The 57126-nt window shown below is 53.5% G+C and carries 55 protein-coding genes and 3 tRNA genes (2 of these 58 cut by a window edge); 32 read left to right on the top strand and 26 right to left on the bottom strand.

Translation table 11 applies throughout. From position 1 onward, the window contains the following. A protein-coding gene (hrpA, locus tag HMPREF0577_RS08505) for an ATP-dependent RNA helicase HrpA (protein WP_004013411.1) crosses the window boundary here: on the top strand, window positions 1-3332 show its 3' portion. It extends 547 nt beyond the left edge of the window; the window shows 3332 of its 3879 coding nt (coding positions 548-3879); its start codon lies off the left edge, out of view; its stop codon occupies window positions 3330-3332. Between the two features lie 109 nt (window positions 3333-3441). On the opposite strand, the gene HMPREF0577_RS08500 is transcribed toward hrpA, so the two are convergent. From HMPREF0577_RS08500 to nrdF, 4 genes are all read right to left on the bottom strand, one after another. Beyond that, on the bottom strand, window positions 3442-4287 hold the full coding sequence (locus HMPREF0577_RS08500) for a hypothetical protein (protein WP_004013410.1): 846 nt from the start codon (window positions 4285-4287) through the stop codon (window positions 3442-3444). Further along, window positions 4288-6078: a cell wall-binding repeat-containing protein gene (locus HMPREF0577_RS08495; RefSeq protein WP_036342860.1), complete on the bottom strand. Its 1791-nt coding sequence runs from the start codon at window positions 6076-6078 to the stop codon at window positions 4288-4290. Between the two features lie 242 nt (window positions 6079-6320). Then, window positions 6321-7073, bottom strand: coding sequence for a hypothetical protein (locus HMPREF0577_RS08490; RefSeq protein ID WP_004013408.1), 753 nt, complete (start codon window positions 7071-7073; stop codon window positions 6321-6323). 154 nt (window positions 7074-7227) lie between these two features. After that, window positions 7228-8196, bottom strand: coding sequence for a class 1b ribonucleoside-diphosphate reductase subunit beta (gene nrdF, locus HMPREF0577_RS08485; RefSeq protein WP_004013407.1), 969 nt, complete (start codon window positions 8194-8196; stop codon window positions 7228-7230). A 226-nt stretch (window positions 8197-8422) separates the two neighbouring features. Between nrdF and HMPREF0577_RS08480 the strand changes: the two genes are divergently transcribed. After that, entirely contained in the window at window positions 8423-9163 is a 741-nt protein-coding gene (locus tag HMPREF0577_RS08480) for a hypothetical protein (RefSeq protein WP_004013945.1), read from the top strand. Between the two features lie 66 nt (window positions 9164-9229). On the opposite strand, the gene nrdE is transcribed toward HMPREF0577_RS08480, so the two are convergent. Together nrdE and nrdH are read right to left on the bottom strand one after the other, a co-directional pair. Then, complete coding sequence (gene nrdE / locus HMPREF0577_RS08475; protein WP_036342858.1) at window positions 9230-11371, bottom strand: class 1b ribonucleoside-diphosphate reductase subunit alpha; 2142 nt, start codon at window positions 11369-11371, stop codon at window positions 9230-9232. A gap of 226 nt (window positions 11372-11597) precedes the next feature. Beyond that, on the bottom strand, window positions 11598-11843 hold the full coding sequence (gene nrdH, locus HMPREF0577_RS08470; protein WP_036342856.1) for a glutaredoxin-like protein NrdH: 246 nt from the start codon (window positions 11841-11843) through the stop codon (window positions 11598-11600). A 456-nt stretch (window positions 11844-12299) separates the two neighbouring features. Between nrdH and HMPREF0577_RS08465 the strand changes: the two genes are divergently transcribed. Continuing rightward, the gene (locus HMPREF0577_RS08465; protein ID WP_004013402.1) at window positions 12300-12767 is read left to right on the top strand and encodes an S-ribosylhomocysteine lyase; all 468 of its coding nucleotides are present in this window, start codon (window positions 12300-12302) and stop codon (window positions 12765-12767) included. A gap of 152 nt (window positions 12768-12919) precedes the next feature. On the opposite strand, the gene mtnN is transcribed toward HMPREF0577_RS08465, so the two are convergent. The 3 genes from mtnN to tadA form a co-directional block, all read right to left on the bottom strand. Then, window positions 12920-13699, bottom strand: a complete 780-nt coding sequence (gene mtnN / locus HMPREF0577_RS08460) for a 5'-methylthioadenosine/S-adenosylhomocysteine nucleosidase (protein WP_004013401.1) — start codon at window positions 13697-13699, stop codon at window positions 12920-12922. A gap of 72 nt (window positions 13700-13771) precedes the next feature. Beyond that, window positions 13772-13859, bottom strand: a tRNA-Ser gene (locus HMPREF0577_RS08455). A 106-nt stretch (window positions 13860-13965) separates the two neighbouring features. Next, window positions 13966-14490 (bottom strand): tRNA adenosine(34) deaminase TadA, encoded by a 525-nt coding sequence (gene tadA / locus HMPREF0577_RS08450; RefSeq protein ID WP_004013400.1) that lies wholly within the window; start codon window positions 14488-14490, stop codon window positions 13966-13968. A 57-nt stretch (window positions 14491-14547) separates the two neighbouring features. Between tadA and upp the strand changes: the two genes are divergently transcribed. Then, entirely contained in the window at window positions 14548-15183 is a 636-nt protein-coding gene (upp, locus tag HMPREF0577_RS08445) for a uracil phosphoribosyltransferase (RefSeq protein WP_004013399.1), read from the top strand. A gap of 109 nt (window positions 15184-15292) precedes the next feature. Here upp and HMPREF0577_RS08440 read toward each other — a convergent pair whose 3' ends face one another. Both HMPREF0577_RS08440 and HMPREF0577_RS08435 read right to left on the bottom strand, forming a co-directional pair. Continuing rightward, window positions 15293-16144: a MetQ/NlpA family ABC transporter substrate-binding protein gene (locus HMPREF0577_RS08440; protein ID WP_004013398.1), complete on the bottom strand. Its 852-nt coding sequence runs from the start codon at window positions 16142-16144 to the stop codon at window positions 15293-15295. 64 nt (window positions 16145-16208) lie between these two features. Further along, window positions 16209-16292, bottom strand: a tRNA-Leu gene (locus HMPREF0577_RS08435). A 184-nt stretch (window positions 16293-16476) separates the two neighbouring features. Here HMPREF0577_RS08435 and HMPREF0577_RS08430 point away from each other — a divergent pair. Next, a complete protein-coding gene (locus tag HMPREF0577_RS08430) occupies window positions 16477-17751 on the top strand; it encodes a hypothetical protein (RefSeq protein ID WP_004013933.1) in 1275 nt (424 codons plus the stop codon). Here HMPREF0577_RS08430 and HMPREF0577_RS08425 read toward each other — a convergent pair. Next, window positions 17748-18089, bottom strand: coding sequence for a hypothetical protein (locus HMPREF0577_RS08425; protein WP_004013395.1), 342 nt, complete (start codon window positions 18087-18089; stop codon window positions 17748-17750). The genes HMPREF0577_RS08430 and HMPREF0577_RS08425 overlap by 4 nt on opposite strands. A gap of 72 nt (window positions 18090-18161) precedes the next feature. Between HMPREF0577_RS08425 and HMPREF0577_RS08420 the strand changes: the two genes are divergently transcribed. From HMPREF0577_RS08420 to HMPREF0577_RS08410, 3 genes are all read left to right on the top strand, one after another. Beyond that, window positions 18162-19652 carry a uracil-xanthine permease family protein gene (locus tag HMPREF0577_RS08420; RefSeq protein WP_004013394.1) on the top strand — a complete coding sequence of 497 codons (1491 nt, stop codon included), beginning with the start codon at window positions 18162-18164 and terminating at the stop codon, window positions 19650-19652. Beyond that, a complete protein-coding gene (locus tag HMPREF0577_RS08415; RefSeq protein WP_004013393.1) occupies window positions 19649-20275 on the top strand; it encodes a LytR C-terminal domain-containing protein in 627 nt (208 codons plus the stop codon). Before HMPREF0577_RS08420 ends, HMPREF0577_RS08415 begins: the two co-directional genes overlap by 4 nt. 85 nt (window positions 20276-20360) lie before the next feature. Further along, the gene (locus HMPREF0577_RS08410) at window positions 20361-21176 is read left to right on the top strand and encodes a hypothetical protein (protein ID WP_231282640.1); all 816 of its coding nucleotides are present in this window, start codon (window positions 20361-20363) and stop codon (window positions 21174-21176) included. A 54-nt stretch (window positions 21177-21230) separates the two neighbouring features. Here HMPREF0577_RS08410 and hypD read toward each other — a convergent pair whose 3' ends face one another. The 4 genes from hypD to HMPREF0577_RS08390 form a co-directional block, all read right to left on the bottom strand. Further along, on the bottom strand, window positions 21231-22370 hold the full coding sequence (gene hypD / locus HMPREF0577_RS08405; RefSeq protein ID WP_004013390.1) for a hydrogenase formation protein HypD: 1140 nt from the start codon (window positions 22368-22370) through the stop codon (window positions 21231-21233). Window positions 22371-22511: 141 nt separating this feature from the next. After that, complete coding sequence (locus tag HMPREF0577_RS08400; RefSeq protein ID WP_004013389.1) at window positions 22512-22787, bottom strand: HypC/HybG/HupF family hydrogenase formation chaperone; 276 nt, start codon at window positions 22785-22787, stop codon at window positions 22512-22514. A 32-nt stretch (window positions 22788-22819) separates the two neighbouring features. Next, window positions 22820-23938: a hydrogenase expression/formation protein HypE gene (gene hypE, locus HMPREF0577_RS08395; protein ID WP_004013388.1), complete on the bottom strand. Its 1119-nt coding sequence runs from the start codon at window positions 23936-23938 to the stop codon at window positions 22820-22822. After that, on the bottom strand, window positions 23935-24198 hold the full coding sequence (locus tag HMPREF0577_RS08390) for a HypC/HybG/HupF family hydrogenase formation chaperone (protein WP_004013387.1): 264 nt from the start codon (window positions 24196-24198) through the stop codon (window positions 23935-23937). Before HMPREF0577_RS08390 ends, hypE begins: the two co-directional genes overlap by 4 nt. A gap of 179 nt (window positions 24199-24377) precedes the next feature. On the opposite strand from HMPREF0577_RS08390, the gene HMPREF0577_RS08385 reads away from it, so the two are divergent. From HMPREF0577_RS08385 to HMPREF0577_RS08370, 4 genes are read left to right on the top strand one after another with little or no spacing between them, the layout of a single operon-like run. Next, window positions 24378-25649: a hydrogenase small subunit gene (locus HMPREF0577_RS08385; protein WP_004013386.1), complete on the top strand. Its 1272-nt coding sequence runs from the start codon at window positions 24378-24380 to the stop codon at window positions 25647-25649. A gap of 4 nt (window positions 25650-25653) precedes the next feature. Further along, complete coding sequence (locus HMPREF0577_RS08380; RefSeq protein WP_004013385.1) at window positions 25654-27414, top strand: nickel-dependent hydrogenase large subunit; 1761 nt, start codon at window positions 25654-25656, stop codon at window positions 27412-27414. Then, window positions 27411-28700, top strand: a complete 1290-nt coding sequence (gene cybH / locus HMPREF0577_RS08375; RefSeq protein WP_004013384.1) for a Ni/Fe-hydrogenase, b-type cytochrome subunit — start codon at window positions 27411-27413, stop codon at window positions 28698-28700. The genes HMPREF0577_RS08380 and cybH overlap by 4 nt, the downstream gene beginning before the upstream one ends. 10 nt (window positions 28701-28710) lie before the next feature. Next, window positions 28711-29301 carry a hydrogenase maturation protease gene (locus tag HMPREF0577_RS08370; RefSeq protein WP_004013383.1) on the top strand — a complete coding sequence of 197 codons (591 nt, stop codon included), beginning with the start codon at window positions 28711-28713 and terminating at the stop codon, window positions 29299-29301. Window positions 29302-29326: 25 nt separating this feature from the next. On the opposite strand, the gene HMPREF0577_RS08365 is transcribed toward HMPREF0577_RS08370, so the two are convergent. Then, the gene (locus tag HMPREF0577_RS08365; RefSeq protein ID WP_004013927.1) at window positions 29327-29752 is read right to left on the bottom strand and encodes a hydrogenase maturation nickel metallochaperone HypA/HybF; all 426 of its coding nucleotides are present in this window, start codon (window positions 29750-29752) and stop codon (window positions 29327-29329) included. A 24-nt stretch (window positions 29753-29776) separates the two neighbouring features. Here HMPREF0577_RS08365 and HMPREF0577_RS08360 point away from each other — a divergent pair, with 24 nt between their 5' ends. The 6 genes from HMPREF0577_RS08360 (at window position 29777) to HMPREF0577_RS08335 (ending at window position 35439) form a co-directional block, all read left to right on the top strand. Then, a complete protein-coding gene (locus HMPREF0577_RS08360; RefSeq protein ID WP_036342760.1) occupies window positions 29777-31039 on the top strand; it encodes a nickel-dependent hydrogenase large subunit in 1263 nt (420 codons plus the stop codon). After that, complete coding sequence (locus HMPREF0577_RS08355; protein ID WP_317987584.1) at window positions 31029-31361, top strand: HypC/HybG/HupF family hydrogenase formation chaperone; 333 nt, start codon at window positions 31029-31031, stop codon at window positions 31359-31361. Before HMPREF0577_RS08360 ends, HMPREF0577_RS08355 begins: the two co-directional genes overlap by 11 nt. A gap of 42 nt (window positions 31362-31403) precedes the next feature. Further along, a complete protein-coding gene (locus tag HMPREF0577_RS08350) occupies window positions 31404-32798 on the top strand; it encodes an MFS transporter (RefSeq protein WP_004013379.1) in 1395 nt (464 codons plus the stop codon). 48 nt (window positions 32799-32846) lie between these two features. Then, window positions 32847-33800 carry an SPFH domain-containing protein gene (locus HMPREF0577_RS08345; protein WP_004013378.1) on the top strand — a complete coding sequence of 318 codons (954 nt, stop codon included), beginning with the start codon at window positions 32847-32849 and terminating at the stop codon, window positions 33798-33800. 47 nt (window positions 33801-33847) lie between these two features. Next, window positions 33848-34669, top strand: coding sequence for a thiamine diphosphokinase (locus HMPREF0577_RS08340; protein ID WP_004013377.1), 822 nt, complete (start codon window positions 33848-33850; stop codon window positions 34667-34669). 116 nt (window positions 34670-34785) lie between these two features. Next, window positions 34786-35439 (top strand): HAD family hydrolase, encoded by a 654-nt coding sequence (locus HMPREF0577_RS08335; protein WP_004013376.1) that lies wholly within the window; start codon window positions 34786-34788, stop codon window positions 35437-35439. Window positions 35440-35744: 305 nt separating this feature from the next. Here the strand turns inward: HMPREF0577_RS08335 and HMPREF0577_RS08330 are convergent. After that, window positions 35745-35818 (bottom strand) — tRNA-Gly (locus tag HMPREF0577_RS08330). A gap of 136 nt (window positions 35819-35954) precedes the next feature. Here HMPREF0577_RS08330 and dcd point away from each other — a divergent pair. After that, window positions 35955-36554 (top strand): dCTP deaminase, encoded by a 600-nt coding sequence (gene dcd / locus HMPREF0577_RS08325; protein ID WP_004013375.1) that lies wholly within the window; start codon window positions 35955-35957, stop codon window positions 36552-36554. 3 nt (window positions 36555-36557) lie between these two features. After that, window positions 36558-37589: a hypothetical protein gene (locus HMPREF0577_RS08320; RefSeq protein ID WP_004013374.1), complete on the top strand. Its 1032-nt coding sequence runs from the start codon at window positions 36558-36560 to the stop codon at window positions 37587-37589. Window positions 37590-37609: 20 nt separating this feature from the next. Here the strand turns inward: HMPREF0577_RS08320 and HMPREF0577_RS08315 are convergent, their stop codons facing one another. The 7 genes from HMPREF0577_RS08315 to HMPREF0577_RS08290 all read right to left on the bottom strand — a co-directional run bounded on the left by HMPREF0577_RS08315 (window position 37610) and on the right by HMPREF0577_RS08290 (window position 41899). Next, the gene (locus HMPREF0577_RS08315; RefSeq protein WP_004013373.1) at window positions 37610-37876 is read right to left on the bottom strand and encodes a DUF4235 domain-containing protein; all 267 of its coding nucleotides are present in this window, start codon (window positions 37874-37876) and stop codon (window positions 37610-37612) included. A gap of 70 nt (window positions 37877-37946) precedes the next feature. Beyond that, window positions 37947-39284: a DUF4921 family protein gene (locus tag HMPREF0577_RS08310; protein ID WP_004013372.1), complete on the bottom strand. Its 1338-nt coding sequence runs from the start codon at window positions 39282-39284 to the stop codon at window positions 37947-37949. A gap of 43 nt (window positions 39285-39327) precedes the next feature. Beyond that, on the bottom strand, window positions 39328-39738 hold the full coding sequence (locus HMPREF0577_RS08305) for an ACT domain-containing protein (protein WP_004013371.1): 411 nt from the start codon (window positions 39736-39738) through the stop codon (window positions 39328-39330). 116 nt (window positions 39739-39854) lie between these two features. Then, window positions 39855-40544, bottom strand: coding sequence for a histidine phosphatase family protein (locus tag HMPREF0577_RS08300; protein WP_004013923.1), 690 nt, complete (start codon window positions 40542-40544; stop codon window positions 39855-39857). Between the two features lie 34 nt (window positions 40545-40578). After that, on the bottom strand, window positions 40579-41400 hold the full coding sequence (locus tag HMPREF0577_RS08295) for an HAD family hydrolase (RefSeq protein ID WP_004013369.1): 822 nt from the start codon (window positions 41398-41400) through the stop codon (window positions 40579-40581). 80 nt (window positions 41401-41480) lie between these two features. Further along, on the bottom strand, window positions 41481-41579 hold the full coding sequence (locus tag HMPREF0577_RS11130; RefSeq protein ID WP_003792170.1) for a 30S ribosomal protein bS22: 99 nt from the start codon (window positions 41577-41579) through the stop codon (window positions 41481-41483). Window positions 41580-41677: 98 nt separating this feature from the next. Further along, a complete protein-coding gene (locus tag HMPREF0577_RS08290) occupies window positions 41678-41899 on the bottom strand; it encodes a helix-turn-helix domain-containing protein (RefSeq protein ID WP_004013368.1) in 222 nt (73 codons plus the stop codon). A 289-nt stretch (window positions 41900-42188) separates the two neighbouring features. Between HMPREF0577_RS08290 and HMPREF0577_RS08285 the strand changes: the two genes are divergently transcribed. Continuing rightward, window positions 42189-43559 carry a TrkH family potassium uptake protein gene (locus tag HMPREF0577_RS08285; protein WP_004013921.1) on the top strand — a complete coding sequence of 457 codons (1371 nt, stop codon included), beginning with the start codon at window positions 42189-42191 and terminating at the stop codon, window positions 43557-43559. A 48-nt stretch (window positions 43560-43607) separates the two neighbouring features. Continuing rightward, the gene (locus HMPREF0577_RS08280) at window positions 43608-44798 is read left to right on the top strand and encodes a hypothetical protein (protein WP_004013366.1); all 1191 of its coding nucleotides are present in this window, start codon (window positions 43608-43610) and stop codon (window positions 44796-44798) included. 32 nt (window positions 44799-44830) lie between these two features. On the opposite strand, the gene HMPREF0577_RS08275 is transcribed toward HMPREF0577_RS08280, so the two are convergent. Further along, window positions 44831-45493, bottom strand: a complete 663-nt coding sequence (locus tag HMPREF0577_RS08275) for a potassium channel family protein (protein ID WP_004013918.1) — start codon at window positions 45491-45493, stop codon at window positions 44831-44833. 277 nt (window positions 45494-45770) lie between these two features. On the opposite strand from HMPREF0577_RS08275, the gene HMPREF0577_RS08270 reads away from it, so the two are divergent. The 10 genes from HMPREF0577_RS08270 to HMPREF0577_RS08225 form a co-directional block, all read left to right on the top strand. Next, window positions 45771-46055, top strand: a complete 285-nt coding sequence (locus HMPREF0577_RS08270; protein ID WP_004013363.1) for a hypothetical protein — start codon at window positions 45771-45773, stop codon at window positions 46053-46055. A 278-nt stretch (window positions 46056-46333) separates the two neighbouring features. Then, window positions 46334-47845: an inorganic phosphate transporter gene (locus HMPREF0577_RS08265; protein ID WP_004013362.1), complete on the top strand. Its 1512-nt coding sequence runs from the start codon at window positions 46334-46336 to the stop codon at window positions 47843-47845. Window positions 47846-47866: 21 nt separating this feature from the next. Further along, window positions 47867-48169, top strand: coding sequence for a hypothetical protein (locus tag HMPREF0577_RS08260; RefSeq protein ID WP_004013361.1), 303 nt, complete (start codon window positions 47867-47869; stop codon window positions 48167-48169). A gap of 259 nt (window positions 48170-48428) precedes the next feature. Further along, a complete protein-coding gene (gene dnaK / locus HMPREF0577_RS08255) occupies window positions 48429-50294 on the top strand; it encodes a molecular chaperone DnaK (RefSeq protein WP_004013359.1) in 1866 nt (621 codons plus the stop codon). Then, a complete protein-coding gene (locus HMPREF0577_RS08250; RefSeq protein ID WP_004013358.1) occupies window positions 50291-51136 on the top strand; it encodes a nucleotide exchange factor GrpE in 846 nt (281 codons plus the stop codon). Before dnaK ends, HMPREF0577_RS08250 begins: the two co-directional genes overlap by 4 nt. A gap of 52 nt (window positions 51137-51188) precedes the next feature. After that, on the top strand, window positions 51189-52328 hold the full coding sequence (locus tag HMPREF0577_RS08245; protein ID WP_004013357.1) for a DnaJ C-terminal domain-containing protein: 1140 nt from the start codon (window positions 51189-51191) through the stop codon (window positions 52326-52328). Beyond that, window positions 52325-52855 carry a heat shock protein transcriptional repressor HspR gene (locus HMPREF0577_RS08240; RefSeq protein ID WP_004013356.1) on the top strand — a complete coding sequence of 177 codons (531 nt, stop codon included), beginning with the start codon at window positions 52325-52327 and terminating at the stop codon, window positions 52853-52855. The genes HMPREF0577_RS08245 and HMPREF0577_RS08240 overlap by 4 nt, the downstream gene beginning before the upstream one ends. A 120-nt stretch (window positions 52856-52975) precedes the next feature. Next, the gene (gene clpB, locus HMPREF0577_RS08235) at window positions 52976-55672 is read left to right on the top strand and encodes an ATP-dependent chaperone ClpB (RefSeq protein ID WP_004013355.1); all 2697 of its coding nucleotides are present in this window, start codon (window positions 52976-52978) and stop codon (window positions 55670-55672) included. 145 nt (window positions 55673-55817) lie between these two features. Next, window positions 55818-56471 carry a TetR/AcrR family transcriptional regulator gene (locus tag HMPREF0577_RS08230; protein WP_004013354.1) on the top strand — a complete coding sequence of 218 codons (654 nt, stop codon included), beginning with the start codon at window positions 55818-55820 and terminating at the stop codon, window positions 56469-56471. Between the two features lie 106 nt (window positions 56472-56577). Continuing rightward, window positions 56578-57126 carry the 5' portion of a serine hydrolase domain-containing protein gene (locus HMPREF0577_RS08225; RefSeq protein WP_004013353.1) on the top strand. Its footprint extends 417 nt past the window's final position, so the window shows 549 of its 966 coding nt (coding positions 1-549); its start codon is at window positions 56578-56580; the stop codon falls past the right edge of the window.

The raw sequence follows: 57126 nt of genomic DNA, 5'->3' as shown, positions 1-57126 counted from the left end.
AAGTGGCGGGTCGCACTTTTCCTGTTGAAATCAGATACCGTCCTCTGGTGACGGAAGTTTCCCCGGGACACCTCGAATCTTGCGCAATAGAACCAAGCCTAAACCCCGAAAAAAGCTTGGAAATAAAGGAAACTGAAGTGGACGTGGTTGACCAGGAAATCGACCAGGTAACAGGGATTTTGCGGGCGGTGGATGAACTGGTTGAAGCGGGTCCGGGTGATATTTTGGTGTTCCTGGCTGGTGAAGCCGATATTCGCGATACCGCTGCTGCTTTGAAAGGACACCTAGGACATCGCTTTGTAGAGCCCGATTCAAAGTCAAACGTTCCCGGAGCTATCGAGGTGTTGCCGCTCTACTCACGTCTGTCTGAAGCCGCCCAGCAAAGCATTTTTGCCCCCCATTCTCTACGGCGCATTGTACTGGCAACCAATGTGGCGGAAACTTCATTGACGGTTCCGGGAATTGTCTATGTGATAGACCCCGGGGTGGCTCGGATTTCTCGGTATTCCAACAAGACTCGGGTGCAGCGTCTGCCGATAGAACCCATCTCGCAGGCTAGCGCGAATCAGCGGGCGGGACGCTGTGGACGCACCTGCCCGGGAATCTGTATTCGCCTGTACTCCCAACAGGATTTCCTGTCACGTCCTGAATATACCGAACCCGAGATTCAACGCACCTCTCTGTCTGCGGTTATCCTCCAGATGGCTTCCCTGGGTTTAGGGGAAGTCGCGGATTTCCCCTTCCTTGATCCGCCCTCCCCGCGTTCCGTTACCGATGGGGTTTTGGAATTGTCCCAGCTTGGTGCCTTGGATACGCGGAAAAAACCGGTGCGAATTACTCGTCTGGGGCGAAAAATTGCCCGTTTGCCCCTCGACCCTAGACTGGCGCGAATTCTCTTGGCAGCCGATGAACTGGGGGTGGCTTCGGAAGCAGTGATTGTGGTAGCGGCCTTGGCCATGCAAGACGTGCGGGAACGTCCTAGCGAAAAACGCAGTGAGGCTGACGAAATGCACGCCCGCTTCGAGGACGAACGCTCGGATTTCTTGGCCTACCTGCGTTTGTGGTCGTATCTCCAGCGGCAAAAGGGGTCTCTTTCCGGCAGTGCGTTTCGTCGCCGATGCAGTCGCGAATTCCTGCATTACTTGCGGGTTCGTGAATGGTTTGACCTCGCCAAGCAACTGCGAGAAATGCTGCAAGAAATCGGGATAAATACCCGCAGTTTAAACGAAATAAATGTTGACGTGGTTGACGCTAATGCCCTACATCAGGCTTTGCTTTACGGGATGTTGGCGCAGATTGGATATTGGTCGTCCCAAAAAAGGGAATACCTCGGTGCCCGGGGGCAAAAATTTGTGGTGTGGCCAGGCTCGGGACTGACTTCGAAGCACTACGACTGGGTGATGGCTGCTGAACTTGTAGAGACTTCTCGGCTGTTTGCTCGCACCGTGGCCAGGGTGGAACCTGAGTGGATTGAACAGGCTGGTAAATATCTCTTGGTGCGTAGCTATTTTGAGCCCTACTGGTCTTTACGCGCCCAGGCCGCCATGATTCATGAACGGGTGACGCTTTATGGTCTTACTCTGGTGGCCGACCGGGCACACACCTTGGCCTCGCTGGGGTCGACCTTGGTAGAGAATCAACCGGCGCGGGATTTAGCGCGAGCCCTGTTTATTCGTCATGCTTTGGTGGCCGGAGAATGGCGTGAAAATCCGGCATTTATTCAAACTAATCGGGAGCGGTTGGTGGCAGCGCAGGAGGCACGGGTACGGCTGCAGATTCCTGGCGAGATAGACGATTTCACTTTAGAGAGCTGGTTTGACAAAAAGCTACCGGAAAATGTCACCTCTGCGGCGGCTTTCAATGCTTGGTGGAAAACCAAACGCTTTGAGGATCCTCAGTACTTGGATTTTCCGTGGGAACTGCTGGTTCCCGCCAGCGAAGATGCCCAGCAATTCCCTGACTTTTGGAATCAAAACGAGACTTTACTACCCCTGGCCTATACTTTCGGGGGGAAACGTGGGGGGATTACCACCGCCCCCACCGCAGACATTCATCGCAATACTACCCAGTCAAAACGCCATAAAAGCTCGAGAATACCGCAGCGTGAGATTGACGTGGTTGACCTTTCTGAAGGGGTAACTATTATTATTCCCGAACGTAGCCTAGAGACCATTGACCCTACGGGCTTTGATTGGCCCATCCCCGGGGCTTTGCGGGAACACCTCTTGGCTAGAATCAAGGCTCTGCCCAAGCAGGTGCGTAAAAAAGTAGTTCCCGCCGCCGCGCTGGTAGAGGAAATTTGGGAGCCAATCAGCGCCTATCTTGGGGTAAACCCCAGTGAGCGCCCGAGCCTAGACCAGGTGTTTAGCCAGGCTATCGCCACCGCGCGAAGGGTGGAGTTAAGCCGAGGCGATTTATCCGCTATGCATGAGGCGCTTCCCGAAAATCAACGCAACCATTTCGCTATCATTACCGCCAAAGGTCGGGTTTTAGCCAAGGGAGATGACTTCAGTGTGCTGCGTAACACTCTGATAGTAAACACCACCACCCACCAAGGCAAGGTATGGCATCAGCAGGAGGCCGAAAAGGCTAAAGTCGAAAAACCCCGCGATTATGCCGCTGCTCTTACCGAGGCTCTGGAGCTGCCCCAAACCCGAGTGATAACCCGCTGGCGCGGGGCAGAGGCCGCCGCCCTGGCGGCCTCGCCCTATCCCAGCACCGCAGCCTTGGTGCAAGCCGCCCAAAGCGCTGCTGGGGTGGCTTTGACCCAGGAATGGCTAGCAACAGGACACCAGCTGGAAGGGGAAGACGACCTAGTCCAGTTGCAAGCTGAGTGCGCCAATCGTTTCGAAGATACGGTTTACCGGATACTTCAAGGTGTCGCTGCAACGATGCATCAGCGTGTTGAGTTGCAGCGTGTTATCGAGAATGCCCGGGCTAAGGCCAGCCCCACCCTGCACCATACCATTCAAGAAATCGTCAACCACGTCAACCAGTTACTGGAGGGTGATTTCCTCGCTAGAACCCCGTATAAGTGGCTGCAACGCCTGGAAAAATACCTCCAGGCAGATACTTTACGGCTGGAAAAGGCTCGACACAACTCGGCGGCGGACGCCGAGCTTAGCCAGCGCCTCGCAGAAGTAACGCGCGACTTCGAGACTAGCGTGGCCACCATCAAAGCCCGGCCTTTCCACGCCGATACCCACCGAAAGATTCAAGAAATCTACTGGCTGTTAGAGGAATTCAGGCTCTCTTTATTTGCCCAGCAACTGGGCACTATAGAAAAAGTCTCGGCGAAACGTTTACGGAAACTCCTAGCCGAAATTCTTTGACGGGGACGGAAAAATTTGTCCAAGGGGTAAAATTCAGCGGTGATGCTTCGGGTCTAAGACCCTAGGACGCAGTGCTCCTAGCACCTCATGAACCCGCACAAAACCGCGTCTAGCGGTGCGAATCACCGAACCAGGTACGAAATAACCCATAGAAATTCGCGTTGCCAAAACTGGAACAATGCCCGGGGTTACCCACTAAAACGCCCGCATCTGGCTGGTAGGGCGTGTAGTTATACAGTCCAGCAGTGGCCTGATTTTCGACGAAGACCTCGGCATCGCCACAGTTCGGGTCGGGTGAAAAAGCAATCCGAGTCATCTGACCGGCTCGGATTTTAAACAGATGCGGCTGCTGACGGTAGCGTTGGAACTGGGCGGCTGCGTAGTAAACCTGGGTAGAGAAGCCGAAAAAACGCTCATCGCAGTTTTGCTCATCGGGACAACCAAAACCAGTGGCAATCTCGTACCGGGCGGGAGTAAGGTCGAAACCTGAAGCCGTGAGCAGACCCTGTTCCTTTTGCAGTAAAACCAGTAAAACCTGGGGGTTAAGGTGGCAAGCCTGGGAGGTTTTGAAAATAATCATCGCCGCTGATTCTTCCGGGTTACCCGCGTAGCCCGAACACCACTGCGTAGCGGGCATATCTTTAGTGTTCTCGCGATAATTGGCTAAACACGGAGCCGCCCCGTCTTGACAACCCGCGTTCTTTTCCCGAATGAAAGCCTCGATTTTGGGTAAATCCATGGCTTGATAGTTATAGAACACCGCGTCAGAAATCAAGAAACCAGGTCGAAAATCGGTCAAATCCAGGCGCGGCGCAATCGGTCCGGAGAAAGAATCATCCGATGAGGGCGGGACAGACACGGTTGCAGAGATAGCACTTAACACTGCCCCCAAAACCGCTGCTAGCAAAATCAGCCCGGCTATACCGAATAAAATGCCCCGGAAAAACCGCTGCAATTAGCGCAAACCAGCTTTCACAGCGTTCACGGTAGCCTCTACCGTATCGGGGTGAATCGCACCCATCCCACCTAAGGCCAACACCGTGTGCGGATGCAGTGCAGCCACATAGTTGTGGGCATCAGCCGACAGACTATCCGTGCGGGAAGGCAGCAATAGAACCGGCCCGTCAGTCAAGGCTCCCGCCACCAGGGCGTCAGCAAAGTTATCGCCACGCGCTATATAAACCACCTTGTCAGACAGCACTGAACCGCCCTGAGGGTTCGCAATCCCCTGCTGGGGTGGGAAGGCATAGGAAGCGACGGCAACCGCCGTAGCGTAGCGATTGGGGCCGGATAGGCGTCCCTGATTGTGTCCGGCAGCGATGCGTTTCAAGGCCTTGGCAGGCACCGCGTTTTCGCCCCCCAATGCCACCACGGTGTCCAGCTTGAGGTTCTTTATCTCAGATGCCACCAAATCCCAACTGTCGGAGTTCTTGGGGTCAATCAAGAAAACCGGACCGTCAGTGAGAGTACCCCCGATTACCGCGTCTGGGGAACCGGAATTATCCACTCCCACTCCGTCAGCAATATAGGCGCGTTTCGCGCCCTTCGGGTAGGCTTCCCGAGAAATCGCAATCGCGGTTGCGAAACGATTCTTGCCAAAGAGACGGGCAGTGGAACGCCCCTGGGCTACATCGGCCAAAACGGTGTCTGGAATCGCAGCTGAGCCCCCCAGGGCTACCACCTGTACCGCGCGAAGACGATTGATTTCATTACGCACCGAGGCGGGAATAGGCGAATCAGTGGGTACCAGCAGCACCGGCCCGTCCACCAGAGTTCCCCCAGCCAAGGCATCGATAGGGCCATCGGCGCGAGCCACATAAACTTTTTGGCTTCCATTGGAAAATGCTCGCGCCGAAATGGCAGCGGCCGTGTCTATCCGAGTCTTGCCCGCGAGACGACCCGAAGGGATCGCACTGACAGAGCCGGTGGGGCCAAACCAAGAGGTAAAGAAACGATAAAAGTTACGGTTTCCGTAAGAAGAACATTCATCGCCGAGACCTCCCCCCGCAGCCAGTGCGGCATCATTGGGGGTATAGGGCGTGTAGTTGTACAACCCAGCTGTGGCCTGGTTCTCGATAAAGACCGATTTGGTACCGCACTTATAGGAGCCATCGGAATTGCGCGAGGGATGGAACAGCAAATCGTTTATTCTCCCGGCACGGTGGCGGAACTTTGCAGGGTGCTTTTGATAGTAGTGGAAGCGGTGCGCGGCGTTATAAACCTGGTTAAAGAACCCATAGTAACGCTCGTCGCAGGGTGCACTGTCGGGACAGCCATAACCCATAGCGCGTTGGTAGGAAGTAATCTTTAAGGACGACCCGGAGGCGGTGATCAGGCTTTGTTCCTTTTGTAGCGTCACCAGCAGGGACTGGGGATTAATCTGGCAGGCTTGCGCCACCTTAGCCAAAATCACCGCAGCTGTTTCTCCCGGGGCTCCCTGGTAGGCACCAGGACAGTAGTTATCGGCGGGGCGATCAGGGGTGTCTTGGGCGAAATCCTTTAAACAGGGGATAGTGACCTGTTTGGTTTGCGTCTGCGGTTGCGGAGCGGTTCCGTCAGGATTCTTGGGCGCATTGGGGTCAGCCGGTAGGGTTTCGGTGATAGTTGCGGTGCCGGAGGTGCAAGAACGCCCTTGGGCATTCAAGAAGTTTTGGATAGCCGCAGCATCCATGGTGTTGGGATTGTAAAACAGCTCGTCGCTAATAATCATTCCCGGGTTGAACCCCTGCACTGCCGCCGTGGGCACCTCTTGGGCTTCCGGCGGTTTGTTGAATCCCCTGTCTGCCCAAGAAGTCGCGGCAAAAACGAGGGAACTTGAAGCGACTACCGCCGCAATCGAGATACCGATCCTGGGCACAGCGTGGTTCGGACGGTTATTGGCGTGTTTCACGGTAGCCTCCCGGGGTTGAAATTCACTCTACAGTAGTCAATCGCCAACAAATCGACGAAACTAAGGAAAAACCGCAGTTTTACCCAGTGCGTATCGCCCTAGCTGGACAAAGTTTTATTTTGCACTATCTTTTGCCCCAGTTCCATGACATGATTCCAGGTCCCCCGCAGCTGGCGTTGTGCCGCTGCCGAGGGCCAAATCCGGCCGCTACGGCGTTCGCGCGCCACCCACTGGCAGTAATAGGCCACAGTGGTGGCGCGGTCAACCTGCTGGCAATGCAGGATGAACTCCACCGAGGCCTGGAGATATTTTTCGTCGCTGAACTTGAGCGATCCTCGGGCACGACCCCGCTTGGAAGTCATCAGCCCCATGTTCTCCAAGGCGTTGTTCCAAGATCCCCCACAGCGTTTCGTGATGGTTTGGCAGGTCGGAGGCCAGCGCACCATGCCTTGCGAGGAACGCACCCCACGAGAGGTGATTTCCTTCATACGTAGCTGCTCGTAAACCGCAGCGGGGATGGTGGTTTCCGGGCGCTCCTTAGCCCGCTTCTTGACCAGGACAATCCGCTTCCAAATTTGGTCGAACTGCGGATAGATGTAGTGACTTTTTTCTGCGCCCAAAGACTGGTCGGCTTTACGCTGATTTCGCACTACCTGGACTTCTTCCTGCAAAACTACAGCCAAGTCCTCCTTCATCTGCGGGTCAATCTTTAACTTATGTGACCAGTAGTCAATCATGTCTGGAGGAGTTTGTTGCATTTCGCGGGTGATTTCCTCGTCGTAGCGCAGGGACAGCACGTACCACAGACCCGCTTCGACGGCTCCTTGTGAAAGAATTATTTGACGCGACAAGAAATGAACACCTCGATTACGTTTATCTTTATCTCTCGGACTCTAACTACAACTTATCACAGTAAACCTATTGCCTTGCACAATAGGCCACTCCCGCGTGGGAAGTTTTTTCGCATTTTATCAGGATTTAGGAAAATTGTTGCAGATTTTTTGTTTAAAACTCCCAGTCTTCGTCCTCGGTTTCCTCGGCGGTACCGATGGTGTAGGACGAGCCGGAACCGGAAAAGAAATCGTGGTTTTCCTCGGCCGCAGGCGAAAGCGCCGCCAGAATGGCCGGGTTCACATCGATTTCCTCGGGTGGAAACAAGGCTTCGTACCCCAGGTTCATTAGTGCCTTGTTTGCGTTGTAGTGCAAGAATTTTTTGACGTCCTCGGTCAACCCCAAGGTGTCGTAAAGAGTCTCGGTATAGAGCACTTCGTTGTCATATAAATCGGTGAGCAGTGAATACGTGTAATCACGCAGTTCCTCTTGCCGGGAGGACGAGGATTCACGCATCGCCACTTGGAACTTATAGCCGATGTAGTAGCCGTGCACGGCTTCGTCGCGGATAATCAGGCGAATCAAATCTGCGGTGTTGGTCAACTTGGCATGAGCAGACCAATACATGGGGGCGTAAAAACCGCTGTAGAACAGGAATGACTCTAGCATGGTGGAGGCTACCTTGCGTTTTTCGGCATCATTTCCGTGATAGTAGTCCAAGACGATATGCGCCTTCTTCTGCAAGAATTCGTTGTTCTCTGACCATTGGAAGGATTCGTTAATCTCCTCGGTGGACAGCAGTGTGGAAAAGATGGAGGAGTATGACTTGGCGTGAACCGACTCCATAAACGCGATATTAGTGTAGACCGCTTCTTCGTGGGGGGTTCTGGAATCCGGAATCAAAGAAACGGCACCGACGGTACCCTGAATCGTGTCCAGCAGGGTTAGACCGGTAAACACCCGGTTGGTCATGAGCTTCTCGTCGGCATTCAAGGTTTTCCAACTGGGAATATCGTTTGACAGCGGGATTTTTTCAGGTAACCAGAAGTTACCGGTCAAACGATCCCACACTTCCAAATCCTTTTCATCCTCGATGTCATTCCAGTTGATGGCTGAGACAATCTTAGGGATGCCGATGACCATAAGTGCTCCTTTTTACAGTAAATTCAACTCAATTCTGATGTCAGTCAGCGGCAAAGCCGTCTAACTACCTCTTAACACCGGCCTTAAGTTTAGCGACTGCGCCGGGAGTTTCAATTTTTCGGCAAGAGGTTTAGTCATTCGGCCTCTTGACATCCTCCTGTGCCGTTAAGGTAAAGGGAGACGTTAAAAAACAATCGGCATGGCGCACTCTCGGGGAGGTCAGATAGTGGACATATCTAAAGATGCCCAGTTTTTCAGTCTGGCCTCACAACTACCCGTCTCCGATTTCGGAGAAAAGCTGTTGCATCTCCAGCCGGGTTCCAAACTAGGGCTCTATTTGCTGGGGCTGTCTAACTTGAGCGTGGATGCCACCCAGGTGGAACTGGCGGAATCCGCCCTGTCGCGCCCCCTCAACTGGATTCTCGAAGAAATTCAGTGCCACACCTGTGGTGGGGAAACCGGGGTAGACATTGCGGCTCTCAAGACGCGACTGTCCCATCCACCCCAAAGTTTCCTCGCTGATTTCCCCTGTTGTGAAGAAACCCGGGTACGCCACAGCCTACATGCCTATCTCACCCTGGCTTTGAAGTCTTCTCTGGTCAGCTTGGTTGGAGACCAGGTATTACTGTCTCTACTGGGAATACGCCAGCTGCGTCATCCACAACCGATTCTGCCCTTGCTGGCATTCGCCCTGACTGACAAGGATGATGAAGGCAGTTTCCTGCGCATCATCATGGGAGCTTTAGCCCAAATATTTGCCGCCGAAGAATGGGCGCTGCCAGGTTCCAGCGCCGAGGTGGCTGTCAAGTTCCTGGCTGAGATGGGCTATTCTGCTAGCTCGGAAACCGTGGATAATTGCCTCCAGATTTTCAATGATTTCATCTACGGTGCCGGCTGCACCGCGCCAAATGACGACACCGCCGTGGTGTTGCTGCAGTACCTCTTTTCAGAAGCCCTACAACCTTAACGAAAGGCTCGGGTTGCGAAATATCACCTCATGAACCCGCCGACACCACCACAGCGTGTCACTTTACTACAGCATACAAGAGACGCAGCCCTCGACTTCAGTTCCTTCCAGGGCGGCTTGACGTAGACGAATGTAGTACAGAGACTTGATTCCCTTACGCCATGCGTAAATCTGGGCTTTATTCACGTCACGAGTCGTGATGGTATCCGGGAAGAACAACGTCAGGCTCAGACCTTGATCGACATGCTGGGTGGCCTCGGCGTAGGTATCGATAATTTTTTCGTAACCAATCTCGTAGGCATCCTGGTAATACTCAAGATTGTCATTGGTCATGTAGGGAGCGGGATAGTAAACCCGCCCAATCTTGCCTTCCTTGCGGATCTCAATCTTGGAGGCAACCGGGTGGATCGAAGCCGTGGAGTTGTTGATATAGGAAATCGACCCGGTGGGCGGAATCGCCTGCAGATTCTGGTTGTACATTCCGTCACGCTGAATTGCCTCTGCCAGGCGGCGCCAATCCTCGGTGGTGGGCAGTTTCACACTTGATTGGGCAAAAATTTCGCGAACCTTAGCGGTTTTGGGCTCCCACGTCTCGTTAATGTACTTTTCGAAGTACTCGCCGGTGGCGTATTGGGAACGCTCGAAGCCCTCGAAGCGTTGCCCACGTTCCACCGCCAGTTCATGCGAGGCCTTCAAGGCATAGAAAGCCGTGGCGTAGAAATACATATTCGTAAAATCAAGCCCTTCAGGGGATCCATAGAATATCTCGTGGCGCGCCAGGCAGCCGTGCAAATTCATTGCCCCCAGACCCACCGCGTGGCTCATAGCGTTACCCCGCTGGATGGTGGGCACGCATTCCACATTTGTCAAATCACTTACGGCGGTCAACGCGCGGATCGCCACCCGGATGGATTGCTCGAAGTCAGGGGAATCCAGGGTTTTCGCGATATTCATCGAACCCAAATTGCAAGAAATATCCTTGCCTACCTTCTGGTAGCTCAAATCCGGGTTCAGCTCGGAGGCCTCGGAGACCTGGAGAATTTCGGAACAGAGATTGGACATGACGATACGCCCGTCAATCGGATTGGCCCGGTTGACCGTGTCTTCGTAAAGGATGTAGGGATAGCCAGATTCAAACTGGATTTCGGCTAGAGTTTGAAAGAATTTGCGCGCATCAATCTGTTTCTTGTGAATCTGGGGGTTGTCCACCAGTTCACGGTATTTTTCCGTCACGGAAATCTCGGAGAACGGCACGCCGTAGACTCGCTCGATGTCATAGGGGCTGAACAAGTACATGGGCTCCTTGTTCTTGGCTAATTCGAAAGCAATATCGGGAATTACAACTCCTAGTGATAGCGTCTTGATGCGGATTTTCTCGTCGGCGTTTTCCCGTTTCGTGTCCAGGAAAGACATGATGTCGGGGTGGAAGGCGTTGAGGTACACCGCCCCCGCACCTTGGCGCGCCCCTAGCTGGTTGGCATATGAAAACGCGTCTTCGAGCATTTTCATCACCGGAACCACGCCGGAAGACTGGTTTTGGATTCGCTTGATGGGAGCCCCGGCTTCACGCAGATTTGTCAACAGTAGAGCCACGCCGCCCCCGCGTTTTGACAGTTGTAGCGCCGAGTTGAGACCCCGGGCTATGGATTCCATATTATCCTCGATTCGCACCAGGAAGCAGGAGACCATCTCGCCGCGAGCCTTTTTACCCGCATTCAAGAAGGTGGGGGTAGCGGGTTGGTAGCGTCCGGTAATGATTTCTTCCATAATGTCGGTTGCCAGGGTTTCGTCGCCGCGCCCCAGATAGAGCGCCACCATGCACACGCGATCCTCGAAACGCTCCAGGTATCGTTTGCCGTCGAAAGTCTTGAGCGTGTAAGAAGTGTAGTACTTGAAGGCACCCAGGAAGGTTGGGAAGCGGAAGTTGTGCGCATAGGCCTTTTGAAACAATGACTTGATGAATTCGAACCGGTACTGGTCGATGGTTTCCTTTTCGTAGTATCCTTCCGTCACCAGATAGTCAATTTTTTCCTGAAGAGTATTGAAACTAACCGTGTTGGGGTTGACGTGGTTGACGAAAAACTGGCGGGCTGCCTCAACGTCGGCCTCGAACTGGATTTTTCCGTCCGACCCGTAGAGATTTAGTTTCGCGTTTAGCGAGTGATAGTCATGTTCCGGGTTGAGTCTGGGTGGTTCGTTAGACGCGATGGCGCTGGGGGCAGAGCCAGGGGTGCCGGGCTGGTTGGTTGGGAATGCTGTTGTTTCCAAAATTCTGTCAATCCTTCTTTGGGCTTCTATGTCTAGGCCTGCCCCACCAGGCGTATCCGGGCAGCACTCACCGAGCTGACCTAAAATAGTCAGTGGGGACAGTAAATTTTGGGGGCACCCGCGTCCCCCACATTAAATCCTTAAATTTGTTTGAGGCGAGGTGGGTTTAGATGGCCACGGCTTCAACTGTGGTGGACAGCTCCTTGATTTTATCGGGGCGGAACCCGGACCAGGCATCTTCTCCGGCCACAACCACGGGAGCCTGGCTGAACCCCAGTTCTTTGACGCGATTGAGTGCGTTGATATCTTGAGTTAAGTCCACCGTGTCATAGTCCAGCCCATGCTTGTCCATAGTCCGCTTCGTAGCGTTGCACTGGACGCAGTTGGGCTTGGTGTAGACGATTATGCTCATGTTTCGTTCCTTCCGGAATATGTCCCTCTCGAGTTTTCCCGGAATCAAACTCTTCAGTTTCCGGGTGAAAACTACAATGCTGTTATTATATCTCAGCTCAAAAGTGCTGTCGAGTTCAAAACACTACACCTTGTGGGGCATCGAGTCCAGCACCACAACATGTTGTGGTTGGAATTGGGGTACGTTAGGCTTGTGGACAAGTTGTGTCCAGGCTGTGGGCGTGGGGTGACAGTGGCCTATCAGAGCACGTCACGGGGATAAATTACACGCTTGTAGTTTTCCACATCTTGTGGAAAACAAATTTTGGTTTTAAATTTTCCTCTCGGCGTGTCGCTCGGGTTGCCTCGGTCGCTCTGGTGGGTTCGGATTCATGAGGTGCCATCCCCGGGTGGGGGCACTTATCGCGTGGCTCGTGCGACTTCGTCGCTGCCACGCGCGCCGTGAGATAATGGCTGTATGGAAACAAAACCGACCAATGTGGAATCTTTTCAGCTCGATCATCGCCTGGTCAAGGCACCGTTTGTGCGGGTAGCGCATCGCGAAGCCCTTCCCGGCGGGGACACCCTTATCAAGTACGATGTGCGGTTTTGTCAACCAAACCAAGAACACCTCGAGATGCCGGTGGTACATTCCCTGGAGCATTCCATTGCGGAACATATGCGCAACCACACTAAACAGCTGATTGACTTCTCGCCGATGGGTTGCCAAACCGGTTTCTATGCCTTGACTTTAGGGATTGAACCCGAGGAGTTTATGCGGATATTAGAGAAAACTTTGGTTGACGTGGTTCACATGACAGAAGTTCCAGCTGCCAATGAAATTCAATGCGGCTGGGGGGCTAGCCACAGTTTAAGTGGGGCGCAGCAAGCCGCGCAGACTATGTTGAATCATCGCGAGGAATGGGACAAGATTTATTCACACTAGGAAGTCTGTGACCCTGAATGTGTGGAGGACTTACCCTCCGTGCCTCTAGGAAAGATATGCCTATATCGTGGTGGCGGTAAGCCTATTACCTGCACTTTTACTCATTCTTTAGGAAATAAGGCTTTAAATCCAGGCATGGAGAGTGAGCTTATTTAAGCGATTTCTTCCGGTTCGCGCAGCCCAATCAGGCACAGTGCTACCAAGAAGCTCAAGCGTGAGGCTTCGGGGGCGCGCTGATAGTTATCGGCGGCGGCTTCTGGGCCGCACAAGTCGCTGATACCGCGAATCGCGAGGAACGGCACTTCTACTCCCGCTGCGACCTGTGCCAAAGCCGTGGATTCCATATCCGCAGTGATGGCGCTGGGGAATAATTTCCGAAACTCTACAGCCAGTTCGGCGCTAACAAAACAGTCCGAGGACAGGAATCTGCCTGCCCGTGTGGTGGTGTGACCCAGCTGAGCGGGCAGAGCGGTGAAACGACTGAGCAAGTCTTCATCGGCAACATAGCTTGCTGGCATCCCGGGGACTTGCCCCAGTTCATAGCCGAATTCGCGGGCATCGGCGCGTCCATAAACACAGTCACTAGAGGCGGTAACTTCTCCTACAGTGGCTTTGGCATCCAAGCCGCCTGCAGAGCCACAAGAAAAGATATAGCGCGGTGAGACATAGCTCAGAGCTGCGGTAAGTGAACTGGCGGCATTGGTTAGGCCTATGCCCGTGGTTACCAGGGCGAGGGTGGCATCCTCTACCGTGAGCAGCTGCAGGGAGCCCTTTAAACCCAGACGTACCACATTGCCCTTTGCAGCGGCGATTTCTCGAATCGGGGTGGCTTCTTCTTCCATGGCGGCGGTGATTATGGCCAGCACCGGTATTCGGGCTGGGGCAAGCGGAATTTGCAGGTCTGGGAATGGGATCACGATTCTCCTTTGCATCGCTGCGGAACAGTTTTTCGGGATTCTCGCTCGCGAGAATCCCGAATCTTTCGTTGCACTAGCAACAGTATTTGGCGGTAGCGGTGGGATTTGAACCCACGGTGGCTTTCACCACACAGCATTTCGAGTGCTGCACCTTCGGCCGCTCGGACACGCTACCTCAAGGAACGAGACCCAGCAGGACTAGCCTGCTGTGGGACTGAATCCAGTAAAGCGTCTCCTGAATGGAAACACATCGAGTAAGTTTACCATTTTAGAAGGGGATGCTACGAACTTGAATCCAGCCTTGAATCCGGACTTGGATTCAAGACTGGATTTAGGCGGCGTTTCCCAAAAAAATCTTGCAAGAGCGCCACCCCGCGTTTCTCGGCCACCCCACCGATAACCTCGACTTGGTGGTTGAGGCGTGAATCACGCACCACATCGCGTATTGACCCACACGCCCCGGCTTTCGAATCCCAAGCCCCGAATATCAGCCGCGATATCCTAGCGGTCACTATTGCTCCGGCACACATCGTGCAGGGTTCCAGGGTAACCACCAGGGTACAACCCGCGAGATTCCACGTCCGCAGTCTCCCGGCGGCTTCACGCATGGCCACAATTTCGGCGTGAGCCGTGGGGTCATGCGGGGGAATTTCCCGTTGGTTTAGCCCTAAGCCAGCCACGATACCCTGTGCTGTCAGCAGCACGGCTCCCACGGGTACATCCCCGGAGACCGCAGCGCGAGCCGCTAAGTCGAAGGCGGTATCCAAGGCGCGTTGTTCGGCAACACTCAGACTGGGATGGTTCATTGTTCAACCATACCGAAGGATGCCCTGGCATCGACAGTTTCAGGGTAAGTTAAAACCATGCAGTTACAGATTGCGGATCACCCGCTTATTTCTCATAAATTAACCCTGTTACGTGACAAAAACACGCCTTCACCGGTTTTTCGTCAGTTAGCCGATGAACTTACCACTCTATTGGCCTATGAATCTACCCGGGGGGTGCGTACCGAAGAAGTTGAAGTCGAAACCCCTTTGACGAAAACCACCGGGAGGAAACTCGCCAGCCCTGACCCGATTGTGATTCCGATTCTGCGAGCGGGGTTGGGGATGCTAGAGGGCATGACCCGCCTGCTGCCTACCGCAGAGGTGGGTTTCCTGGGGATGAAACGCGATGAGCAAACTCTGGCCATAGAGACTTACGCGAATCGTCTCCCTCAAGATTTGTCGGGGCGTCAGTGTTTTTTGGTTGATCCCATGTTGGCTACGGGAGGAACCTTGGTGGCAGCCATCAACTATGTCTTAGAGCGCGGAGCGCGTGATGTTACCTGTACTTGCCTGTTGGCTGCCCCGGAGGGCATCGCGGCGGTGAAAGACGCAGTGGGTAATCGCGCCGAGGTCAAAGTCGTGGTTGGTGGGGTTGATGACCATCTGAACGAGAACGCCTATATCGTGCCCGGTTTGGGCGATGCCGGGGATCGTCTCTACGGTCTAGTCTAGATTTTGGTTTATTCTTCGGGTTCATGAGGTGCTTGCCCTATCCCGAGCGTAAATGTTTTCGCGCCCCGTTTAGGGGCGCGAAAACATTTAACCACAGAAAAATCGAAGTCTAGAACGAGGGGATAACCTCTTTGCCGGGCCAGGTTTGTTCGATGTATTTCTTAGCAACATCTGAATGCAACAGGTCTTCGAGCTTCTTGATGGCTTCGAGTTTGTTCTTCTCGTCAGCGCGCCACACCAGGATATTCACCGCCGGATTATCCTTAGGTGATTCAATGGCTAGTGCCTCGGAAGGCTTTAGACCCGCCGACTGATAGAAGTTTCCGTTGATAACGGAAAGATCAACATCCGGAAGAGAAGTCACCAGTGAAGGGCCGTCTACTTCGTGGAACTTGAAACCGTGCGGGTTAACCTTCGGATCGTCCTTGATTTGCAGCACCGAAGCATCAGTTCCCTTGAGCTTTAACAAATCATTGGCTGCCAGCAAAGCCAGGGAGCGACCCTGGTTAGCTGGGTCGCTGATAATGCTGATGGTAGCGCCGTCTTTGATTTCTTTGAAACTCTTGACTTTCTTGGAAAAAATCGCCAAGGGCTCCAAATGGATTCCTTTGCCGGCGGTGAACTTGTAGCCGCGGGATTTAGACTGATTCTCTAGGTAGGGAACCGTCTGGTAGTAGTTAGCGTCAATGTCGCCACCAGCTAAAGCCTCGTTAGGCAAGACATAATCGTTGAAATCTTTCACATTAAGTTTCAACCCGACCTTCTTAGCTTCGCCGGAGTCTTCGAGATATTTCAGAATCTTGGCGTGAGGAACCGGGGAGGCACCCACGGTCAATTCGGTGAGTTTATCACCAGTGCCGCCAGAGGAGTTTTCAGAGGTGGAACCCCCGCAAGCACCTAAGGTCAAAGCGAATACACCAGCCGCTGCAGCGGCAAGGCTGCGCGAGAATAGGCTTTTCATCTAACACGTCCTTTCAAAATGCTGTTTAACCGAAAGTGAGTTTTTCCATAGGAAAAACTCACTGTGCGCGGGAGGGGAGTCGAACCCCCACCCCATCACTGGGACACGGACCTGAACCGTGCGCGTCTACCAATTCCGCCACCTGCGCTAGGCTGCCAGTTAAACTGAACGCCCTAAAAAGATACCTAAACTATGGCTAATGAGCAAATTAAATCTACCAGCCTGTTATAAGTGGCGTAACTTTAGGGGTTTAACCCCGGTTGAGTGTCCCCAGAGCAAAAAAGCAAGTAGAATGATGGGTGAATGTTTCACAGAGAGGAGGGTCACGGCTTATGGGCGACATGTTTCAACCGAATAGTGGTTTTCCGGGGTCTTCGAACCTCAACCAGGTTACGCCCCAGGTGCCGCCGGTGAGTTTGAACATGCCACCGCAAGACGCGAGTCAGACTATCCCGGGTATAAATCCCTCTAGTCCCGATGCCTATGGATATCCGCCCTACGAAGGACAGGTTCCTTTCCCCGCTGCGAGCATAGGTGGGGATAATGTTGCGGGCTACCCAGCGGCTCCTTCTACTGGACAGGGGTATCCACAAACGCCTCCGGTGCCCTATCCGAATATGGGTCAGGGATTGACCCCGGGGCAATACCCCGTGCCTCCTAGCGTGCCTGCGTTCGATAGTGCCACGCCGTCGCGCCGCTACTCCGATGAACCGATGGATGTTCGTAAAGTAGCGCAACTCGCCGAGGAACAACACCCCGATTTAGCGGATTTACGCACTCGAGTGCCTTTCAATATGCCCGGTTTAGTGCCGGCTTCAGTCAGTCGCTCTTCGCGACGTAAAAGTCGCCAGGCCAATGCCCAAGACCCCAGCGTTACTTCCAATGCGAATCCAGGCGGCTTCACCCTTCCCGGCGATCCCAATGCAGCCTTATCCTTCAAGGAACTGCTGGGACAACCGGTTTCCAATGTGGCGGCCTCGACCATCGCCTCACCCAAAGAGCTAGAAGACTCTGATGGGCTGCAGTTCCGAGCCGTGGGTCTCTCGGTAGGTTCGGTTCCGGAACCAGATATCCGCTACCCCATCCCTTACATCGCGAGGGAGCACCCATCCTACTATACGGGCTACGAAGTTTCGCTAATCATGGAATCTATCCGTGATCCCGAGCATGCTCGTCAGGTTCTAGCTCGTATCGTGGCTGTGCCTCGCTGGGTGCGTTGGGTGATTTCCATATTCTGTGGAGTTTGTGGGGCTGCTGTATCTGCCTTGAACGCCTTTTTGTCTCTGATTGCTTTCATGGCCGTAATGACGGTTGTTTTGATGTTCACCTACGCATTTGCCTCCCGCATCGGTTCGGGGCGTTTCTATGACCCGACGGGATACAAAACCATCTGGCTGGGAGCTTTCATGCCCATAGGCTTGCTATCCGCCACTATTGTGGCGCGTTCGCTGATTTCTCAACCTTGGTTGTCATTAATAGCCTTTGTGGTCACGACATTCTGCGGGATTATCTGGACTACCTGGATTCAAGAGTTTCAAATTAAACGCTTACTGTCTTCAGAGATTCAAGATGCTTCTCAAGACCAGTCGAGCCTTGCTCGCGCCTAGTTCATAGTCCCGGAAAGCGCTAGGAGCGGCAAAATTGAGGCTAGCCCAATGCCTAAACCCAAAACCGAAATCCCTACAGCGGCTCTAAGCAACAGGTTTCCTGGTAGTTGTCGGTCGTGAAGGCGACGGTTTTGGAATAGAGCAAGGGCAGCCGGCAGACTGAACACCGAAATCCAAGAGCCAAAGACCGGAATTAGGCTCACCAGTGAAGCCACAAACAGCGCTATCACCACCGCAGAGGTTTGCTGTTGGGGCTCGTGATATCCACTCGAGACAAAAACTTGCGTCGGGTCTACCTCTGCGGTACCGGGAAAATGCGAGACATAACCTTCACTCACCCTCCCAGCCTATCTCAAAGAGAGTGCACTGTCGTATTAGACTAGGGACAGCGGTCTAGCAAAGGAGATATCGTGGCGAAAGTCGCTGCAGACAAGCAAAAATCTTTTTTAGCACATTGGAAACTACATGGGGACGGTAAATCCATAACCACCGGTGAAGTAGTTCAACCCGACGAGCGCCTGACCTGGCCACGTACCTTTGGTATCGGAATGCAGCATATCGTGGCCATGTTTGGGGCTACTTTCCTGGTGCCGCTGCTAACCGGGTTTTCCCCCGCCACCACTCTCTTTTTCACTGGACTAGGCACTTTGTTGTTTATCGGTATCACCGCCGGGCGTCTGCCCTCCTACCTAGGTTCCAGTTTTGCGCTAATCGCCCCTATAGGGGCAGTAACTGGTTATGTCCAAGGTGGCGGTGCCCCAATAAACTCCGCCAAGATGGCTTTAGCGCAAGGCGGGGTGATTTCAGCAGGAGCACTGCTGTTAGCTGTCGGACTGATTGTACACTTCGCGGGAGCGGTGTGGATTGACCGAATCATGCCCCCCATTGTCACCGGAGCGATTGTATCGCTGATTGGTTTTAACCTGGCTCCTAGCGCTTGGAACAATGTAAAACAGGCTCCGGTCACCGCCACGGTCACGATTATCTCCGTGCTGCTAATCACGGTGCTTTTCAAAGGTATCATTGGTCGACTCTCGATTCTCATCGGGGTTTTGGCTGGCTATGTTTGCGCCATTATCCGTGGGGAAGTCGAATTCGAAGCCATTTCTAAAGCCGATTGGGTGGGATTCCCGCAATTCCACACCCCAGCCTTCGACCCGTCCTTCCTGGGACTGTTCTTGCCGGTCGTCTTGGTGTTAGTGGCAGAGAACATTGGCCATGTCAAATCTGTGGCCGCCATGACTGGGCAAAACCTCGATGATCTTTCTGGACGGGCTTTAATGGCCGATGGTTTATCCACCATGATTGCTGGAAGTGGTGGTGGTTCCGGAACCACCACCTATGCGGAAAATATCGGAGTTATGGCCGCTACCCGTGTCTATTCCACAGTGGCTTATATTGTGGCGGCTCTGGGAGCGATAGTGCTTTCGATGCTGCCCAAGTTTGGGGAAATCATTGCTACGATTCCTCCCGGGGTTTTGGGGGGTGCGGCCACGATACTCTACGGCATGATTGGGATGTTGGGAGTGCGTATCTGGGTGCAAAATCAAGTGGATTTCTCAGATCCGGTAAATCTGAACACGGCGGCGGTAGCGATGGTTATGGCTATAGCCAACTACACCCTAAAGATTGGCGATGTCAGTTTCGAGGGCATAGCCTTGGGATCGTTGGGAGCTATTGTTATCTATCATCTGATGCGCTGGATTTCCAGTATCAGGGGTACTTCTTTAGAGCAAGCCTCACCGGCTTCCGCTCCGGCCGGAACCGAACTGGATTCGATTGCCTATCGCAAACGCCACGTCAACGCAAAAATGAAGGGTAAAACAAAACAGCTCCGCGCCACTGAAAGGAATCCTGGCGCTGGCGGTGACAAGGCTAAGAAAGGGGATGGCACCTCATGAATCCAGCACCCAACAGCACCTGGGGGGAAGTAGTCGCGCCCCCCACCGATTCCAAGGCTGCTGCTGTCCAACGTAAGGTTCGCCGCCGTCGGCTCTTTGCTAAACAGTTCGTCTTACTGGGGTGGATAATATTGGGGATGGCGGCGATAACCGTCGCGGCGATACCTTTCGCCACTGGAATCTTTACCCTGCCATTCGGCAATAGCTTTACCCTCTCGGAAGAAGCCAAAGCCAAGGCTCCGCCCTGTCCCCCCAGCGGCACCCCAGTAGCGTTGAGTCAGGTAAAGGTCAGTGTCTATAACGGTTCTTCGCGAAACGGTTTAGCTAAAGAAACCGCCGAGCGGCTCAAGACTTTTGGAGTCGGGATTGAAAGTATTGGTAATGCCTCGGAATCCTATGCCGGTTCAGCGCGCATCACCACCGGCAAGGCTGGAATCACGAAAGCGTATTCTTTGTCCCGAGCTTTACCAGACTCGGAGGTGCGCATTGATTTATCCAAAAAAGACCGCATAAAGGTGTTGTTGGGAGAACAATTCCAGGGGGCATTGTCCAAAGAAATTTTGGGGGGAGGCGAGCTGGGGAGCTACCCTGAACCTAGCGAAAAATGCTCGAAATTGGACTAATTTTGCCTAAATCATCGTAGAAACTCCTAAGAGTAAGAGTGGGGTTAGCTATGATTAAACCAGCAGTAACGTAAATGGAGGAAGCGTGGGTCTGTTTAGTAAATCCGCAAAGAGCCGCAGCAGCGGACCAGCACGGCCGTATCCAAAGTCTTTTGCCGGCTGGGAAGCCCCGTCTACTTTCGCCACTGTTGCGGATTCCATGGAGTTCCAAGCTGAATTCGAGGCCTTGTTTGCGGGGCGTAACCTTGATGACATCAACGGAGCCGAATTCGACGACTGGGCGTACTTGGTGCGCGAACGTAATAATCCCGACGATTACGCGGCGGTTTGTATCTGGGTGCAAGGACATTTCATCGGGCGTCTCGACCAGGCCACGGCCGGGAAATACGTTGTAGAGATGAACGGCTTGGACTCCCAGGGACTGAATCTGGTGGTGCCGGCACACCTGTGGGCGCAGCGCACCAAAACCCGCCTGGCTAACCGGGTGACCTTAAGTCTGCCTCCGGTGGGGGCGGTGGGGCCGGTGAATTTCTTCCCCAAGCGAGCCTTTACTATTTTGCCTCCGGGCGATGAGATAGTGCTAGAAGACTTCGAGAATTACGTGGAACCGTTGCGTCCCTTTATTTCCACGGGGAAAACCGTACCGGTGGCGCTGGTTATGGTAGAGGAACAGTCGAATCTGCACGCGTATTTGGACAAGAAAACCTATGTGGGGCGGGTTCCTGATATGCAAGCTGAGCTGATTATCCCCTTGGTTCGCGCCGCCGTGTCACGCAAGTTGATTCCGGTGGCGCGCGGTTTACTGACTGGTTCTAATATCCGTAATGACTTGTCGATTGTGACGGGTAACACCAGGACAGTGGGTACCAGCTGGGTGCCCACTCATGACGGCGGGCGCTAAGCAATCGTTAGCGGGTCACTGGGTATCCCAGCAAATGCCGGTAAATTTCGGTAATTACACCAAGGCGGCGGCTACCGCCGGGTCGACCCGGCCGAAGTTGTAGTATGCGGCGCAAGCTCCCTCGGGGCTGACCATGCAGGTACCCACGGGGTTTGCTGGGGTGCAAGCGGTGCCAAATACCCCGCACTGCCAGGGCTTGAGTGAACCGGTAAGAACTTGTCCACACTGGCAGCTTGGTGGGTCGCTGACGCGTAAATTCGGCAGGTCAAAACGCTTTTCAGCATCGTACTTCGCGTAAGCGGTGGCGATTTTAAACCCGGAGTCGGGGATGAAACCCAGTCCGCGCCACTCGAAGGTATCGCGGTGTTCAAACACCTTAGCCATCAGGTTCAGCGCGGCCGTATTGCCTTCGGGAAGTACCACCCGGGCGTATTGGTTTTCCACCTCAGCGTGACCGGATGCCACTCGACCTGAAACGTATTGTTCTATCAGCATTTCTACGGCTTGGAGGATATCGAGGGGTTCAAAACCTGTCACTACCACCGGCAGATTGTATTCGCGGGGGATAAACTCGAAGGCCTTGGTGCCGGCAATGGTGGCGACGTGTCCCGGTCCGATAAAGCCTTTGATACGTCCCTGGTCTAGCCCCAGAATAGCGCGCAGCGGGGGTTCAATACGTACGTGGTTACAGAAAATCGAAAAGTTCTCTATGCCTTCTTTTTCGGCGCGATCTAAGGCCACGGCGGTGGAAGGTGCCGTGGTTTCAAATCCCACTGCAAAGAACACCACTTCGGCGTGGGGATTTTCCCGCGCAATCTGCAGGGCATCGAGGGGGGAATATACGAAACGAATGTCACATCCTTGTGCCTTGGCTTGTTGTAGGGAACCTTGGGTGCCGGGAACCCGCATCATGTCACCGAATGTCGTGAAAATAACCCCGGGTTGCCGCGCCAACCACCCCGCGTCGTCTACCCTGCCTAGGGGGATGACACACACCGGACATCCCGGTCCGTGAATCAACTCGAGGTTTTTTGGTAATAAATGCTCCAAACCGTGACGGTAAATAGTGTGAGTGTGTCCCCCGCAAATTTCCATAAAGGCCAGGGGGGTTTCGAGTTTGGCGGCGAGTTTTTTGATGCGTTCTAGCAGGGCTTTAGCAGCTACTGGGTCGCGGTATTCATCGACGTATTTCATGGTGGTTTGTTGTGTTCGCCTCCTGGGCTAAGTTTCTCGTTGTGGCGCGCTTTCAGGCTCGGGGTGTTCGGCCTTGGTTTGGTGGTTTGGGTTCGGTGGCCTCGAGTGCAGTTATTTGGGGTGGGTTCATGAGTCGCGAGGCTAACTTATGGCGGAAGTCGCGAATGAATCCAGCTCGGATTCGAAAGTGTCACCCCCGAGTTTTTTGATTTGGTCTAGAGTGGCGGCCGCTTCCGCAGCATCAATCTTGGCCAGAGCAAAGCCGACATGCACCAAAACCCAATCCCCAACGTCGAGAGTTTCCCCGGACATGAGGTCAACGGAAATTTCGCGGTTTACCCCCGATATCGACACAGTCGCGATACGTTGCGCGGCTTTCTCAAAATCCACGATTTGAGCCGGTACCCCTAAGCACATTTGGGTCTCCTTTTCCTAGTTTACTGAACAATTTAACATATTCTGGGAAGGGGGTCTCCCACCAGGGTATCCACCATGCGGGTGCCCCCGAAGCCGGTGACCATCACTACTGCGGAAGCAGGTTGGGGGACAATCTTGCCGACAATCGCGCTCGATTCCCCCCCAGGTAACGCTTGGATAGCGGCGAGTGCCGCTGCGGCTTCCGATTCTGGAACGATTGATACAAACATTCCTTCATTGGCGACATACAGCGGGTCGATACCTAGGATGTCGCAGGCTCCTCGAGTCATCTCGTGTACCACCAGTTTTTCTTCGTACACGGCCACGCCCTTGCCCGAGGTTCGAGCCAGTTCGTTTAGTACCGTGGCCAGACCTCCCCGGGTGGCATCACGCATCCACCGGGTGTTTGGGGCGGCTTTGAGTAGCGCTTGGGTTAGGTGGTTTACCGCCCGGGAGTCGGTTTCGATTGGGGCGGCTATGGCTAAATCCCCACGTGCCAACATCACTGCCATGCCGTGGTCGGCAATAGGACCGGAAATAATAATCGCGTCACCATCGGTAACCAGTGAGGCTCCCAGATTCACCTCGGGGGGGACAATTCCCACCCCGGCGGTGGTGATGAAGAGTCTATCGGCCGCTCCTTTGGATACTACTTTTGTATCGCCCGTTACAATTTTGACTCCAGCTCGGTCGGCCGCATGGTGCATATCAGCCACTACCCGGCGTAATACTTCGATTTCCAAGCCTTCTTCGATAACAAAAGCGGCGGAAATTCCAAAGGGTACCGCCCCGGAAACCGAGAGGTCATTGATTGTGCCGTTAACCGCCAGGTCGCCAATTGAACCGCCGGGGAAGAAAATCGGATTCACCACGTAGGAATCCGTGGAAAAGGCTAGTTTTTCGCCAGCACCTAATGAACAGCCAGCCTGTTGCGCCAAGTCCGTCAGATTCATCACCCCGGCATCGGTCAGCTCGTTGAGGGTATCGTTGCCATATTCCGCGACGAAAACCTGGTCAACGAGTTGGGCAGAAGCTTTGCCTCCGGCACCGTGAGCCAGGGTGACGAAGTCGTCTTTGAGTTTGTCTCCTCTAGCGCGCACCTTTTCGATACGACCCAGCACTTCCGCTTCATCAGCAGCTCGAACCATCATGCCTCCACTTTTGTAATTGCCAGTCCGGCGTGAACCAGGATTTTATCCCCGGGCGCTACCGGGGCGACCAGGCTCACATCCACGGTTTCCTTGCCACTTTCACTCCGAGCCACAGCGGTGGTCATATCTGGGGAAACATCAAGAATCTCGAGGGGGCGAGCCTCGTCAGAACAGGTGATACAGACTTCACCGCGTGGATTGTCCACCCCCAGATTCGTCAAGGAAGCGCTCAGTTTATCTGATATTTTGATTTCAGTCATTAGATGCTTTCCTTAAGACAGGCAAGAAAATCCTTTGCGTCTGGTTTTGAGCTTGCAAGGTCATGATACTCTCCTTGGTTAAAACTGCGCTATTGTAAGCCTTTGCTTAGCACAATTCGATACTATTACATTATACTGACCATTTGGCAAAGTTTTATAAGTTATCATAAAATCGGGTAGTGGCATGTGTCGGCAACAAGGACACGGGGAAAGGACATAAAGAAGTGACCTACAGCTTAGAGCCCTGGCGTGAAGGGACTTTGGCCGAGAATATCGCTAAAGCCGGTGTTTCGCGGCGTGATTTCATGAAGTTTTGTTCTTCGCTAGCCGCGATATTCGCGGTGGGTACGCCGGTGATGGCCAATGCGAAGGCCTTGAGACCTAGCACCGAGCATATCGCCAAAGTTTTGGGTGAGGTGAAAAAGCCACTGGTGGCGTGGCTGCAACTCCAAGAATGCACCGGCTGTATGGAATCCACGCTGCGCAGTGGCGGTACTACCGTGGAAGAGGTCGTGCTGAATCTGCTCTCCGTGAACTACAACGAACTGGTAATGGCGGCCTCCGGGGAGGCTGCCGAGAAAGCTCTGGAGGAAGTCAATGCCCAAGACCATATTCTGGTGGTAAACGGCTCTATCCCAGTCAAAGATGGTGGGATCTACTGCACTATCGGCGGTAAATCCGCCCAACAGGTTCTCGAGGAATCTGCCGAAAATGCGTCGATGATTCTGGCGGTGGGTGCCTGTGCGGTTTATGGTTCGGTACAAGCCGCTCGCCCCAACCCCACCGGAGCTGTGGGAGTGGATGAAATCATCAAAGATAAGCCGGTGATTAACGTCGCTGGTTGTCCCCCTATCGGCGAGGTGATTACCGCTACCCTGGCCTATATCTTGACCAAAGGTAAAGCCCCGGAACTCGATGCCGAAGGTCGTCCACTCTTCGCCTATGGCCAGCGAATCCACGATTCTTGCCCCCGACGCCCCCACTTCGATGCGGGACAGTTTGTGCGTACATTTGACGATGCTGGAGCCCGCGAAGGCTGGTGTCTGTACGACGTGGGATGTAAAGGGCCATCCACTTTCAGTCCTTGTCCCATTGTGCAGTGGAACCTCAAATCAGGCTGGCCCATCGGTGCCGGTCACCCGTGCATCGGTTGCACCGAAAGGGACTTCTATGACCGTTTCACGCCTTTCTACAGCAAGCTGCCAAATGTGACCGGCTTCGGGATTGAAGCCACTGCCGAGCAAATCGGTTGGGGCATGACCGCCTTGGTGGCCGGGGGAGTGGCAGTACATGCCGGGATTACGGCCGCGCGAGCGGCCGCAGATCGCAGAGCCACCGCGAATTCACCGATGGCAGCTTTCGGGGATGCCCCTCATGAATCCTCGGAGAAACCTGCCAACAACACCCCAACCCCTAGCAGCAACACCGACCCGAAGAATAGCGAGGACTAGAGCCATGGCGACCCAAAAGGTAGTAATCGACCCTTTGACCCGTATCGAGGGACACCTACGTATAGAACTGGAAGAAGAAAACGGGAAAATCAAAAAAGCCTGGAGTGAATCCACCCAGTTTCGTGGCCTGGAAAAAATCGTGGAAAACCGAGACCCACGTGACGTATGGGCCTTTGTACAGCGCATTTGCGGAGTGTGCACCTCTGTTCACGCTATTGCCTCGGTAACGGCTGTGGAAAACGCAATCGGGTCGAAGATTCCGGACAATGCCCGGCTGATTCGCGGATTGGTTATGGGATCCCAAGAGGTGCAAGACCACGTGATTCATTTCTATCACCTCCACGCCTTGGACTTCGTGAACGTGCCCAATGCGGCTAAGGCAGACCCCGAAAAAACCTTGGAGTTTGCGCATTCCATCGGGTCGAAGTGGCGGGGTAATAACTTGAAACGCTTTACCGAGGTGCGCCAAACCATCCAACAGGTTTTGGAATCCGGACAGCTCTCGGTGTTCACCGGGGGGTACTGGGATCACCCGGACTATCGCTTACCCCCCGAAGCGGATCTAATGTGCGTGGCACACTACCTGGATGCCTTGGAATTTCAACGTTCTATGATTCGAATTTGCACGGTTTTTGGTGGGAAAAACCCCCACCCGAACTTTTTGGTGGGTGGAATGGCGTGCTCCATTGACCCGGATTCTTCCGAGTCCATCAACCAAGTCCAGATGGATCAGGTACGCACCTGGATTGAAGAAACTATTGAATTCGTAAACGACTGCTATTACCCGGACGTGCTGGCGGTGGCGGGGGTTTACAAGGATTACTTCGATATCGGGGCGACGCATCCCAACTACCTGGCCGTAGGATTAGCCGGTTCAATGTTTGGAGGCGATCCGAGCGAAGCGCGCATTTCCGGATACGGACGCGGACACGGACACGACGAAGTAAAACCGGGGGTCATCATGGATGGAAACCTCGGCCAGATCCTACCCTTCAATCCCAAGAAAATCGAGGAATTTGTCACTTCAGCTTGGTATGAATACTCGGTGGGAGATGATAAAGGCCTGACCCCAGACAAGGGGGAAACCATTGTAAAGTACACCGGGCCAAAACCGCCATTCAAATGGCTGGGTGATAATGATAAGTACACCTGGAGCAAGGCACCGCGCTATGACGGCAAACCGATGCAGGTCGGCCCTATCGCCCGCATCATGTTGTCCTATGCGCAAGGCTATGAACCCACCGTGAAACTGGTTAATGCGGCCACAGAAAAACTCGGTATTACGGTAACGCAGCTCAACTCCACTATGGGTCGGACACTTGCGCGCGCCGCCGAAGCGGTACTTTCTGCCTCGCATCTGATGGATGACTATCTGGCTTTGCAAGAAAACATTAAGAACGGCAATATTGATGTTTTTGACCCCAGCCGTTGGGAACCCAAGAGCTGGCCCGAGGAATGCTCGGGATTTTCCCTAATCGAGGTGGCGAGGGGCAATCTGTCCCATTGGGTAACTATCAAGAACGGCAAAGTGCGAAACTACCAGGCGGTGGTGCCAACGACCTGGCTGGCGGGGGGACGCGACGCGAACGGGGTGCCCGGCCCGTATGAAGAGTCCCTCATGGCTACGGGGGAGCATCCCCTGGTGAATCCCAAAGAACCTCTCGAAGCTTTGCGTACGGTTCATTCCTATGACCCGTGCATGTCTTGTGGGGTGCATGTTTTGGATGTGGACGGCAATGAGGTAACCAAGGTGGTTACCTCATGAGGCCCGATGAAAGTACCAATCGCAACTCTAACTATGTCCCACAACGGCAGGTAGAGTTCTTTTCCAGTGGAGAACAATCCCGCGAAAAACGCAAACCCGGGGTAGAAGTCGGCGGTGGCCTGAGCGTAGGGGGTTTGTCCTTGCGGCGCCTGCTGACGATGGCGGCTGTAAGCCCGGCTGACAGCACCGATCCGGTGGATGTGGCGCTTAGAAACTCGCTGCGTTTCCTGTTTCGCCACGGCGCGCCGGAAACAGGTGTTTCCCGCGAGGACTTCGATCCGGCCAAAGACCGCCGTTATTCTCTGGCGCGGGTACACGGTTTTCAACGTACTAAGGATTCTCCTGCCGAGAAAACTGTCATTATTCGCGGTGACTTAGAGTCGGTGATGAACGTGGCTAAACCCAGCCACCAAGACCGCATCTTACTGCGAAAAAATGCCCAGATGGCAGGGTCTCGCGGGTATCGTTGTCTGGCGGTGGCTTCCGCCACGGTGGGGGATAACGGCGAGCTGGGAGCCTTTCGGATGGAGGGCTTCGTCAATGTACGCCCGGTAGGGACGGGCTTGCAGGACGAAGACTTAACCCCCACTTCGGACGACTGGGTGCGCTTGCAGCTGTGGTCGGCCGGTTTGCGTTTCCTGCATTGGCTGAATGTGGTGCTGATTGTGCTGCTGTCGGTAACGGGATACTACATCATGGATCCCTTCTTCGGTGACACGTTCTTTAGGGGAATTGAAACCGGGTTCCTTATGGGGTGGATGCGTTTCATCCACTTTTCCTGTGGGTTTATATGGATTGCAGTGGGATTGGCGCGGGCTTTTATCGCTTTCTTTTCGAAGGATCGCTACATGCGCTGGGAGACTTTCTGGCCGATTCACAGCAAAGAGGATATGAAGAATCTGGGTCGCACCCTGGGTTTCTATACGTTTCTGCGCAAGGAAGGCCCACTGTATGTGGCGCATAATCCTTTGCAGCAGTTGACCTATACGTCTATCTACATAGTGGGTGCCCTCCAGATGCTCATCGGGCTGTCGCTCTATGCGCTTTATCACATGTCCAATCCAGTGTGGGCTTTTATAGCGTTGCCCTGCAGTTGGTTCGGGATTCCCATCATGCGTTTGCTTCATGTGATGATAATGTTCCTGTTCTGGTGGTTCGTGATTGCTCATATTTACCTGGCGTTCCGGGCGGATTCTTTGGAGCGTCACGGTGGGGTTTCCGCCATGATTAGTGGTGGGGTATGGATGCGCCGCACCTCTCGTCCCGTTGACGCGCCGGAACTGTAGGGTGTTTGTTATGCCGGTTCATGAGATGCCAGTCAGCACGGTGCCCAGTCCCGTGGGACGACCCAATCCCGGGTTCTCTGGAACGCCCAGTACAATCTGGGCTGGGGCGAAACACACCGTGTTAGCGGTGGGAAACTCGATTATGGGCGACGATCGGATTGGGCTTGAGATTTTATCGCGACTGCAAGGAATGCTTAGGCAGCGTCCTTCTTGGGATGCGGCCGTGCAGCGCGGTGAACTGGCTTTTGTCGAGGGTGGAATCAGCGGTATGGAACTTGTACCGGTCGTTCAAGAATCTTCGCGGCTGTTAATTCTGGACTCTATTGCTCCGGGGGATTCACGTCCTCCGGGTCAGGCTTTACGTTTACAAGGTGACCATGTGCCACGCCTGCTTTCCATGAAGCTTTCTCCCCACCAGGTGGGCTTGTTAGATGTGCTAACGGCGGCACGTCTAACTAAACGGGAACCAGAGGTAATCGAAGTGGTGGGGGTTGTTGGTGCCAAGGTAGAGCTTAGGCTGGGGATGAGTCGTGAAGCAGCCTTCGGTTTGGAACAAGCGGTACAATATGCGGTGGATGTGTTGGATGAATGGCTGGGCTAAAACTGGAACGTATGATTTAAAACGGTCAGTCCAGTTTCGAGGTGTTAGTGGTGGCCAGCATCGAGCCGGTATCAGTACCGGCTGCAGGTGCACCGACCGTGTCGGGGCAATCCCACTCCACCCATTCGATTTCGAATTCCCGACCCGTGGCGAGTTGCCCCGTCGGGGTAGCACACACTGGGCAAAGCAAGGCGAAAAATTCGTCTATCGTGACGTTTTGCCGGCACTTCGAGCAGTAAACCGTGGCGGGAATAACATTCAGTCGCAGTTGGGCATCCTCGCAGATAGTACGGTCGGTGGCTATTGGCCACGCCCCGTAAAGTGCTTCGGGCACAGCTCCGCTCAAGGTGCCCACTTTCAACGAGACCTCGTTTACCTTGCTGGCCGAGGCAGTGTCTGCCGCTTGCAAGATGGCCTCCACCACTGCTGTGAGCAAACCTAGTTCGTGCATAACCATATTTTCCAAGGGGAAACCATGAAAATCAACCTTAACGAAATTATTGATCCCACCGAGGGACACATCACTGTCAGTGTCGATACCAAGGGGCACCGACACGCTCGCTTCGACCTGCAGGGCTTGCCGCGGGTAGAAAGCCTCTTGGTGGGTAAATCAGCAGCCGAGGCTCTTAAGATGACCGAACGGCTGTGTGGACTCTGTCCGGTAGCGCACCACCTGGCGGGAACCCGAGCCTTGGATGGTTTAGTGGGGGTTCGGGTGAAATCCTATGCTGAGATGGTGCGTCGCTTGTTACACTACGGATCTATGATTGAGGCGCATTCCTTGCGTTTCATCGCTGTGGATCGTGAAGCGGGAATAACTTTGAAACAGTTTTCCAAACAGATGCTTACCGGGGCGGGTTCTCCGGGTCACTTCCCCGACACCGCCACTCCCGGAGGGATTCAAGTGGAGCCGAAACTGGAGGATTTGCAGGTGGTGGCAGACGGCCTCGAAACGGCGTGTGCGGCCGCGCAGCGGGTGGCAGTGGCGTTACAAAACCAGGGCAGAGGCACCCAAGTACAAACCGAGATGCCTTTTGCTGATGTGGCTTTGATTGACGATTCAGGATATCCCGACGTGTTTGGCACCCGGGTTCGCATAGCTCACAATGGGGAAGTTCTCGAGGATTTTGACTTTTCCCAGTGGCCGGAAAAAATCGCCGAAGAAATTCCTGGGAGTCCTGCCCCGCGACCCTATATTGTAACGCTTGGTAAAAAAATGGGTCGCTATCGGGTAGGGCCGGTGGCGCAATTGTCGGTGGGAAAAGTTTCCACGCCCCGGGCTGCGAGTCTCCAGGCACAGTGGTTATCAGCACCACCAGATGCCGCCCTGGCTCGCGCCATTATTAGCTTGCATGTATTGGAACTAAGCGGAGAAATAGTCTCGCAACTCATGAAAACGAGCGAAAATTACCATCTAGACGAGCAGGCGTCAACAACTAAGCAATGGCAGGCGGGAATATCCACCGGATTAGTGGACGGGCCGAGGGGTATTCTCGCGCATACCTACGAAGTCAATGCCGAGGGGATTATTACTCGCGCGGTAATCCTGACCCCCACCGCTCAAAACGAACCGTGGTTGGCGGCACTCTTGACGGCCGCTACTACCGGTGACACCGACGAGACTCGACGTGAGGCGGCTTTGGAACAATCGATTCGGGAAGCCGATCCGTGCTTGCCTATCAGCTCGGCACCACCCGGGCAGATGGGATTAAAACTGGATATTGTTAATGAATCATAAAGTGATTTGGAGTCACAAAAGGGAGGAAAACAGAATGTGCGTGGGGGTACCTTGTCGAATTCTTTCAATAGGTGACGGGCCGATGCCCATGGGGCGTATCGACGTAGTCGGACAGATTCAAGATGTCTGCCTGGCCTATGTGCCCGAGGCTAAGGTGGGGGATTATGTCTTGATTCAAAACGGATTTGCGATGAGTCTGTTGACCGTCGAAGAGGCTGAACAATCCTTGGAAACCTGGGTGGATTTAGGAATGGTAGAACCCGAAATTTTGGCACAAGCCAAAGGCGCGGACGAGGCGGTTTTGGCAAGGAGTATTTTTTAGACCAGTTAGTTAAAAAGCCTTCCGAATTTGTAAGATATCCGTGTGAGGCAACCGGAAACACCAAATCTTTATCTCAGTGGACACCTCGCCGCTTGGTTTAAAATTATCGCCGTTGGGGTGATTACCTTTGTCGCCTTCGAGGCCATCGCGGTTGCTACCGCCATGCCATTTGTGGCCGAGTCACTCCACGGGGAGCGTTTCTACGCTTTGGCGGCGGGAATACCGTTGGCGACCCAGCTTATTACCACCGGTTTAGCCGGTCCCTGGGTGGATGCTAAAGGCCCCCAACAAGTCATCATTATCGGAATTGTCCTGTTTTTATCGGGACTGGTGGTAGCTGCCTTGGCACCTGGAATTTTGGTATTCATAATTGGTCGCGCTCTGCAAGGCGTGGGGGGCGGGATGCTGTTGGTGCCGCTCTATGTGATGGTGGGCTCCTACGTTATCCCCAAGAAACAAGGTGCCTTCTTTGCGGCTTTCGCCATCGCGTGGGTGCTGCCGAGCCTGTTTGGGCCGCTGATTGCCGGTTTTTTAGTCGATTACGTGCATTGGCGGTGGGTGTTTGGGATAACCCCGTTGGTGATGGTGCTGTTTTTCCCATTGGCATGGGTTAAATTCAGGAAATTCCCCCAAATTCACGAAAAGATGCCTCTGAAAATGCGCAAACGCTTCATGTTCGCCACCCTGGCCAGTGGAGTACTGATTGCGACACTCCAGATTCTTTCGGGTTTGAAGCCAGAACAGTTTAGTATCTATGTCTTGGTGCTAGCCTTGGGGGTATCAGTGTGTCTGTTCCTTTCTATCCGCCATCTTGTACCGACTGGTACATTCTTGGTGCGGCGGGGTGTGCCCGCCACCATTGCGCTGCGTGGTTTGTTGAACGGAACATTTATCGGGGTAGAAACTTTCCTGCCCCTGATGCTAAAGAATATCCACGGCTGGGATCCGACCCACGCGGGGCTAGTTCTGACCGCCAGTGGGGTCACATGGGCGATTGGCTCCTGGATTCAAGGTCGGTGTCCCGGTACTAAACCGCTGCGATGGTTCTCAGTTATTGGACCGGTCGGTCAACTTCTGGGAACCTTGATTACGATGCTGTCTGTTATCCCCGAATTTGGCGGTTGGTGGGTACTGGTGGGTTGGTGTTTAGCGGGATTTTCTACCGGAGTGATTTTCCCCGCGACCTCGGTGCACGCTTTGGGGTTGACCCCGGCTAGTAAACACGGCAAGATTTCTTCCGCGCTCCAGGTGGCCGACACCTTCGGCTCCTCTTCCTTGATTGCCTACGCGGGGATTGTCTATGCGCTCACAGCCAGTTTCGCCAATTTTTCCTTCGCATTCACTATCGGGCTGATGTGCGTACTGCTGGTTTTTGCCATCTGGGCTGCCGGTCGGATTTTCCCCGAAGAAACTGGGATTTCCGCTAGCGCCTCATGAACCCAGTTGATAGGCTAAAGAGCAAACCTATCGGAAAAGAGGAGAATTATGGAAGAAGTAGCCGAACTCAGCAGCCTGCTTACCGCATTCTTTGTACCTTTGGTTGTGATAATAGTGCTACTGTTTCTCGCCAAAGGGTCGCTGTATGTGGTGAAACAACAGACTAACTACATCATCGAACGTTTCGGAAAGTTCCACAAAGTTTCCCTACCGGGATTGCGAATCAAAATTCCCATCGTAGACCGTATTGCCAAAAAAGTACCCCTGCGCATTATGCAACTCGACTCGGTGGTTGAAACCAAAACCAAGGACAATGTTTTCGTCACGATTCCAGTTTCGGTGCAATACCAGGTGCAAAACGTGGCGGATTCGTATTACCGCCTGGCTGACCCGGAACGCCAGATTCAGTCCTATGTTTATGACCGGGTGCGCACCTCGCTGGCCAAACTGGATTTGGACGACGCGTTTTCCTCTAAAGACCAGATTGCCCAGGACGTGGAAACCACCTTGTCTACGGCCATGAAAACCTATGGTTTTGCGATTATCAACACCCTGGTAACCGATATTAACCCCGACCCGACCGTGCGTGCCTCCATGAACTCCATCAACGCTGCCCAGCGGGAGCGGGAAGCCGCGATTAGTCTGGCAGAGGCCGAGAAAATCAAGATTGTGAAACAAGCCGAGGCTGATGCAGAATATAAGCGCCTCCAGGGCGAGGGTATCGCCCAGCAGCGCAAGGCGATTGTGGACGGGTTGGTTGAACAATACGAATCCTTGCGCGATGCCGGTATCGGTAACGAAGCCCAGGAAATGCTGTTGCTCACCCAGTATTTTGATACTTTGCAGGAAGTGGCTAAAGCTTCTAATACGCAAACGTTGATGTTACCTTCCAACCCCGGTGGGGTCAGTGATGCTATGGCTGAGCTGCGCAACTCGCTTTTTGTGGCTGCTAGAGCTGGGCAGCAGACTTCTGGTGCAAATTCCAGACAAAAAAAGGAATGAATCGCTTTTAGCGATAATAAACTTGGTAAATAGACTGGTGGTAGTAAGTGAATAAAGATATTGCAGCCCCTCGTTGTTTGGTAGTTTTGGGCGTAACGGATGCTTTAAACCGATTGGTACAAATTTCGGGGAAGGATGATTCCTGGCTGGATTTTAATGGCTATGATTTCGTAATCGCAGCCGATAGCGGTCAAAAAATAGCCAGGAAGTTGGGCTTGAAGATAGACATTTATGTGGGTGACTTTGATTCTTCTATACGCCCGGAGGGAATCTTGAGGCGCTGTGAAGGGAAAACCAGAACTGTAGAAGATTTGGAATTGATGTCTCCTCACTTGCTGGCTTCTGGTGAAGACACGCCTGACCCTGCGGATTTAGAGCAGCTAAGTGAGGCTGAAAGGGAAGTTCTCAATCAAGAACCCGTAGCATCTGAAATCGTAATTCTTCCCGAGGTAAAAGACCTCACAGATTCGGAAGCCGCTATCGATTTGGCTTTCGAGAGAGGGTTCCGTGACATAGATGTCTTGGGAGGAATTTCTGGACGTATAGATCACACCATGGGCAATATGGGGATTCTGTCTAAGTACGTTGGACAGGCGCGAATCCGTTTCTTTGATGGTATCAATTACGTAACCATGCTCGAACCGGGCACGCACCTCGTGAAACCACGGGGCTATCACTATATGGGATTAATCGCTTTCAATGAAAATGTTGTCGGTTTGACCATAGAGGGAGCCAAATACGAGGTGACCAATTTTACGCTAACTCCAAACGCCACCAGGGGAGTGAGCAATGAAATTACAGGAGATTACGCCCAGATTACTTTCCAGCAGGGGAAACTGCTGGTAATCAATTCTCGTGATATCGCCTAGGATTTGATACGCAGCAACCTTAATTGTACCTATTGGTACACTAATTTCGTAGGGTGTGGTGGTTCTGGTTTTCTCCGGATTGGGCAAGACTCAGGTTGTTTCGATATTCTAGCGCTATGATTCGTGGCGCGATTTTTGATTGTGATGGAACTTTGCTGGATACGATGCCGCTGTGGCGAGAAGCAGCCGCGAGGTACCTTTCTGGACTGGGTATCGAGGTAGACAAGGCGCTAGGGGCTAAGTTCTTTGAAATGACTGTGCCGGAGTCTGCACAAGTAATTCGCGACGAGTTTAACCTGGACTCCACGGTGGAAGAAATTACCACGGGAATATATGAAACAGTCGCGCGGGAATATCACGATAAAGTCGGGCTAAAACCAGGGGCGGGGGAGTTTATTAAGGCTTTGACACGGCACGGAATTCCTCTTACGGTTGTCAGTTCCGGCTCAGAAGCCTTGATTCGTCCGGCGTTGGCGAGGCTGGGCTTGGAACAGAATTTTATGAAGATTTTGGCTTCCAGTGAGACCGGGTTGCATAAGCGTCAACCGGATATGTTTCTGACGGCCGCCCGGCTTATGGGAGCAAAACCGGAAGACATTTGGGTTTTTGAAGACGCGCTCTATGCTGTACGAATTGCCAAAACAGCAGGTTTTCATCCGGTGGCTATTCGAGATGAAGCGAGCCTCGCCGAGCGTGAGGCGTTAGAAGCCGAGGCTGAAGCCTATTGGGAGGAGTATCCTGCCGAGATTCCTGCCGCCTGGTTGCGCTGACTGGTGGCGCTGGGCTGTGCTTGCCCGTTTTGGGTTTTCTGACCGGTGTAGGGCTTCCGTTCACTCTTACCGGGGACTCGGGTTCATGAGTCGCCAGGAAATATGTTGCGATGTCTACAGACCCTGAACAGGCGCTGCTTCGTAATAATTGCGCTCAGGAAATTCTCGCGCGACCATGCCCCTTTTGCCCAACCCGGATTGCGCCCTTTTCCAGGGTCGCCTCGGTGACTCTGTGCGGTGTGTCACTGGTGTGTCACACGTCACTTTTCTAGCCCTCCGAAGACAGCCTTGACCTGGGGTTTTAGTGGAGCGGGCGACGGGAATCGAACCCGCCTTTACAGCTTGGGAAGCTGTCGTTCTACCGATGAACTACGCCCGCGATTTGGAACCATCCTAGTATGTCACATTTTGCCCGTATTGGGCAAAATCACCTCATGAAACGGCAAAATCTACAAAATGCCCCGACCCCACCCCGAAGTTACCCCCGACCGCGCCGCAACCGGTAGCATAGTTTCGTGTTGATTTCAGACCGTGACATTCGCGCTCTCGTTGCCGAGGGACGCGTGATTTTGGAACCATGGGATTCGACCATGGTACAGCCCGCTTCCATTGACGTGCGTCTCGACAGGTATTTCCGCCTCTTCGATAACCACAAGTACGCCATGATTGACCCCGCCAAGGAACAACCGGGACTCACCCGGCTCTTCGACTCAGGGGACAAACCCCTGATTCTGCATCCGGGCGAATTCGTTCTGGGCTCTACCTTCGAACATGTCACACTCCCCGATAACATTGCGGCACGGCTCGAAGGCAAATCCTCGCTGGGGCGCCTGGGATTACTGACCCACTCCACCGCTGGCTTTATTGACCCGGGTTTCACCGGGCACATCACCCTGGAACTGTCCAATACCGCCACCATGCCCATAGCCCTGTATCCCGGGATGAAAATTGGGCAACTGTGCTTTTTCCAGATGTCTTCCCCTTCCGAAGCCCCCTACGGCAGTGGTGCCAAAGGTTCGCGCTACCAAGGACAGCGTGGCCCCACAGCCTCGCGTTCCTACCTGAATTTCAGTCGCGTCGAGGTGCCATCCGGACGCGGCATCACGGAGGAATAGCCGATGCTTTCTCCTAGCTCCCCCCAAGATTCCCTGGATTTAGAAACCGCCTCACCCTTCCATCTTTTAGTGGTGGGCGACGACGTTTTACCGGAAGAAATCGACATTTTGGCGGCTCAAATTTGGCCACAATCCAACCGCTCGGGATTGGGTCTCTTGGAGCTGACTTCGGGGGCATACCTGACCGGGCCGTGGCATTTAACCCCCGAAGCTATTGTGAAACTCGGTTTGCCCTTGTACCTGGAATTTGCCTATATCATTTCAGTTCCTGCCCTACGGGGCAAACCTGTCCCGCAGGAGCTGTGGGGTCGAGACCCCCTGTGGGATGCTTTCCGGGAAGGCGGACCGGAGGGTCTGGAACTTGAGGTTTTAAATGGTACCAGGCGCATGGCGCGTCGCTTGGCGGGGGCGCTGCGATTTTCTACCGGACCTATTATTGTTCCCGACCCGGATTCGGCGGTGGAAATGCGGGTGTTCTCAGAAGTATGGCTGGAGCCGGCCGCCTGCCTCCAGATATCTCAACAGGTGTTTCCCCAAGCGAAACTGGAACTGGGAAACGCCCCGGATGGAGATGTTTCGTCGGGACGTAATCAACGCCTTACGACCGCCGCAGCGCGTGCCACTCATGACCCCGATGGATTGCGCGCCCGTGCCCAAGAGGGGGTCAGCCCCGACGAACGTGCCTGGCTGCATGCCGAAGCCGAGGCTTTTGATGAGGCAGCTATGTCCATGCCGCCGGTCTTGGATGCCTACGCTATCAGCGTTGATATCACCCCGATGTCGGCAGTTCACGTTATTGTCAGTGGGGAAACTGCGATTCCCCCCGCTTTGGGACACCGGGAGGACGGTCTAATCAGCTATGATCTGCGTTGGATTGCCCCCGATATGGCGCTCACCGAGATGAACAAGCCGCGCCGCGCCTACCGCTTGGATCGTCTCAAAATTATCGAGGCAATCGAGAACCTTGCGAAACCCCTGGCGGCTGCCACCAACGGGGTCATTGTTGATGCTGACGAGTTCGTGGTCTCGCTCTAGGCGTTTTTAGCGATGCCGGCTTAAATATTGTAGGTGTCGGAAATAACCGGGTGGCTTTTGTTGTACCACTTCGCTGCTGCCTGCACGGTGAAGCGCTTGGTTATGGCCAGCAGCACCCCTGACAACACCGCGAATGTGACAATTTCGGCTAAACCGACTTCTAAATCGTCGTCTTCGGGTGGATTTTTGCCGGTGGCGACCTTCCATCCGAGTTTCACGATACTGTCGCTCAGCAGTCCCGCCATGGCTACTGCACCCAGATTTACAATTTTCCAGCTAATGTTCATCTGTCCTTCCTTGTGATGATTGTAGTGTGTTTTGGATTTTTGGTGGGGTTCATGAGTCGTGGGGGGAAATTTACCCTAAGGGGTTATCTGGAAGCCGGTACTCACTGCCGATTTCCAGGGTGTCAGAAATTAAACCTTCCTCCCGTAGTTGTACCAGTCGTTCCACTATTTCGTCTCGAAGCGTCCAGGGATCCACCGAGTTGAGGTAAATCCGGGTGGCTCCCTCGAATCCGGCAATAGTCGAGGTGCGACGCTTCAGCAGAATCCGGAAACGCATGGGAATCTCGAGGTCTACCGGGCGGTGATACCATTCTTCATTAGTGGGGATTTCAGGACCAAGCGCGCAGTGGAAAGCATGCAATACATCCGAGATTCCGTCTACCTGTTCGCGTGAATACTCCCACGGCAACAAGGCAGATCCCAGCGGCCACACTGCGAGGGTCGGATAACGATGCCCGAAATCAGCGAAGCCAATGGCATGTTCATTACCCAAAACCGCCATTTGACGATGCGCCGCATAATGTAGAATCTGGTTGTATATCAAGGGGTTCTTCTGGACACGCTGTGCCTCTTGCTCAATTTGTACCCCGTATTCATCAACTGCAACTAGTTGCTTATGGAGGTGGTCGAATGAGGCTCCGGCGGGTCGCAGCCAGTTTTGGAACGCGGTGACGTATTTGACCGATTGGTTTAAATTATATAAATCCCGCATGGAGTCAATCGTGTAACCGGTATAGGCACGGTGTTCCGCCACAGTCAGGGTTCCGGCAGAGGCATTTTGAGTGTCACTAGTGGCGCCGTCTACATAATGGCGTCGGGCGATAATCACGTCGTGCCCCCCCGCGAACAACCCGTTGGCGTATTGCACCAGCTTTTCGTCTGGCAGGTCATTGGGGTCGCCCTCCCCTGAGGCGCGCAGTCGCATCTTAACTACGTGCAACACGTGGTCATACCCTTCCGGAGTAGCTAGATAGGCGGCCATCCGGCGGTTTTGCTCCACCGTGGGGTAATGGTTGTGATTCAGGTGCCAGTAGTCATAGGAGACAATCTCGAAAAGATTGGGGATACGTCGGAATTCTGCCACCATATCGTGCATGGATTTTGCGGGTAGACCCTCCAACTTATGGAAATGCCCGTCTAAAGATTTGACCAGTCGGGATTTTTCTGGCGGAGTATCATTGTAACGGTCGATACAAAACGCGCAGGTGGCGGTGAAGTCTTCAGGTTTTAGGGTGTGCCCGAGGGGAGTGGAGCTGCGGTTATGCTGCGCATTGGGGCGCTTGTTTCGCCCAGGAACAGTCCACACTTGGGTTCCGGTCAGAGGGTTACGCTGTTTGATGGTGCCGTCGGGAAGTCGCACCAAGGGATCGGGATGAAGGTTCAGTTTGTCACGGGCAGACGCATTCATAAGTACCGGCTGACACCTCTTTTCAAATCGGGATTTCTGGGATTCAGTGATTCATCCACGCCCTAGCTTGACCGGAAATATCGTCGAGGAGTGCCTTGGCCTCCTCGACGCGGTCGGAGGGAACAAAAATGTGGGTGTGATAGATGCCAGAGAAAATATTGGAGGGAATGGAACGGGTTGACAATACTTGAGAGATTCCAGAGTTCAGCCCGACTACATCAAGGGAACCCGGGGCGGAAAGCGTAATTATGGTGTAGAGCTCCTGTAAATCCAGTCCAACTTTTTGAGCATCTTCCAAGCTCAGAGCCACGGTAACGCCCTCCTGTTCTCGAATCAAAGCCATCGGCTCGACATCGGGTGGCAGCTCCGCCAGGGAAGCAAACACGTAGGATCCCCCAACTTTCGGGTTGATTTTCGCCAGCATCTGTTCATACGTAATAGAGTTTTCGCGCATCCAATTCCTCGTAGTACCTAGTGTAGCTGCCTCCGAGCTTGCAGCTTCACAATTTTAGCATTCACTGGGATATCTGGGGGTGTCTTGAGTAAAAATAGCTTAATTCGCCCCGCAGCTTATTCGGTAACGTTGGGGGTTCCTCGGTTCACTGCTGCCGAGGAATTCCCCGGGGTCATGTCACTAGCCGCCGCTACTAAATCTGCTGCCGGCGAAGCGTATTCCCAGCCAATTAATGTGGATCCATCAAAGTGGAGGCTTGTCACCGAGGCCAGGGCGCACTGGCGCTGTCGTGGATCGTGAACCAAGGGTTTGCCTTCCACCAGACGGCGAAGCATCCAGATAGGCAGTTGATGGGATACTACCAGACATTCTCGACCTGCTGGGGTGTGTGCCCGGGCGTGGGCGATGGCGCGAAACATTCTCGAGGCGATATCTCGGAAATGCTCCCCCCAACTGGGCAACCAGGGGGCGCAGTATCGCGGCCAGTAACGGGGGTTAGTCAAGATATTGCCGCAGTTAATCTGTTGCCCTCGAAATTTATTTCCCGCCTCGGTTAAACGTGAATCGGTTTGTACCGGGAGGTTAAAAATCTTGGCGGCGGGAGCCGCGCTCTCTTGGGCACGTTGCAGGGGTGAGGCGAAAATTGCTGCAATGTCACGGTTGGTATCAGCCAGCCAAGTTGCCGTAATCGAAGTCATTTCTTGACCGCGCTGGGTCAATCCGAAACCAGGGAGTCTCTCGTATAAGACACCCTGAGGATTGTCTACCTCACCGTGTCGCATGACATGAACTGAAGTAATGGGCATAAAATCCTCCTACCAAGAATCCTTTGTAATCTGTCTAGTTTTTTCGCCGCCGTCGCCATACCCGCACGGGTATCTGGAATAAACGTTTCAGTACGTGGCGCCACAGCACCTTGGCCGTCCACACACTTCCGACGATGGTGGCTGGCAGTAGGGTAGTTCGCGCCGCGAGCGCCACCGAGGGACGCCGCCGCGCGAAGTCATAAATAGGCCAGTGGCGATGTTTTGCTAAATTGCGCAGCTTCCATTCCGGGTTTACCACGCAGGGGTGACCCACCAGGTTGAACAGTTTTTCGTCAGACATGGAATCGGAGTACGCATAGCAACTAGACAGGTCTAGGTGGCGTTCTCTCGCCAAATCCCGTACTGCCTGTGCCTTCATGGCTCCGTGGAGCAAAGACTGGGGAATTTTCCCGGTGTAACGGCCGTTTTCGTCAACTTCCACTACTGTTCCCAATCCTCCGGTCAATTCGAGTCGATAGGCCATCTGTTGGGAAATTTCACGGGGTGTGGCAGAAACCAACCAAACTTCGTGGCCGGCATCGAGGTGTTTTTGGACGATTTCCAAGGTGCCGGGGAAGAGGCGTTCTTGCAGGAAACGGTCGTAGAGTTCTTCTCCTACCAGGATAAGGTCAGATTCCAGCTTTCCCTTCAAAATCCGTAAGGAACGCTCTTTGACCATTGCCAGGCGATGCTTGTTTTCACCAAAAACCACGTAAAGCAAGGACTGCCAGGCGGCGAAAAAGAAGAAATCCAGGCCGAAATAGCCCCGAGAAAACAAATCGCGGGCTAAATACCACGTAGAAGCACCCCTGATGAGAGTGCCGTCTATGTCGAAAAAAGCTGCGGTTTTAGCCACAAGATTATCTTACTGACTACTAGCCGTGAAGGGAGTAAAAAGCAGCGAGCCAGGAGTGTTTCACCTGGCTCGACTTCGCTTTACTTCTTATTACGACGCTGGTGGCGAGTCTTACGAAGCAGTTTGCGGTGCTTCTTTTTTGCCATCCGCTTGCGGCGTTTCTTGATTACAGAACCCACGCAGACCTCCTCTAATTTATAAAACCATGCTGCTGCGCTGGGAGACAGCCGAACAATTCTAACGAGTTTTTAGGACAAGAACCAAAACGCGCAACGAACTACTGTGCAGCTGCTTCAGATTCATCTCCAATTACCCAACTATCCAGGTTGGACTCAGAGAGTTCTTCCACCGCTTTCAAAGGAACCCGGAAGGAACGCTTGACGCGGACGGCAGGCAGCTCACCGGCATGTACCATGCGGTATACCGTCATCTTCGAAACGCGAAGGAAATCCGCTACTTCGGCTACAGTAAGGAACCGCGGTGCCTGATTTTGCGCCATTCGTGTCATCCTGCTCTTGCTAGTTGCTTCTTTAACTGCGGCCACTTTGGTCACAGGGAAAACTTCTGTACCTTAAAAATATAATCTTTTTTTGCCCAGAAGTGTTAGTTCTGGACAAACTGTTAGTATTCTACCTTCAAAACTCTGGTTTTTACCCTAAATGACGTAACTTCGGGTAACGTAAAAACCGCGTACCCCCAGAACCTAAATCTGGAGAGAAAACAAGCGCTCTTGGGCATCCCGCAGGGTGGGAAAACCGGAGGCTGTGTCGAGAGTAAGGCAAGACAAAGTGAGATTCTGGCAGACACTGCGTGAAACCACCCAGAAGTGGTGGAGCGATTTTGCTCGTAAAAAACCGGCTCGTTTCACCCTACTGGTTTTTTTCTGCATTATTGCCCTGGTTACGGGGTTGCTGATGCTACCAATTTCCACGGCGGATTCCCGACCTGCCAGTTTTGTCGATGCTCTGTTCAACGGTACTTCGGCGGTATGCGTCACCGGACTGACCACGGTTCCTACCGATTCCTATTGGTCCACTTTCGGACTGGTGGTGTTGATGTTCGGCATTAAAATCGGGGGTCTGGGGGTCATGACTCTCGCTTCGATTCTTTCTCTAGCGGTGTCGCGCCATATTGGTCTGTCGGCTCGACTTCTCGCGGCGGGGGAAAATAACTCCAAACTGGGCGAGGTAGGTTCGCTTATCAAGATGGTTGTCCTCGTGTCTATCACGGTGGAACTGAGTATGGCAGTCTTGTTCTTCCCGCAGTTTATGGCCATGAAATACGGAATTGGACAATCCGCCTGGTACGCCATTTTCATGGCTATAAGTGTGTTCAACAACTGTGGCATGGTGGTTATTCCCGGCGGAATGCAACAATTTGCCTCCAACTTTGGCATTTTCTTCCCTCTCACGGTGGGAGCTGCTGTTGGAGCCTTGGGCTTCCCGGTGGCACTGGACGTGACGCGCAATTGGAAACATCCCCGAAAGTTCAGTTTGCACACCAAGCTGACTTTGACTACCTACGGGGCGTTAACTGTGGTGGGGGGTGCAATAGTAGCTATCTTAGAGTGGGATAATCCAGCTACTTTTGGCCGTCTGGAGCCGATGGGGAAGTTCTTGGCCACTGTCTTGCATGGAGTAAACGCTCGGTCGCTGGGAATTTCTAATGTTGACTTTTCCGAGGTTACCCAAGCCACCTGGTTTATTGATGACATCATGATGTTCATTGGCGGCGGCTCGGCTTCTACCGGCGGGGGAATTAAGGTGACCACCTTTGCGGTTATGGTGTTGGCAATTTTGGCCGAAATCCGCGGGGATCGAGACATAGAAGTTTTTGGTCGTCGTATAGGGCCGAGCACGGTACGTTTGGCGGTGGCAGTGGTGGCTCTAGGAGCGGTTATTGTCGGAGCAGCCACCACCATCATGCTAGAGATTACCGGATTGCCCCTGTCGGAAGTTCTCTTAGAAGTTATCAGCGCTTTTGGCACTGTAGGGCTTTCTACGGGGATAACTGATAACCTGCCGGATTCAGCCAAGATTTTACTCTCGCTGTTGATGTTTACCGGTCGTCTTGGCACCATGACTTTTGGGGCAGCATTGGCCATGAGGACAAGGCGGAAGGTGATACGATTTCCCGAGGAGACTCCTAGTATCGGCTGAAGCTCACCGGGGGCTTTAGGCGTACAAGACGTATTCGTAAGGGGAACCATGACTGTCCAGAATTGGATTTTCCCTCACCTCGAAGCACAGGTGGGGGCATGGCGGCGTTTTTGGGTGCTGTTGGTAGCCTTCCCTAATTTGTATGAAGAGATTTTCCGCAGTACTCCTTTAGAACAGTTCTGTTTGCATCTAGGCGATAAATCCATGAGGCGCCTCATGATGGATGCGTACACGCGAGCTCAGGCGAAAAAAGAAAAACGTGCCCTAAAAGCCTTGCAAAACGGGGCTAATGTTCGCGATATTCCCGGTTCTGATGTGGCGATAACTTCTTTACGGTTGCGATATAGCGAGATTCTTGATGGTCTTAGAAACGGTGTTTCTCCAGAACAGTTGCCCCACCTGGTAGAAAGACTTTCTGCCGCTAGTGTCACCTACACGTTTTTCCCGGATTTACAGCCCCGGGTTGGTGACCAGTTACTGGGAATCAGAGGTCGGAAAGTTGCTGATAAAATCGCATCCTTTTGGTTGAGCCTGCCGCCCTTGGAATATCTTAACCAAGAATTTCATCCCCTGGCGCAGCACTATCGAATCCCGTTCCTGGACGAAAAAACCCAGCACACTGTTTCCACGGTGGAGTCGGTGGTGCGTGAGCCACGTAAAATCCCCGGGTACGGTGATCCGCACGCGGGAACGCATCCCTCAAATTTTCCCTACATCGTTAGCTATATTGGCCCGACTCCCCCGGTGCCGGATTGGTCATCGGGACTGTCCTTCCCGGAGGCTCCCTTGGTACAGTTCCCGTGCACGGTGGATTTATTTGATGCGGATTGGACGGGATGCGAGCTGCAACCAGAAAATCCTGCGCAGCGTTTCGAGAATCCACCTGCCCCACCCTTTGAGCGAGCCTACAATGTCAATTCCCTGACGGCTTGGGTCGATTTAGTCACTCGCTATCCCCTGGAATTCACCAATCCTCTGGTGAAAACCGAGTTCCAGCGTCTTTCTGGGAAGGACGCGATTTTCCTCGGAATCGATTGGGAGGAAGCCCGTAAGGATTACGACGTGATTCATTTTTGCTTTCAAGCCGTCTTAGAGTGCGCGGATGTCGGAGTGGAACTTGATGCTGCGCGTCTGGGGGAAAACTTTGATGGCGTGGCGCAACTGGCGGCTTCTGGCCAGAAATACGTGGCGATGATGTACCAAGTGGTTCCCGGATCCACAGTTTGGCTCAACCTCTAGGTGAATTGTTTTGTAGGCCGGCGTCAAGATGCCTAGGGTCGGTTGGCGAAGTCATCTAAAAGCTTCCCGTCTCCCGATACGATAATGAGGTCATTAGCCGCTACCACCGTATCTGGTCCGGCATACTCGAAGTGCTGTCCGGGCGAGATTACCCCCAGGATATTAACTCCGTAGTGACGTCGCACATCGGATTCTGCTAGGGTGAATCCTTGGATTTCTGCGGGGGGACGCATTTTTACGATAGAAAATCCCTCGCGATCCATCTCGACATAATCCAGCATGCGCCCATCAACCAGGTGAGCGGTGCGTCTTCCGGCATCAAATTCGGGGTAAATCACGTGGTGGGCTCCGATGCGGCGCAGAATCTTTCCCTGTTCACGGCTGACTGCTTTGACCCAGATTTGTTCCATACCGATGTCAACTAGATTGGCGGTTATCAGAACGGAGGCCTCCAGAGCGCCCACTCCAACCACAGCCGCCGAAAAATCCCGGGCACCAAATTGTTCCATGGCATCCAGTCGGGAGGCATCGGCTTCCACCACGGGGAAAATCGGAGAAAATCGTTCCACCAGTGCGGAATCCGATTCTACTCCGAGGATTTCTCTTTCCAAGGAGTTGAGTGTCATTGCTACGGCTGACCCGAAACGACCCAAGCCAATCACGAGTGTTCCCGAAGATTTTTCCTTTTCTGCCACACAAAAAGTTTACCCGTAGTCAGGCTGGGTATGTGACGAGGTCTCTTGTATTCCTGCCGGTGGGGTTCCACTTCGGGTCTCATCCCCCGCAAATCCCCAGGTAGACAGCTAAAATAACCATTTGTCCTGACAAAGTTGGGATGTTTTTCTCAAGTTTTGCTGTTAAAACGGAAATTGGTTCGGATTATGCCCACAAAGCTAATGGGGAGCTGTTTAAGGACGAAATGAATGAACGTGGCAGAGAACTGCCTCGAAACCGAACCAAGGATGGAAACCAATGAGCGATTCGAACACCGAGAATCAGCGCTATTCCAGCGAGGTGTTCGCTATAGCTTCGGCGGTTACCGCTGGGATGAAGGTTTCTGACAATACTCCGGCCTTTCCCAAGATGGTGGCGCCTTCCAATGTCACTAAGGCTACTTCGTCGGGAGCATTCAATTCGATGGGATTGGTGGAGGCGGTGAACAAACTGGTGGGACAGCCACCCTTCAATGTTCCCGCTGCTGGGATTGTGGATATCCTGGGTTCTCGTACCGTGGCAAATCAGGGATTTGCTGCCTAAGACCAGACTTTTCGATAATTTCCTTCCTATAGACAACGAAGTGCGCGGAAAAATCCGGGCACTTCGTTGTCTATTCTCAGCGATTCACGTGATTTCAGTCGCCTCGTTCCAACTGTTAGCGTTGTGTTCGACTCGGCACAGAATTTAACTTGGAATTTACATTCATTGAACCTCTTGTTAACCAGACCCCCGTAGGATTCTTAGTGATGCGGGTTTCGCCGGATGAAACGGCGTTAGTCCGCAGCCACTCTCGATGACTTGTTTGTAAAGAGAACGGAATGGACGCAGCGGTTTTTATTATTCTCGCAATCGTGGTTTTGACCGCGCTTGCTTTTGACTTCACGAACGGATTTCACGACACCGGTAACGCCATGGCTACCTCCATAGCTACTAAGGCATTAAAGCCGTTTAATGCGGTGGCGCTCTCGGCGGCGCTAAATGTTGTAGGGGCGTTTCTTTCAGTTCACGTGGCGGCTACCGTAGCCAGCGGCATTGTCGATTTGGGTTCCTATAATCTCGATAATCCTCAAGAAGGCCTGAACCTGCTGATAGTGGTGTTTGCGGCTCTGATTGGGGCGATTTTGTGGAATCTGCTCACGTGGTTGCTGGGATTGCCTTCTAGCTCCTCTCATGCCCTGTTCGGCGGCATGATTGGTGCGGCTTTCGCGGCTATGGGTTCTCAAGGCGTAGAGTGGTCTTCCATTGTGGGGAAAATTGTCATTCCAGCTTTGGCTTCTCCCGTTATCGCCGCACTGGTTTCCGCCACCGCCACTTTCCTGATTTACTGGGTGACTAACACGATTCCCAACCGTCGCAAGGTAGAACACTTTCGCCACGGCCAGATTATTACTGCCTCGTTGATTTCGCTGGCTCACGGTGCGGGGGATGCCCAAAAAACTATGGGGATTATCTTTTTAGCCTTGATTGCTACTGGTAACGCCACGGAAACCCAACGGGTTCCGGTGTGGGTGATTGTGGTTTGTGCCCTGGCTATCGCCTTGGGAACCCTGTCCGGGGGGTGGCGCGTGATTCGCACCTTGGGTAAGGGCTTGGTGGAAATTGAGGCGCCTCAGGGGATGGCAGCCGAAGCCACTTCAGCGGCGATTATTCTGACTTCCGCTGCGGGCGGTATGGCGTTGTCAACCACCCATGTAGCCACTGGGGCGATTATCGGCACTGGACTTGGTAAAAAAGGCAGCAAAGTACGCTGGGGTGTCGCCAAGCGCATGGTTTCCGCTTGGGTCATTACGCTGCCCTGTGCGGGGCTGGTTGGCTACGCTACTTGGTGGATTGCGGCTCTATTCGGCCAGGTTCATCCCTTGATTGGAGTTTTGGTTGATTTGGCTCTGCTCTTGACAATGGTCGGTATTATCTTGGTTCGCTCCCACCAGGATAAAGTGGATGCCAATAATGTTAACGAAGATTGGAGCCAGGATTCCAAGGCTTCGGAATCTGCCCAGCAGGCTACTCCGCTGGAGGTGGAAAAGGCTTTGGAACAAGACATCGAAGAAATCCTGGGTGCCAGTATGGATGCGACAGCGGCCAGCGTCCAGATTCCAAATGTGTCGCGGCGTGAACATATTCAGCGGTTGCGCGAAGAGCGTTTGGAGTTGGCCGCCAGGCTGCGTGATATCGAGCGTGAACTGGAAGAGATTCTCTTTGCTGATGAGTCTTTGGTTGCGCCCCAGCATGATTCCACTGTCCAGGATTTGGTAACGGCTACGCCGCATCAGGTGGCTGCGTCGCTGCCTCCTGCTGATGTTGTCCGCCCGGATAGTGAAGACAAGTAGCACCAGGGAAAGGATTTACTGATGACTGCGGTACAAATAATAGAGGCTATTTTGCGGGTGGCAGCCTTGGCCTTGGTGTTTGGAGCTGGGGTGCCGACTCTGTTCGCCTTGGGGATGCGGGCTCATGCCGGACGGGCGATTCGCGATGAATCGGGGACGGTGGTGGATGATACCGAGCCCAGTTCAGTTATGAAACTGGTGGGATGGCTGGTTTATGCCGTCTTGGCTGTCGTGATTCTGCTGGGTATTGTCTGGCTTGCTAAAGATTCGATTGGGTTCTATACGGGTTGGCATCCTTTTGGTAGCTTGGGTGCGGTTCATTAAATGGTTTCATGAGGTGCCATCCGGAATTCGCTGGGTAGCTGCAAGGCCAAATTCTTTTGGGGTTCTAGAAATCCTGCAATTTCAAAGACTTGAGTCGGGTCGACTCAAGTCTTTGAGTTTTAACTGGACAAACTTCCTGACCTGTCGTAAACTTGAGTCATAAGAACTCAAGATTTGCGGATGGTGCAAATCTTGAAGCTGCGCCGGAGACGGCGCAATCCACTCATGAACAAAAATTAACAAGAAGAAGGAAGCAACAATGGCAAAGGCAGTAGGTATTGACCTTGGAACTACTAATTCCGCCCTGGCGGTGCTGGAAGGCGGCGAACCCACTATTATCGCGAACGCTGAGGGGATGCGTACCACTCCTTCGGTGGTGGCATTCTCAAAGACGGGTGAAGTTCTGGTCGGAGAGGTAGCGAAACGCCAAGCGGTAACCAATGTGGATCGCACCATCGCCTCGGTGAAGCGCCACATGGGTACGGACTGGAAAGTGAAGATTGACGACAAGGAATACACTCCGCAAGAGATTTCGGCGCGAATCCTGTCTAAACTCAAGCAAGACGCCGAGGCCTACCTGGGGGATAAGGTTACTGACGCGGTTATTACCGTTCCGGCCTACTTCAATGATGCCCAGCGTACCGCTACCAAAGAAGCCGGCCAGATTGCGGGGCTGAATGTTTTGCGTATTGTCAACGAGCCCACCGCTGCCGCATTGGCCTATGGCCTGGAAAAAGGCAAGGAAGATGAACTCATCCTAGTCTTCGACCTGGGGGGCGGTACCTTCGACGTGTCCTTGCTGGAAGTTGGCAAAGATGACGACGGGTTTTCCACTATTCAGGTTCGCGCCACTAACGGTGACAATAAGCTCGGCGGCGATGATTGGGATCAGCGCATAGTGGATTGGCTGGTAGACCAGGTTAAAACCAAGGATGGGGCGGACTTATCCAAGGATAGGATTGCTTTGCAACGGCTGCGTGACGCGGCAGAACAGGCCAAAAAGGAGCTATCCTCGGCCATGAGCACCAACATTAACTTGCAATACCTTTCTATGAGTGAAAACGGCCCGATTCACCTGGACGAAAAACTTACCCGTGCCAAGTTCGAGGAAATGACCGAGGACTTACTGCAACGCTGCAAGACCCCGTTCAACTCGGTTATCAAGGATGCCGGGATTAGCCTGTCCGAGATTGACCACGTTGTGTTGGTGGGGGGATCTACCCGGATGCCGGCGGTAACGGAACTGGTAAAGGAACTGACTGGGGGGCGCGAACCCAATAAAGGTGTTAACCCCGACGAAGTTGTGGCCGTGGGAGCGGCACTGCAAGCCGGTGTTATCGAGGGCGACCGTAAAGACGTGCTGCTCATTGATGTGACCCCGCTGAGCCTGGGTATTGAAACCAAGGGCGGGATTATGACCCCGCTGATTGAGCGGAATACGGCTATCCCGACCAAGCGATCCGAGGTGTTCTCTACGGCCGAAGACAACCAGCCTTCGGTTTTGATTCAGGTCTATCAAGGTGAGCGCCAGTTTGCTCGCGATAACAAGCCGCTGGGAACTTTTGAGCTGACTGGAATTGCGCCGGCTCCTCGTGGTTTGCCCCAGATTGAGGTGACTTTCGATATTGATGCTAACGGTATTGTGCATGTTTCCGCTAAGGATCGGGGAACCGGCAAGGAACAGTCCATGACCATTACCGGCGGGTCTTCTCTCCCGAAGGACGAGATTGATCGCATGGTGAAAGAGGCCGAGGCTCACGCCGCAGAGGACAAGAAACGCCGCGAGGATGCCGAAGTGCGTAACGGAGCGGAGCAGGCAGTTTACCGTATCGAGAAGCTCTTGAAAGATAATGCCGAGAAGCTTCCCGAGGACGCGGTTGCGCCGGTGAAAGAAGCGGTAGAGAACCTGAAGAAGGCTAATGAGGGCGAAGATATCGAGGCTATTAAGGCCGCGATGAGTGCCCTCGAAGAGAAATCTCAAGCTATCGGTCAAGCGCTCTATGCCAATGCCCAGAATGAGTCGGCGGGTGAAGAAAAGACCGAGGCTCCTAAACCAGCCGAGAACTCCGGTAGCGATGATGATGTTATTGATGCCGAGGTTATCGACGAAGAGGAAAACAAGTGAGTGACGAGAAAGTGAATGAACAGGCACGGCAAGCTTATGCGGCCTCGCAAAAAGAGTCCGATGCGGCTCATGAACGCGACGCGCAAGCCAAGTCCAAAAAGACGCCTAAAGACCAGCCCAAAACGAACGCGACTACGTCAGGCGGCGACACGGTAGAGTTCGGTTCGGCGGACGCGGCTTCATTAGGTGCCAGCGAAAAATCCGACGTAAAAGAGCCACCGACTGGTCAAAAAGAGTCATCTGGCTCGGATAAATCGGAGGTAGCTGACCTTGAGTCCGAACTAAACTCGGCACAAGAACAGCGTATTAGCGAGCTTAAACAAGAACTGGAAGCCATGAAAGACGACTTGGCACGAGCTCGGGCGGATTTGTACAACCTGCAACAGGAATACAATGCCTATGCCCGCCGCACCAAAGCCGAAGTTCCCCTCCAGCAAGAACTCGGGGTGGCGAATGTAGTCAATGCTTTAATGAGCGTGCTCGATGACATTGACTTGGCGCGCCAACACGGGGATTTAGTGGGGTCTTTCGAGGCAGTAGCTAACAAACTCGAGCAAGCTCTCGAGATGAAGTTCAAGGTGAAACGCTACGGGATTAAAGGCGATACTTTCGACCCGAACCTGCACCAGGCCATCCAGATGCTTCCTGGAATGGAAGGTAAAACCCATGTGATAGATCAGGTAGCTCAACCGGGCTACCTGATGGGAGAGCGCGTCTTGCGACCCGCTATGGTGGTGGTAGCGGGAGCCGAGGCTGCAACCGAGACGGGAGCCAAGGAAAGCAACGCTACGGCTGGTGAGGCTGCTAAAGATGCTAGCAATACGCACGTAGAGGGTAAGTGAGTAACAATGTGTCTGCCTAAGGCAGTAGACCTGGTGGAAAGGAGGAAAACCGATGGGTTCTAATGATTGGCTTGATAAGGATTATTACGCGGTTTTAGGGGTCTCTAAGGGTGTGTCCGATAAGGATTTGAAAAAAGCCTACCGTAAACTTGCCCGGCAGTACCATCCGGATCAAAATCCGGGTAACCGCGAGGCTGAAGAAAAATTCAAGACTATCGGGGAAGCTTATGCGGTTCTTTCTGACCCAGCACAGCGCAAGAAGTATGACGCCTTGCGAGCTATGGCGGCGGGAGGACCACGGTTTAGGGCGGGGGCATCCCGGCACGGTACGGCCGCAGACTTTGAGGACGCCTTTTCCGCCATGTTTACCTCCGGTTTTGGGGGAGGAAACGGCGGTTCAGCGCGCTATACGGCGGGAAACCCGGATTTAGGCGATATTCTTAATATGTTCTCTAATGCGGCCGACGCGGCAGAGCGGAGTCGGAATTCTGGGGCGGGGGCGAGTTACCCCGGTTTCGGTACCACTTTCCCCAATACCTCCGCCTCGTCCTATTACGGCAACACTGCCCGCCCCGCCGGGGGTTCCGGGTCAGGAAATGGTGAAGGAAACGGGGGGAGTAACCGCTGGTTTTCCTTTCGAGCTCAAAATGGTGCGGATATTTCGGCTTCCACCAAACTGACCTTTAAACAAGCCTACAATGGGGCAACGGTTCGATTGCGACTGCGTGAAGAAACTATCACCGTCAGAATCCCTCCCGGGGTTCACGATGGGCAAAAGATTCGTCTGCGGGGCAAGGGTCAGCCTGGTTCTAATGGTGGTGAGCCCGGAAATTTGGTGGTGACCTGTTGCGTCGAGCCGCATCCCTATCTGCACCTTGACGGCAAAGATTTGTGCTTCACCTTGCCGGTGACCTTCGCGGAGGCCGTACAGGGCGCGTTGATAACCGTGCCATTGCCAGATGGTTCTACGGTGAAAGTGAATGTGGCGGCGGGAACCCAGTCGGGTGAGGAAATCCGTATCCCCGGCTACGGTTTGAAAACCAAGTCCGGTCGAGGGGATTTGCGTTTGCAGATTCAGGTGGCAGTACCTAGGGATTTATCCAAGGCTGCGAAACAGGCTATGCAGGCTTTCACTGAGGCTACGAAAAACGCTAATCCGCGTGCCCAACTGGATAGGTTGGTGGCACTATGAGCCTTTTCGACGAAATGACTACTTGCCTGGCGAGGCTTCGCGAGGCTGGGGTGCGTTTGGAAGCGGCGCTTTGCAATAGTGAAGAACTCAGTGAATTTGAGGTTCAGCAAGCGTGGGTTCAGCCGCGTTTTCGGATTGGAGATGCCGCGTGTCTGGCGGGGATGCATCCGCAAACTTTGCGCCAATATGACCGACTTGGCCTAGTGGTTCCGGGGCGAACCGGCGGTGGGGGGCGGCGGTATTCCCTGCGAGACTTGTCTCATTTGCGTCAGATACAGGTGCTTTCCCAAGAGGAAGGCGTTAACTTAGAGGGAATCCGGCGCATTATGGATTTGCAGCGCCGAGTCGAGGAACTGGAACAAGAGAACACTCAACTGGCTTTGGCCGCAAAACTGTCCAACCGGGTGTTTGCGGCTTCCTCTGCCGGGGAAGTGACTTCCTTGAGCTGGGGGCAGCGAGCGGAGAAAACTCAATCTGTTGGTTTCCCCGTGTCTCGTTCCTCTGCTCTGGTGTTGTGGCAAAAATAAGGAACTGTGGTGCAGACAGACTGTAACAGTCAGTCCAGCTTTTGTACCATTAGTTCCAAAATATCGGTGTGAATTAAACCTGACTGTGGGGGCAGCAGGTCAAAATGGGAGCGAATAATCATGGAACAGAAATTAACTACTAAGTCACAAGAGGCAATAGCATCGGCGTTGCAAACGGCTGCGGCTGGGGGAAATCCCACGCTGGAACCCATACATATTCTGAGCGCCTTGTTGGAAGATCATGAAGGGATTGCCTTTCAAATCTTGCAAGAAGTCGCCAATACCGAAGAGGTTTCCCGGGAAGTACGGCATGTCTTGGTAACGTTACCTGGAGCTTCCGGGGCATCAGTGGCGCAACCGCAACCCTCCCAAGCAGCCTTGAATATTGTGAACCAGGCTGGGGTGGCTGCTAAAGAACGCGGGGATGACTATGTTTCTACCGAGCATCTGCTGGTGGCTTTGGCGCAAAGCGAAGGGGAGACGGGAAAAATCTTGCGTCGCGCCGGGGCAACCGATAAGAAGCTCCTCAAGGCCATTAACAAGTTTCGGGGGGAATCGAAAGTAACTTCCCCCAATCCCGAAGCCACATTCAAAGCTTTAGAGAAATACGGTGATGACCTCACCCAGCGGGCGATGGACGGTAAACTTGACCCGGTAATTGGTCGTGACGCCGAGATACGCCGTGTTATTCAAGTCTTGAGTCGACGTACTAAAAACAATCCGGTGTTGATTGGGGAGCCTGGGGTGGGTAAAACCGCTGTGGTAGAAGGTCTGGCACAGCGAATTGTGGCCGGGGATGTGCCCGATTCCTTGCGACACAAACACCTGATTGCCCTGGACTTGGGGGCTATGGTTGCGGGGGCACAATACCGTGGTCAGTTCGAAGAACGCCTCAAGGCGGTATTGGAAGAAATCAAGAACGCCCAGGGTGAAGTCGTTACTTTCATCGACGAACTGCACACCGTAGTAGGGGCGGGAGCGAGTGAAGGCTCGATGGATGCCTCGAATATGTTGAAACCCATGCTGGCTCGCGGAGAGTTGCGTCTCGTGGGAGCCACCACCTTGGATGAATACCGAGAACACATTGAAAAAGACCCTGCTTTGGAACGAAGGTTCCAAACTGTGTTTGTGGGCGAACCCTCGGTAGAGGATACCATTGCAATTTTGCGCGGCATTGCTCCCAAATACGAGGCACACCACAAGGTGACTATCGCCGATGGGGCGCTGGTGGCAGCCGCGCAGCTGTCTAACCGTTACATAACTGGACGGCAACTACCTGATAAGGCAATTGACCTTATTGACGAAGCGGCCTCTCGGCTGCGCATGGAATTGGATTCCTCGCCGGAAGAAATCGATCAGCTGCGCCGCGAAGTAGATCGTTTGAAAATGGAGCTGTCCTATTTGGAATCCTCTGATCCTAACCGTGAAGATGCTGCTACCAAGGAAAGGCTCGAAAATCTACAATCTAATCTGACCGAGAAAAAAAATGCCTTGGATCGGTTGAACTTGAGGTGGGAAGCCGAAAAGGCTGGGCACAACCTGGTCGGCGAATTGCGGGTAAAGCTCGACGAGTTGAACACCGCGTTGGAGCAAGCCATGCGTGAAGGCAGGTGGGAAGACGCTGGACGTTTGCAAAACGGGGAAATCCCCCAGGTAAAACACCAAATTGAAACCGCCGAAAAACATGATGCCGTTTCAGCTCGGCATGCCACTCATGAAGCGGGGGAAGGCGAAACCGAAACCACCCCGATGATAGCCGAAAAGGTAGATGCCGCCGAGATAGCCGAGGTAGTGGCTTCATGGACCGGGATTCCCGTGGGGAAATTGCTGCGCGGCGAATCTGAAAAGCTGCTGCATATGGAGGACTACTTGGGTAAAAGACTGGTCGGTCAAAAAAACGCGGTGCGAGCCGTGTCCAATGCGGTACGTCGGGCGCGTGCCGGAGTGGCCGACCCCAATCGTCCTACCGGATCATTCTTGTTCCTTGGTCCCACGGGGGTCGGGAAAACTGAACTTGCTAAAGCCTTAGCGGAATTCCTCTTCGATGACGAACGTGCCTTGACTCGTATAGACATGAGTGAGTACGGCGAGAAGCACTCTGTGGCAAGATTGATTGGGGCGCCCCCGGGATATGTAGGTTACGAGGAGGGCGGGCAACTTACCGAGGCGGTGCGGCGTCGCCCTTATAGCGTGATTCTTTTGGACGAGGTAGAAAAGGCACACCCCGATGTCTACGATATTTTGCTGCAAGTCCTTGATGATGGTCGCCTCACCGACGGACAGGGACGCACCGTGGACTTCCGCAATGTCATTTTGGTGTTGACCTCTAATCTTGGCTCCCAGTTCCTCACCGATCCGACAGCTGACCGTCGTGAGGTACAAAAACAGGTGTTGGATTTGGTGCGGGCGGCATTTAAACCGGAGTTTTTGAATCGGCTAGATGAAACCATCCTCTTTGACGCCCTTTCTACCGAGGATTTGGAAAGAATCGTGGATATTCAAATCGCCAAGATGGCGCAACGTTTGAAGGAAAACCAACTATCCCTTGAGGTGGAGCCTTCGGCGCGTTCTTGGTTGGCGTTAACTGGCTACGACCCCACCTACGGGGCGAGGCCGTTGCGCCGCTTGATTCAACGCGAAATAGGCGATCAGCTGGCGGAAAAGCTGCTATCCGGAGAGGTGAAACGTGGTGCCACTGTAGTGGTGGAGGCTCCTGATTTCACTGCCGGGGAACTTGTGGAAGTCGGGGATCTCAGTGAACTAACCGGGCCGATGAACGAACAGTACCGGCTGCAGCTAAGAGTAAAAGCTGATTAATGGACTGATATTTACAAATTCTAAGAGCAAAATGCCGTGTCTAGGCCATATGCCAGTTATATTTATATGCAGGATGAGGTGTACTTCCTAGATGTTTCTGGGAAACAGAGAAAATAGAATTATTCTTTGAGTATTTGGAGATGAAATGCCCTCTAGTGATAGGCGTACGCGAGGCTCCTATGCCTCTGGGTTAGCACGGCGTGAAGCGATTCTCGATGCGGCGGTGGATTTGCTGGGAGAAGTTGGTTATCACGGTATGTCCTTGCGTGATATCGCTCGAAGCGTGGGGATTTCACATCCGGGGGTTATCTATCACTTCCCATCCAAAGAAATCCTGTTGATGAGTGTAGTTGATCGCTACGAGAAAGAAATGGGTTTTGACTTTCGGAAACTCGCGCAGCTTGATGCCATGGCCTTGCTCGATACGTTGCTAGAGGTTTTGTCGAATGTGGCGACCAACGCGACCATCATCGAAGCCGAATGTATGCTGTTGGCTGAGGCCTCTTCAGAGTTGCATCCCGCTCATGATCACTACGAGGAACGCAACCGGAAGTTCCGCACTCTTTTGACGCAAGCCTGGACTGAGCTGCAGGCACAAGGGCTTGCACATACCGCCTTGAAAGCCCGTGATATAGCGGTGCTCCAAATGTCGCTGTTTGATGGGATTTTGAGCCAATGGCTCTATACACATGAAAAGAACTGTCCCGGGCAGATGGCGCAGTTCTATCTGAGCATGTTCACCCCGGGAGCCACTCAAGAGAGCCTGGGTCGCTACCGCGAGGCCGGGTGGCTGCGCTAACCTAGTTGAATTCCATCGAGTTTTAGTTAAGTCCAGCTGTGGTCGCGGAGCTAGACCGAATCCGGCTGGGGTCGATAGAGTTCGCTTGAACAGGAAAGGAAACCGCGTGAATACGGTGGCTTTCGGGGAACTGTCCCCCGGGCATATCCCGCTGCGTCACGAGGTGCCTTTCCCCTATGCGTTGGCGGTGCTATCCCGACAGGGCAGCGGGGATATCTATGTGTGGACTGGTGGCTCCAGCCGCGCGGATCTGGAACAGTCATTCAAATGGATGTCGGTGACCAAGGTCTTGGTGTCAACGGCGTTTTGGGTACAGTCCTTGCCGCAGCTGGACGGCCAGATTCTGCCCTTGGATACTTCAGTTCCCTCTCCAGCTCCGCCGGGGGTCACCTTGCGGGATTTACTGGCGCACTGCTCGGGACTGCCTTTTGACAATCCACATCCCGACGGGGTTCAAGACTCCAAGAATCAGCTGGGAGTACGGCTCGGAATTACCAGTCCACAAGCAGCAACCATCGCCCCTTTTACGAAACGGATTTACTCCAACTACGGTTTTGAAGTGGCGGCGAGTTTCGCCGCCACGAAACTCGCTATGCCGTGGACACAGTGGGTGGCGCGAACAATCCTCCACCCTCTTGGAATGAGTGATACAAAA

Origin of the sequence: Mobiluncus mulieris ATCC 35243 (assembly GCF_000160615.1) — a bacterium.
Taxonomy (GTDB): domain Bacteria; phylum Actinomycetota; class Actinomycetes; order Actinomycetales; family Actinomycetaceae; genus Mobiluncus; species Mobiluncus mulieris.
This window is presented reverse-complemented; position numbering and strand designations above follow the sequence as displayed.

Excerpts from the sequence above, each read along its gene's own strand:
- nrdF (WP_004013407.1), bottom strand. The coding sequence starts at position 8,196 with ATGGTCATCGGCATCCCTAAGATTGTCTCAGCCATCAACTGGAATGAC.
- nrdH (WP_036342856.1), bottom strand. The coding sequence starts at position 11,843 with ATGAGCATAATCGTCTACACCAAGCCCAACTGCGTCCAGTGCAACGCT.
- HMPREF0577_RS08465 (WP_004013402.1), top strand. The coding sequence starts at position 12,300 with ATGGAAACAAAACCGACCAATGTGGAATCTTTTCAGCTCGATCATCGC.
- mtnN (WP_004013401.1), bottom strand. The coding sequence starts at position 13,699 with ATGCAAAGGAGAATCGTGATCCCATTCCCAGACCTGCAAATTCCGCTT.
- tadA (WP_004013400.1), bottom strand. The coding sequence starts at position 14,490 with ATGAACCATCCCAGTCTGAGTGTTGCCGAACAACGCGCCTTGGATACC.
- upp (WP_004013399.1), top strand. The coding sequence starts at position 14,548 with ATGCAGTTACAGATTGCGGATCACCCGCTTATTTCTCATAAATTAACC.
- HMPREF0577_RS08440 (WP_004013398.1), bottom strand. The coding sequence starts at position 16,144 with ATGAAAAGCCTATTCTCGCGCAGCCTTGCCGCTGCAGCGGCTGGTGTA.
- HMPREF0577_RS08430 (WP_004013933.1), top strand. The coding sequence starts at position 16,477 with ATGGGCGACATGTTTCAACCGAATAGTGGTTTTCCGGGGTCTTCGAAC.
- HMPREF0577_RS08415 (WP_004013393.1), top strand. The coding sequence starts at position 19,649 with ATGAATCCAGCACCCAACAGCACCTGGGGGGAAGTAGTCGCGCCCCCC.
- hypD (WP_004013390.1), bottom strand. The coding sequence starts at position 22,370 with ATGAAATACGTCGATGAATACCGCGACCCAGTAGCTGCTAAAGCCCTG.
- HMPREF0577_RS08400 (WP_004013389.1), bottom strand. The coding sequence starts at position 22,787 with ATGTGCTTAGGGGTACCGGCTCAAATCGTGGATTTTGAGAAAGCCGCG.
- hypE (WP_004013388.1), bottom strand. The coding sequence starts at position 23,938 with ATGATGGTTCGAGCTGCTGATGAAGCGGAAGTGCTGGGTCGTATCGAA.
- HMPREF0577_RS08390 (WP_004013387.1), bottom strand. The coding sequence starts at position 24,198 with ATGACTGAAATCAAAATATCAGATAAACTGAGCGCTTCCTTGACGAAT.
- HMPREF0577_RS08380 (WP_004013385.1), top strand. The coding sequence starts at position 25,654 with ATGGCGACCCAAAAGGTAGTAATCGACCCTTTGACCCGTATCGAGGGA.
- cybH (WP_004013384.1), top strand. The coding sequence starts at position 27,411 with ATGAGGCCCGATGAAAGTACCAATCGCAACTCTAACTATGTCCCACAA.
- HMPREF0577_RS08370 (WP_004013383.1), top strand. The coding sequence starts at position 28,711 with ATGCCGGTTCATGAGATGCCAGTCAGCACGGTGCCCAGTCCCGTGGGA.
- HMPREF0577_RS08365 (WP_004013927.1), bottom strand. The coding sequence starts at position 29,752 with ATGCACGAACTAGGTTTGCTCACAGCAGTGGTGGAGGCCATCTTGCAA.
- HMPREF0577_RS08360 (WP_036342760.1), top strand. The coding sequence starts at position 29,777 with ATGAAAATCAACCTTAACGAAATTATTGATCCCACCGAGGGACACATC.
- HMPREF0577_RS08355 (WP_317987584.1), top strand. The coding sequence starts at position 31,029 with ATGAATCATAAAGTGATTTGGAGTCACAAAAGGGAGGAAAACAGAATG.
- HMPREF0577_RS08345 (WP_004013378.1), top strand. The coding sequence starts at position 32,847 with ATGGAAGAAGTAGCCGAACTCAGCAGCCTGCTTACCGCATTCTTTGTA.
- HMPREF0577_RS08335 (WP_004013376.1), top strand. The coding sequence starts at position 34,786 with ATGATTCGTGGCGCGATTTTTGATTGTGATGGAACTTTGCTGGATACG.
- HMPREF0577_RS08320 (WP_004013374.1), top strand. The coding sequence starts at position 36,558 with ATGCTTTCTCCTAGCTCCCCCCAAGATTCCCTGGATTTAGAAACCGCC.
- HMPREF0577_RS08315 (WP_004013373.1), bottom strand. The coding sequence starts at position 37,876 with ATGAACATTAGCTGGAAAATTGTAAATCTGGGTGCAGTAGCCATGGCG.
- HMPREF0577_RS08310 (WP_004013372.1), bottom strand. The coding sequence starts at position 39,284 with ATGAATGCGTCTGCCCGTGACAAACTGAACCTTCATCCCGATCCCTTG.
- HMPREF0577_RS08305 (WP_004013371.1), bottom strand. The coding sequence starts at position 39,738 with ATGCGCGAAAACTCTATTACGTATGAACAGATGCTGGCGAAAATCAAC.
- HMPREF0577_RS08300 (WP_004013923.1), bottom strand. The coding sequence starts at position 40,544 with ATGCCCATTACTTCAGTTCATGTCATGCGACACGGTGAGGTAGACAAT.
- HMPREF0577_RS08290 (WP_004013368.1), bottom strand. The coding sequence starts at position 41,899 with ATGGCGCAAAATCAGGCACCGCGGTTCCTTACTGTAGCCGAAGTAGCG.
- HMPREF0577_RS08280 (WP_004013366.1), top strand. The coding sequence starts at position 43,608 with ATGACTGTCCAGAATTGGATTTTCCCTCACCTCGAAGCACAGGTGGGG.
- HMPREF0577_RS08270 (WP_004013363.1), top strand. The coding sequence starts at position 45,771 with ATGAGCGATTCGAACACCGAGAATCAGCGCTATTCCAGCGAGGTGTTC.
- HMPREF0577_RS08265 (WP_004013362.1), top strand. The coding sequence starts at position 46,334 with ATGGACGCAGCGGTTTTTATTATTCTCGCAATCGTGGTTTTGACCGCG.
- HMPREF0577_RS08260 (WP_004013361.1), top strand. The coding sequence starts at position 47,867 with ATGACTGCGGTACAAATAATAGAGGCTATTTTGCGGGTGGCAGCCTTG.
- dnaK (WP_004013359.1), top strand. The coding sequence starts at position 48,429 with ATGGCAAAGGCAGTAGGTATTGACCTTGGAACTACTAATTCCGCCCTG.
- HMPREF0577_RS08245 (WP_004013357.1), top strand. The coding sequence starts at position 51,189 with ATGGGTTCTAATGATTGGCTTGATAAGGATTATTACGCGGTTTTAGGG.
- HMPREF0577_RS08240 (WP_004013356.1), top strand. The coding sequence starts at position 52,325 with ATGAGCCTTTTCGACGAAATGACTACTTGCCTGGCGAGGCTTCGCGAG.
- clpB (WP_004013355.1), top strand. The coding sequence starts at position 52,976 with ATGGAACAGAAATTAACTACTAAGTCACAAGAGGCAATAGCATCGGCG.
- HMPREF0577_RS08230 (WP_004013354.1), top strand. The coding sequence starts at position 55,818 with ATGCCCTCTAGTGATAGGCGTACGCGAGGCTCCTATGCCTCTGGGTTA.